The 57,671-nt window shown below is 32.2% G+C and carries 51 protein-coding genes and 1 tRNA gene (1 of these 52 running past the window's edge); 21 read left to right on the forward strand and 31 right to left on the reverse strand.

Annotation, left to right across the window (positions count from 1 at the left end; translation table 11 throughout):
* The first annotated feature begins 144 nt into the window (after window positions 1-144).
* Entirely contained in the window at window positions 145-1,902 is a 1,758-nt protein-coding gene (locus V7P59_RS10970) for an aromatic amino acid hydroxylase (RefSeq protein WP_333810204.1), read from the forward strand.
* 69 nt (window positions 1,903-1,971) lie between these two features.
* Window positions 1,972-2,280, forward strand: coding sequence for a rhodanese-like domain-containing protein (locus V7P59_RS10975; RefSeq protein WP_333810205.1), 309 nt, complete (start codon window positions 1,972-1,974; stop codon window positions 2,278-2,280).
* A gap of 28 nt (window positions 2,281-2,308) precedes the next feature.
* Here the strand turns inward: V7P59_RS10975 and V7P59_RS10980 are convergent, their stop codons facing one another.
* The 4 genes from V7P59_RS10980 to V7P59_RS10995 all read right to left on the reverse strand — a co-directional run bounded on the left by V7P59_RS10980 (window position 2,309) and on the right by V7P59_RS10995 (window position 4,632).
* Window positions 2,309-3,454 carry a GNAT family N-acetyltransferase gene (locus V7P59_RS10980; RefSeq protein ID WP_333810206.1) on the reverse strand — a complete coding sequence of 382 codons (1,146 nt, stop codon included), beginning with the start codon at window positions 3,452-3,454 and terminating at the stop codon, window positions 2,309-2,311.
* 66 nt (window positions 3,455-3,520) lie between these two features.
* Complete coding sequence (locus tag V7P59_RS10985; RefSeq protein WP_333810207.1) at window positions 3,521-4,003, reverse strand: DUF1761 domain-containing protein; 483 nt, start codon at window positions 4,001-4,003, stop codon at window positions 3,521-3,523.
* Between the two features lie 56 nt (window positions 4,004-4,059).
* Window positions 4,060-4,509 (reverse strand): KTSC domain-containing protein, encoded by a 450-nt coding sequence (locus V7P59_RS10990; RefSeq protein ID WP_250579692.1) that lies wholly within the window; start codon window positions 4,507-4,509, stop codon window positions 4,060-4,062.
* A gap of 50 nt (window positions 4,510-4,559) precedes the next feature.
* Window positions 4,560-4,632: transfer RNA gene (locus V7P59_RS10995), tRNA-Met, on the reverse strand.
* Between the two features lie 115 nt (window positions 4,633-4,747).
* Here V7P59_RS10995 and era point away from each other — a divergent pair.
* Window positions 4,748-5,632 carry a GTPase Era gene (gene era / locus V7P59_RS11000; protein ID WP_333810208.1) on the forward strand — a complete coding sequence of 295 codons (885 nt, stop codon included), beginning with the start codon at window positions 4,748-4,750 and terminating at the stop codon, window positions 5,630-5,632.
* Window positions 5,633-5,858: 226 nt separating this feature from the next.
* On the opposite strand, the gene V7P59_RS11005 is transcribed toward era, so the two are convergent.
* A complete protein-coding gene (locus tag V7P59_RS11005) occupies window positions 5,859-6,350 on the reverse strand; it encodes a hypothetical protein (RefSeq protein WP_333810209.1) in 492 nt (163 codons plus the stop codon).
* A gap of 241 nt (window positions 6,351-6,591) precedes the next feature.
* On the opposite strand from V7P59_RS11005, the gene der reads away from it, so the two are divergent.
* Window positions 6,592-7,902 (forward strand): ribosome biogenesis GTPase Der, encoded by a 1,311-nt coding sequence (gene der / locus V7P59_RS11010; RefSeq protein WP_194093169.1) that lies wholly within the window; start codon window positions 6,592-6,594, stop codon window positions 7,900-7,902.
* Window positions 7,903-8,060: 158 nt separating this feature from the next.
* On the opposite strand, the gene V7P59_RS11015 is transcribed toward der, so the two are convergent.
* The 5 genes from V7P59_RS11015 to V7P59_RS11035 all read right to left on the reverse strand — a co-directional run bounded on the left by V7P59_RS11015 (window position 8,061) and on the right by V7P59_RS11035 (window position 11,267).
* Window positions 8,061-8,819 (reverse strand): TPM domain-containing protein, encoded by a 759-nt coding sequence (locus tag V7P59_RS11015; protein WP_333810210.1) that lies wholly within the window; start codon window positions 8,817-8,819, stop codon window positions 8,061-8,063.
* A 1-nt stretch (window position 8,820) separates the two neighbouring features.
* Entirely contained in the window at window positions 8,821-9,258 is a 438-nt protein-coding gene (locus V7P59_RS11020) for a TPM domain-containing protein (protein ID WP_333810211.1), read from the reverse strand.
* Window positions 9,258-9,860 carry a LemA family protein gene (locus tag V7P59_RS11025; RefSeq protein ID WP_333810291.1) on the reverse strand — a complete coding sequence of 201 codons (603 nt, stop codon included), beginning with the start codon at window positions 9,858-9,860 and terminating at the stop codon, window positions 9,258-9,260. Before V7P59_RS11025 ends, V7P59_RS11020 begins: the two co-directional genes overlap by 1 nt.
* Window positions 9,861-9,885: 25 nt before the next feature.
* Complete coding sequence (locus tag V7P59_RS11030; protein WP_333810212.1) at window positions 9,886-10,218, reverse strand: MerR family transcriptional regulator; 333 nt, start codon at window positions 10,216-10,218, stop codon at window positions 9,886-9,888.
* 71 nt (window positions 10,219-10,289) lie between these two features.
* Window positions 10,290-11,267 (reverse strand): M23 family metallopeptidase, encoded by a 978-nt coding sequence (locus V7P59_RS11035; protein ID WP_333810213.1) that lies wholly within the window; start codon window positions 11,265-11,267, stop codon window positions 10,290-10,292.
* Between the two features lie 176 nt (window positions 11,268-11,443).
* Between V7P59_RS11035 and alaS the strand changes: the two genes are divergently transcribed.
* Complete coding sequence (alaS, locus tag V7P59_RS11040) at window positions 11,444-14,080, forward strand: alanine--tRNA ligase (protein ID WP_333810214.1); 2,637 nt, start codon at window positions 11,444-11,446, stop codon at window positions 14,078-14,080.
* A gap of 139 nt (window positions 14,081-14,219) precedes the next feature.
* Window positions 14,220-14,597, forward strand: a complete 378-nt coding sequence (locus V7P59_RS11045; RefSeq protein WP_333810215.1) for a GxxExxY protein — start codon at window positions 14,220-14,222, stop codon at window positions 14,595-14,597.
* A gap of 29 nt (window positions 14,598-14,626) precedes the next feature.
* Here V7P59_RS11045 and V7P59_RS11050 read toward each other — a convergent pair whose 3' ends face one another.
* On the reverse strand, window positions 14,627-14,998 hold the full coding sequence (locus tag V7P59_RS11050; protein ID WP_333810216.1) for a RidA family protein: 372 nt from the start codon (window positions 14,996-14,998) through the stop codon (window positions 14,627-14,629).
* An 81-nt stretch (window positions 14,999-15,079) separates the two neighbouring features.
* On the opposite strand from V7P59_RS11050, the gene V7P59_RS11055 reads away from it, so the two are divergent.
* The gene (locus tag V7P59_RS11055) at window positions 15,080-16,030 is read left to right on the forward strand and encodes a GSCFA domain-containing protein (protein WP_333810217.1); all 951 of its coding nucleotides are present in this window, start codon (window positions 15,080-15,082) and stop codon (window positions 16,028-16,030) included.
* A gap of 193 nt (window positions 16,031-16,223) precedes the next feature.
* Here the strand turns inward: V7P59_RS11055 and V7P59_RS11060 are convergent, their stop codons facing one another.
* Entirely contained in the window at window positions 16,224-18,146 is a 1,923-nt protein-coding gene (locus V7P59_RS11060; RefSeq protein WP_333810218.1) for an ABC-F family ATP-binding cassette domain-containing protein, read from the reverse strand.
* Window positions 18,147-18,290: 144 nt separating this feature from the next.
* Between V7P59_RS11060 and V7P59_RS11065 the strand changes: the two genes are divergently transcribed.
* Window positions 18,291-18,707, forward strand: coding sequence for a DUF983 domain-containing protein (locus tag V7P59_RS11065; protein ID WP_333810219.1), 417 nt, complete (start codon window positions 18,291-18,293; stop codon window positions 18,705-18,707).
* Window positions 18,708-18,725: 18 nt separating this feature from the next.
* Here V7P59_RS11065 and V7P59_RS11070 read toward each other — a convergent pair whose 3' ends face one another.
* From V7P59_RS11070 to topA, 7 genes are all read right to left on the reverse strand, one after another.
* Window positions 18,726-19,778, reverse strand: coding sequence for an NAD(P)/FAD-dependent oxidoreductase (locus V7P59_RS11070; RefSeq protein WP_333810220.1), 1,053 nt, complete (start codon window positions 19,776-19,778; stop codon window positions 18,726-18,728).
* A gap of 65 nt (window positions 19,779-19,843) precedes the next feature.
* The gene (gene porN, locus V7P59_RS11075) at window positions 19,844-20,824 is read right to left on the reverse strand and encodes a type IX secretion system ring protein PorN/GldN (RefSeq protein ID WP_333810221.1); all 981 of its coding nucleotides are present in this window, start codon (window positions 20,822-20,824) and stop codon (window positions 19,844-19,846) included.
* Between the two features lie 49 nt (window positions 20,825-20,873).
* A complete protein-coding gene (gene porM / locus V7P59_RS11080) occupies window positions 20,874-22,427 on the reverse strand; it encodes a type IX secretion system motor protein PorM/GldM (protein ID WP_333810222.1) in 1,554 nt (517 codons plus the stop codon).
* Window positions 22,428-22,476: 49 nt separating this feature from the next.
* Complete coding sequence (gene porL, locus V7P59_RS11085) at window positions 22,477-23,109, reverse strand: type IX secretion system motor protein PorL/GldL (protein WP_333810223.1); 633 nt, start codon at window positions 23,107-23,109, stop codon at window positions 22,477-22,479.
* A gap of 53 nt (window positions 23,110-23,162) precedes the next feature.
* Complete coding sequence (gene porK, locus V7P59_RS11090) at window positions 23,163-24,527, reverse strand: type IX secretion system lipoprotein PorK/GldK (protein WP_333810224.1); 1,365 nt, start codon at window positions 24,525-24,527, stop codon at window positions 23,163-23,165.
* A gap of 155 nt (window positions 24,528-24,682) precedes the next feature.
* On the reverse strand, window positions 24,683-25,831 hold the full coding sequence (locus V7P59_RS11095; protein WP_333810225.1) for a formimidoylglutamase: 1,149 nt from the start codon (window positions 25,829-25,831) through the stop codon (window positions 24,683-24,685).
* A 3-nt stretch (window positions 25,832-25,834) separates the two neighbouring features.
* The gene (topA, locus tag V7P59_RS11100) at window positions 25,835-28,351 is read right to left on the reverse strand and encodes a type I DNA topoisomerase (protein WP_333810226.1); all 2,517 of its coding nucleotides are present in this window, start codon (window positions 28,349-28,351) and stop codon (window positions 25,835-25,837) included.
* A 265-nt stretch (window positions 28,352-28,616) separates the two neighbouring features.
* Between topA and miaB the strand changes: the two genes are divergently transcribed.
* The 9 genes from miaB (at window position 28,617) to V7P59_RS11145 (ending at window position 39,991) form a co-directional block, all read left to right on the forward strand.
* Entirely contained in the window at window positions 28,617-30,065 is a 1,449-nt protein-coding gene (gene miaB / locus V7P59_RS11105) for a tRNA (N6-isopentenyl adenosine(37)-C2)-methylthiotransferase MiaB (protein ID WP_333810227.1), read from the forward strand.
* 79 nt (window positions 30,066-30,144) lie between these two features.
* A complete protein-coding gene (locus tag V7P59_RS11110; protein ID WP_333810228.1) occupies window positions 30,145-31,404 on the forward strand; it encodes a sigma-54 interaction domain-containing protein in 1,260 nt (419 codons plus the stop codon).
* Window positions 31,404-31,907, forward strand: coding sequence for an LptE family protein (locus V7P59_RS11115; RefSeq protein ID WP_333810229.1), 504 nt, complete (start codon window positions 31,404-31,406; stop codon window positions 31,905-31,907). Before V7P59_RS11110 ends, V7P59_RS11115 begins: the two co-directional genes overlap by 1 nt.
* Before the next feature lie 48 nt (window positions 31,908-31,955).
* Window positions 31,956-32,762 carry a tetratricopeptide repeat protein gene (locus V7P59_RS11120; RefSeq protein ID WP_333810230.1) on the forward strand — a complete coding sequence of 269 codons (807 nt, stop codon included), beginning with the start codon at window positions 31,956-31,958 and terminating at the stop codon, window positions 32,760-32,762.
* A 2-nt stretch (window positions 32,763-32,764) separates the two neighbouring features.
* Window positions 32,765-33,127, forward strand: a complete 363-nt coding sequence (gene secG, locus V7P59_RS11125; RefSeq protein WP_442902423.1) for a preprotein translocase subunit SecG — start codon at window positions 32,765-32,767, stop codon at window positions 33,125-33,127.
* A 138-nt stretch (window positions 33,128-33,265) separates the two neighbouring features.
* Window positions 33,266-33,541 carry a co-chaperone GroES gene (locus tag V7P59_RS11130; RefSeq protein ID WP_333810231.1) on the forward strand — a complete coding sequence of 92 codons (276 nt, stop codon included), beginning with the start codon at window positions 33,266-33,268 and terminating at the stop codon, window positions 33,539-33,541.
* Between the two features lie 45 nt (window positions 33,542-33,586).
* Window positions 33,587-35,212 carry a chaperonin GroEL gene (gene groL, locus V7P59_RS11135; protein WP_333810232.1) on the forward strand — a complete coding sequence of 542 codons (1,626 nt, stop codon included), beginning with the start codon at window positions 33,587-33,589 and terminating at the stop codon, window positions 35,210-35,212.
* A gap of 74 nt (window positions 35,213-35,286) precedes the next feature.
* Entirely contained in the window at window positions 35,287-37,641 is a 2,355-nt protein-coding gene (locus V7P59_RS11140; protein WP_333810233.1) for a hypothetical protein, read from the forward strand.
* A gap of 13 nt (window positions 37,642-37,654) precedes the next feature.
* Window positions 37,655-39,991 (forward strand): hypothetical protein, encoded by a 2,337-nt coding sequence (locus tag V7P59_RS11145; RefSeq protein WP_333810234.1) that lies wholly within the window; start codon window positions 37,655-37,657, stop codon window positions 39,989-39,991.
* Between the two features lie 39 nt (window positions 39,992-40,030).
* On the opposite strand, the gene V7P59_RS11150 is transcribed toward V7P59_RS11145, so the two are convergent.
* The 12 genes from V7P59_RS11150 to xrtF form a co-directional block, all read right to left on the reverse strand.
* On the reverse strand, window positions 40,031-40,792 hold the full coding sequence (locus V7P59_RS11150) for a DUF2490 domain-containing protein (RefSeq protein ID WP_333810235.1): 762 nt from the start codon (window positions 40,790-40,792) through the stop codon (window positions 40,031-40,033).
* 3 nt (window positions 40,793-40,795) lie between these two features.
* Window positions 40,796-42,406: a SulP family inorganic anion transporter gene (locus V7P59_RS11155; protein WP_333810236.1), complete on the reverse strand. Its 1,611-nt coding sequence runs from the start codon at window positions 42,404-42,406 to the stop codon at window positions 40,796-40,798.
* A gap of 15 nt (window positions 42,407-42,421) precedes the next feature.
* Window positions 42,422-44,290, reverse strand: coding sequence for a proton-conducting transporter transmembrane domain-containing protein (locus tag V7P59_RS11160; protein WP_333810237.1), 1,869 nt, complete (start codon window positions 44,288-44,290; stop codon window positions 42,422-42,424).
* A 3-nt stretch (window positions 44,291-44,293) separates the two neighbouring features.
* Window positions 44,294-46,789: a YbcC family protein gene (locus tag V7P59_RS11165; protein ID WP_333810238.1), complete on the reverse strand. Its 2,496-nt coding sequence runs from the start codon at window positions 46,787-46,789 to the stop codon at window positions 44,294-44,296.
* 74 nt (window positions 46,790-46,863) lie between these two features.
* On the reverse strand, window positions 46,864-47,199 hold the full coding sequence (locus V7P59_RS11170) for a hypothetical protein (RefSeq protein ID WP_333810239.1): 336 nt from the start codon (window positions 47,197-47,199) through the stop codon (window positions 46,864-46,866).
* Between the two features lie 157 nt (window positions 47,200-47,356).
* Window positions 47,357-47,704 carry a heavy-metal-associated domain-containing protein gene (locus tag V7P59_RS11175; protein ID WP_333810240.1) on the reverse strand — a complete coding sequence of 116 codons (348 nt, stop codon included), beginning with the start codon at window positions 47,702-47,704 and terminating at the stop codon, window positions 47,357-47,359.
* 11 nt (window positions 47,705-47,715) lie between these two features.
* Window positions 47,716-50,016, reverse strand: coding sequence for a TonB-dependent receptor (locus tag V7P59_RS11180; protein WP_333810241.1), 2,301 nt, complete (start codon window positions 50,014-50,016; stop codon window positions 47,716-47,718).
* Between the two features lie 56 nt (window positions 50,017-50,072).
* Window positions 50,073-50,480 carry an HYC_CC_PP family protein gene (locus tag V7P59_RS11185; protein WP_333810242.1) on the reverse strand — a complete coding sequence of 136 codons (408 nt, stop codon included), beginning with the start codon at window positions 50,478-50,480 and terminating at the stop codon, window positions 50,073-50,075.
* Between the two features lie 46 nt (window positions 50,481-50,526).
* Window positions 50,527-51,882 (reverse strand): MBL fold metallo-hydrolase, encoded by a 1,356-nt coding sequence (locus tag V7P59_RS11190; protein WP_333810243.1) that lies wholly within the window; start codon window positions 51,880-51,882, stop codon window positions 50,527-50,529.
* A 10-nt stretch (window positions 51,883-51,892) separates the two neighbouring features.
* Window positions 51,893-52,717: an ATP cone domain-containing protein gene (locus V7P59_RS11195; protein ID WP_333810244.1), complete on the reverse strand. Its 825-nt coding sequence runs from the start codon at window positions 52,715-52,717 to the stop codon at window positions 51,893-51,895.
* A 33-nt stretch (window positions 52,718-52,750) separates the two neighbouring features.
* Complete coding sequence (locus V7P59_RS11200) at window positions 52,751-53,194, reverse strand: exosortase F system-associated membrane protein (protein ID WP_442902424.1); 444 nt, start codon at window positions 53,192-53,194, stop codon at window positions 52,751-52,753.
* Window positions 53,175-53,744: an exosortase family protein XrtF gene (gene xrtF / locus V7P59_RS11205; protein ID WP_333810246.1), complete on the reverse strand. Its 570-nt coding sequence runs from the start codon at window positions 53,742-53,744 to the stop codon at window positions 53,175-53,177. Before xrtF ends, V7P59_RS11200 begins: the two co-directional genes overlap by 20 nt.
* 54 nt (window positions 53,745-53,798) lie before the next feature.
* On the opposite strand from xrtF, the gene V7P59_RS11210 reads away from it, so the two are divergent.
* From V7P59_RS11210 to V7P59_RS11225, 4 genes are all read left to right on the forward strand, one after another.
* The gene (locus V7P59_RS11210; protein ID WP_333810247.1) at window positions 53,799-54,254 is read left to right on the forward strand and encodes a GAF domain-containing protein; all 456 of its coding nucleotides are present in this window, start codon (window positions 53,799-53,801) and stop codon (window positions 54,252-54,254) included.
* 67 nt (window positions 54,255-54,321) lie between these two features.
* Window positions 54,322-55,548: a cation:proton antiporter gene (locus tag V7P59_RS11215; protein WP_333810248.1), complete on the forward strand. Its 1,227-nt coding sequence runs from the start codon at window positions 54,322-54,324 to the stop codon at window positions 55,546-55,548.
* Window positions 55,549-55,666: 118 nt separating this feature from the next.
* A complete protein-coding gene (rpsO, locus tag V7P59_RS11220) occupies window positions 55,667-55,936 on the forward strand; it encodes a 30S ribosomal protein S15 (protein ID WP_333810249.1) in 270 nt (89 codons plus the stop codon).
* 135 nt (window positions 55,937-56,071) lie between these two features.
* On the forward strand, window positions 56,072-57,671 hold the 5' portion of the coding sequence (locus V7P59_RS11225; RefSeq protein ID WP_333810250.1) for a polyribonucleotide nucleotidyltransferase. Its footprint extends 569 nt past the window's final position; 1,600 of the gene's 2,169 nt are visible here — the first part of the coding sequence; its start codon is at window positions 56,072-56,074; its stop codon lies off the right edge, out of view.

Genomic DNA, 57,671 nt, shown 5'->3' on the forward strand with positions numbered 1-57,671 from the left:
TTACTGTGGATTATTTAGAAAATGGAGCTAAAAAACAATTTAAAGCGCATTTTGCAATGAAACGATAATTTTATCAAACTATTAAAATATTTTCCTGCTTTCTGAAAAAGTCGTAATTTTACGTCAAACATCACATGTAAAATTATGGAAACGCATTTTGAAAGTAATCCGCTGATTGACAGATTGCCAAAACATTTAAAACAATTCATCAAACCACAAGTATATGATGATTACACGCCTATCAACCAAGCCGTTTGGCGCTATGTTATGCGTAAAAATGTAGATTATCTTTCAAAAGTTGCACATAATTCTTACTTAGAAGGTTTGCAAAAAACTGGTTTGGAAATTGATAATATTCCCAACATGTATGGCATGAATCGAATTTTAAAAGAAATCGGTTGGGCTGCCGTTGCCGTTGATGGTTTCATTCCACCCAATGCCTTTATGGAATTTCAAGCCTACAATGTATTAGTTATTGCTTGTGATATTCGTCAGTTAGAACACATTGAATATACGCCAGCTCCAGATATCATCCATGAAGGTGCTGGTCACGCTCCCATTATTGCAAATCCAGAATATGCTGAATATTTAAGACGTTTTGGTGAAATTGGTTGTAAAGCCATTTCATCGGCACGAGATTATGAATTATATGAAGCAATTCGTTTACTTTCAATTTTAAAAGAAGCCGAGGACACACCAGAAGAAGAAATTAAAAAAGCAGAAGAGCAAGTAGATTTCTTACAAAACAATATGGGTGAATTATCCGAAATGTCTCGCATAAGAAACTTACATTGGTGGACAGTAGAATACGGATTAATTGGAACCGTAGATAATCCAAAAATTTATGGTGCAGGCTTACTCTCGTCTATTGGAGAAAGTGCATGGTGTATGACAGACAATGTTAAAAAAATCCCATACGATATTTCGGCAGCCGACCAAAGTTTTGATATTACAAAACCACAACCTCAACTTTTTGTAACTCCTGATTTTGCTCATTTAAGCTCAGTTCTTGAAGAATTTGCTAATAAGATGGCTTTAAGAACTGGTGGATTATCGGGTATAAAAAAATTAATTAATTCTAAAGCTTTAGGAACAATAGAATTAAGTACTGGACTTCAAATCACGGGTATATTTACCAATGTTATTGAAGACGAAGGGAAACCCGTTTATGTTCAAACAACCGGAAAAACAGCACTATCTCACAGAGAAAAAGAATTGGTGGGTCACGGTACAGAATACCATGCGGAAGGTTTTGGATCTCCAATTGGAAAACTAAAAGGGATCAACTTGGCTATTGAAGAAATGAGTCCACGAGATTTGCGTGCATATGATATTTACGAAGGCGAGCAAGTGACTTTAGAGTTTGAAGGAAACATTAAAGTTACAGGTGAAATAGTTACAGGAACACGCAATTTGCAAGGTGAAATCTTATTAATTAAATTCAAAAATTGTACAGTAACGCATAATGACACTGTTCTTTTCCAACCAGAATGGGGAATTTATGACATGGCGGTTGGGAAAAAAGTAATTTCTGCTTTTTCGGGTCCAGCCGATGTAAATAGTTTTGATATGATTAATCACGTTCCATCATCACAAACGATTAAACAGAAAAAATCAGCAGAAAGAGAAGAATTAGAAAAACTATATTCAAGTGTTCGTAATATTAGAGAAGGAAAACCTGCTGCAACTACTTTAAAAGAAGCATTTGCTTCCGTTTCTGCTGGACATCCAAATGATTGGTTATTATCTGTAGAAATTATAGAATTGGCTAAAAAAGAAGGAAATTCAGAATTAGTAGATAAGGTATTAAATCACTTAGAAAAAGTAAAAAGTAATCGTCCTGAAATTGCGCATTTAGTAGACAATGGTTTGGAATTAATATTTGAAAATGCTAACGCCTAATCAAAGTAACTTTTGTTACTGAAAAGGTTTAGAATTGCATTTACCTTTGTCAAAAAAAAAGAAACAATTATGGGAATTTTAGATTTTTTAGGATTAGGGAATAAAACCAATGAGATTCAAGAATATGTTCAAAAAGGCGCTATTATTTTAGACGTAAGAACGCCAGAAGAATATAGAGACGGACACATCAAAGGTTCAAAAAATATTGCTTTACAAGTTTTAAACGGAAACATCGAAACTATCAAAAAATGGAACAAACCCATTATCGCTTGTTGCCGTTCTGGAATGCGAAGTGGTCAAGCAACATCCATTTTAAAACAAAACGGAATTGATTGCATCAACGGTGGTGGTTGGCAAAGTTTAGAAAGTAAATTATAATAAAATGTCCCGATTAATTCGGGACATTTTATTTAAACGGATGGCGTTGTTGCCAATGTAATTCAGGCTCTAATTGCTTAAATATTTTACCAATATATCGGTTAATCAATTTATTGTTATGATATATAAATCCTGACATTTGAACTGGTGTTGCACCGATAGAACTTTTAATTTCGAGAGCTGTTCTACCAAAAATAATACGCTTGAATCCGTTTTCAATTCCATATTCAGTCATATTATATAACATATTCAAGTATAACATATTCTCTTTTTGAATGTGTTCGTTATAACCTAAAAAATAGGTTTCTAGAGTTTCATCATTCAATAACAAGGTATGAAATCCAACTAATTCTTCATTTAAAAAATAACCAAAAATTTGAAATCGATTTCCACATTGTCCTTTTAGAGTTGAAAAATGATTCTTGGATAAGAAAAACGTATTGAAAGGTGCATTTTTAGCTACATAGTAATATAAATCATAAATCTTTTCTTCATGTTGAAGCACTTCTTCATACGAAAGATTCTTCACTTGAATGCCATCAAACTTTTTACGAGCTCTTTTGAATTGGTCACGATATTTTTTTGAAAGTACAGCTACATAATCCTCCAAAGATTTCCAATTTTTATCTAAATAGAAAATCATGTTTGGTTGTGTATTGAATTCATACATGTTCGAAAAACGATATTTTTTCAATTCTACCGAACAATGATCATAAAAATCTTTAAACGAAACCAAATGAATTGAAATTTCTTTTTTCTTGAAGTATAATGTGATTTCATCAGCACTTTGCAAAAGAATTTCACTAATATGATTGAAGTCGATTTCCTTAGAAAAAACATACCCATTTTGACCTGTAATCATGTTATTTCCAAGAAACAAAGTATGAGAAGCAAAATTTTTAAAAATAAAATTACGAATTGCCGTTTTCAAACATTTATCGCGTTCACCAAAGGATTCTAATTTATTCAAATCTAGATATTGTGCCAAAGAAACACCAATAAGTTCTGAATTTTCAAAAATTCCAATATAAAAACACTCCATATTCACAGGAGCCGATTTCTCTAAAACCTTTAAATAAGGAGTTTGAAGAAATACATTACTCTGAGCCACAATGTCCCAAAGATCAGGTAATTCCTTAACCGAATTGTATATTTTAAATGAAATATTGTCCAACTGTAAAAGTAAAATCGCCCCACAAATGTAGAGCGATTCTTATATAATTAAATGTTAAATTTTATTTTATTTCCAACCACAAATAATAGCGCCCATTATAGTCATTACAACAATCCAATAACCTGATGTAATTGCAGCATATCTAAATGATTTTTGTTCAAATAAACAATTTGTTGCAACAATAGGTAATGCAATGAATAATCCCGACATGAAACCATGTAAAGCGCCATGTTTGAATGTTCTGAAAGCATCTTGATAATCTGCCATAAAAGCCGCATATGAAGGCAATGCTTTTGTTGCATCTCCTCCAACCATACCTAATGCACCAAATTGATGAATTGTTAATGGCATCATGATAAAAGCTAACATAAAAGCAAAAACAAACGTTAATCCGAAGATTTTTGCCATGTTTCCTTGCTTGGCTTTTTCTTCAGTCATCCCGATTTCATTCATCCAAATCGTTCCGAAAACCTTAGGATTGTACCAAACAAATCCAACAACAAAACTTGAGAGTGCTGCCACTAGAACAGCTAAAAAATTAATTTCCATAATTGATATAGTTTTTTGGTTAGTATATCAAATATAGGAAAAATTTTAACAATTGTTTATTCTGCAACTATTTTACTTGCACTGCGGTATAAAAACTCGTTATAAATGTGTCTTCTTGCAAAACGACTTGGAGACTCAGCATTTACCATTTTAATATAAGTTACTTTTGGAACACTGAAATACTCATAATTACTTCCATCTAAAAATGAAATGTACAATACTCCATTATCCATATAAAAATCTTGAATATTTACTGTTGAAGTAATTCTTTGGTAGACCTCTTTATTTTTCTCTTGTGTTTCAGGAGCAATACTAACCAAAAAATGGTATGCCTCAATAATATTTTTACTTCTTTCCTCAGCAGCTAAACGTTCCACTGGATCAGCAATTGTATCAGGATGATCTTCCTTCATACTATTTCTGTAAATGGTTTTCAATTCTTTCAGCGTAGCTGTTTTAGTAACATTGAGTAATTTTCTGTACTCGGCAATCTTTTTTGGATTCATAACGGATAAAAATAAAAAAAAGCCACTCACTTGGAATGGCTTCAACTTAGTAGCGGGAACAGGACTCGAACCTGTGACCTTCGGGTTATGAGCCCGACGAGCTGCCTACTGCTCTATCCCGCGATTTGTGAGTGCAAATATACAACGATTATCTTTAAATGCAAGCAAAATCGAAAAAAATATTTTATTTCTTCTATTCGGTTGATATGCCTACCTTTGTAACTGAAAATTTATTGAAATGGAACACAAAGCAGGTTATGTAAATATAATTGGAAATCCTAATGTAGGAAAATCTACTCTTATGAATGCATTTGTAGGAGAACGTCTTTCTATTATCACATCGAAAGCACAAACTACAAGACATCGTATTTTAGGAATTGTAAATGGCGATGATTTTCAAGTATTATTTTCTGATACACCCGGGATTATAAAACCTGCTTATGAATTACAAAGTTCGATGATGGATTTTGTAAAATCGGCTTTTGAAGATGCAGATGTATTAATTTACATGGTGGAAATTGGTGAAAAAGAATTGAAAGACGAAGCCTTCTTTAATAAAATTATCCATTCTAAAATTCCAGTTTTGTTGTTATTAAATAAAATTGATAAATCGAATCAGGAACAATTAGAAGAACAAATGCAATTATGGAAAGAAAAAGTGCCTAATGCTGAAATTTATCCAATTTCTGCATTAGAAAACTTTAATGTTCAAGCCGTTTTTGACCGCATTATCGAATTGCTTCCTCAATCGCCCCCATTCTATCCAAAAGATGCTTTAACCGATAAACCTGAACGTTTCTTTGTAAACGAAACCATTCGTGAGAAAATCTTATTGAATTACGATAAAGAGATTCCGTATGCCGTAGAAATTGAAACGGAAGAATTCAAAGAAGATGACAACATTATTAGAATTCGTGCCGTAATTATGGTAGAACGCGACACACAAAAAGGAATTATCATTGGACATAAAGGTGCTGCTTTGAAAAAAGTAGGAATTCAAGCGCGTGAAGATTTAGAAAAATTCTTTGGTAAACAAATTCACTTAGAAACCTATGTAAAAGTGAATAAAGATTGGAGAAGTAACGAACGTCAGTTGAGACGTTTTGGGTATAATCAGAAATAGAGTTACGAATTAGTAATTAAAAAGAAATAATCACTCCGTCATTTCGAGTGATTTTTAAAAGTGAAAATGCTAATTTTTGCTTTTAAAAATTGTATCGAGAACTATAGAAACGATTTTACCTTCTATAGTTCTCGATACTTTTTTAATTTTGAAATCTTAGGCTTTCCAAATAAAAAAAACTCGAAGTGACGACTGTGGAATTTTGTCTTCAGTTAAAATCTAAATCTTATTCCAAAACCTTATACATCAACTCTTCTAATTCATGCATTTGTGGGACTCCTTTTTCTCGGTTAATTCTTGCGATTACATATAATAATATCCAAAAAATAACCATTAGAGAAATCACTATTACATCTAACACTATGGATTGATTTAGCGACCAATGTGTGTAAGCCATCATACTGAATACTAAAAACAACCCAGCAACTACAAAGTGAAGAAACATAAACATGGTCCACAACAATTGCTCAGGTCCAAATAAACCTTTGACAATTGTTTTATCCTCTTCTGCTTCAAGTTCCAAATGCAAAAAAGGCGAATAGTATTTTCTTTTTTCTTTGCTGAAATAGAAATACAAATGTTCATCTATGATCTTGATTTGGTAATCTGACTTCAACTCAGACTTTAGCTTTTTTGCTCTTTCTAAGATTTGGTCAACACTTTTTTTTGATTCCACTTCAAATCTAGGACGAAGTGCGATGCTTTTTTGAGGTTCCATACTCTTATGATTTGTGCTAATATATAAATTTTTAACAAATGTTGAACAAATTTTTCAGTCTAGCCCAGATAGCAATGAAAACCCCGCAAATTTTACACCTATTTTTTCTTTTTATTGCGGTAGCAACCCTAGAAGCTACCGCAATAAATTTAGAAAAAAAGACGTAAAATTGTGGAGTTGTAATGGATAGCTGGAAAAAGCTCCAAAAAAAATCGTACTTTTGCCGATTCAAAATAAGATTATGAACAATATTGTTGCTATTGTAGGAAGACCAAATGTTGGAAAATCCACATTTTTTAACCGTTTAATTCAGCGAAGAGAAGCTATTGTTGACTCGGTAAGCGGTGTTACGCGTGATAGAAATTATGGAAAAAGTGAGTGGAACGGAAAAGAATTTTCGGTAATTGATACCGGAGGTTATGTAAAAGGTTCTGATGATATTTTTGAAGGAGAAATTCGTCGTCAAGTAGAGTTAGCTATTGACGAGGCGGATGCTATTGTCTTTGTGGTTGATGTTGAGGAAGGCATTACGCCAATGGATGACGAAGTGGCAAAATTACTTCGTAAAGTTAAAAAACCCGTTATTTTAGTTGTAAATAAAGTAGATAATGCCATGCGTGAAAAAGACGCTGTGGAATTCTACAACTTAGGATTAGGCGATTATTTCACGATTTCGGGAATGAGCGGAAGCGGTACTGGAGAATTATTAGATAAAATTGTAGAAGTTTTACCTGAATTACCAGACGCAGTTGAAGAGGAAAATCCGTTACCAAGATTTTGTGTAGTAGGAAGACCAAATGCAGGAAAATCATCATTCATCAACGCTTTAATTGGTGAAGACCGATTTGTGGTGACTGATATCGCTGGAACTACTCGTGATGCGATTGACACAAAATACAACCGTTTTGGATTCGAATTCAACTTAGTAGATACTGCAGGAATTAGACGTAAAGCGAAAGTAAAAGAAGATTTAGAATTTTACTCGGTAATGCGTTCGGTAAGAGCAATTGAGCACAGCGATGTTTGTTTATTAGTTATCGATGCCACTCGCGGATTTGAAGGACAAGACCAAAGTATTTTTTGGTTGGCGGAAAAAAACCGTAAAGGAATCGTAATCTTAGTGAACAAATGGGATTTGGTTGAAAAAGACACCATGTCTACTCGCGATTACGAAAGAAAAATTAGAGAAGAAATTGCTCCTTTTACTGATGTGCCGATTTTATTCGTTTCGGCTTTAACGAAACAACGTTTATTGAAAGCATTAGAAACAGCGGTTGAAGTTTTTGAAAACAGAAAACAACGCATTTCTACTTCCAAATTCAATGAGTTGATGTTGCCTATTATTGAAGCAACTCCACCGCCAGCATTGAAAGGAAAATACATCAAGATTAAATATTGTATGCAGTTGCCAACACCAACGCCTCAGTTTGTGTTTTTTGCGAATTTACCACAATATGTGAAAGATCCGTATAAACGTTTTATTGAAAATAAATTGAGAGAAAACTATAATTTTAGTGGGGTTCCAATTGATATTTATTTTAGACAGAAATAGAAAAAAAACTCGTTAGTACTGCTAACGAGTTTTTTTATTTTATATCAAGTACAAGGTTAAAAATAAAGAAGAGTTCGATTTCGCTTCGCTCAAAATAAGCCTACTTCGTAGGAGATTCCTCTTTCATCGGAATGACAATCATTATGTTTAATTTAGAACTACCAACTTCCGCCAGCGCCACCACCGGAGAAACCGCCACCACCGAAGCCACCACCAAATCCTCCTGAACCTCCGCCAAAGCTTCCACCACCAAAACCTCCGCTACCTCTTCCAAGGCTACTAAGTATAATGATATCACCTAAATCTAAACCTCTTCCTCCTCTATAATTTCCACCTCCTTTATTTCCTCTAGAAGCTAAAACGATAAGAATAATGATAAAAATTACAATTAAAATAAAAGGTAAAGGATTACTTGATTCTTTTCTAGAACCTTTGTATTTTCCTTTTAAAACTTCAAAAATAGCATCAGCACCTTTGTCTAAACCTTTGTAATAACTTCCTGCTTTGAACTCGGGAATAATAATATTTCGGATAAGTTCTCCGTTGATTCCTGCGGTTAATCTGTCTTCAACTCCATAACCTGGAGCAATCCAAATTTCTCTATCGTTTTTGGAAAGTAAAATCAAGATTCCGTTGTCTTCTTTTTCTTGACCAATTCCCCATTCGTGAGCCCATCTTGGAGTCAAAATCCCAATAGATTCTCCTTTTAAATCATCAATCGTAATAACAACAATTTGCGTTGTTGTAGAATCCGAATAGCGAACCAATTTGTTCTCTAATTCTTTTTCTTCTGTTGGATTTAACAAATCAGCATAATCGTAAACACTTGTTTGAAAAGATGGAACTTTAGGAATTGTGAATTGGGCATTAGCGTAAATTCCAGAAAGGAAAAACACTAGAATAAGTAGCTTTTTCATGTTAACCTCTCGAAATTTCGTTAGACAATTCATTTGTATCATTCGATTGATAGGGAAAATATTGCTTCAATCGTTCACCTGCTCTTAGAATTCCTTCAACCAAACCTTTTTTATAATTTCCTTCTTTAAAATTGGCAATCACAATATCTTTAGTGCAATCCCAAAAATCAGATTCTACTACTTTATCAATGCCTTCATCTCCAATAATAGCAAACTTTTTATCAGAAACACCAACATAAAAAAGCACTCCATTTCGGTCTTTAGTCTCGTTCATGTGCAATTGAAAAAAAACCTCCTGAGCTCGGTCAAGAGGTGATTTTTCTGTATGTTCTTCTAAATGCACTCTGATTTCTCCTGAAGTGTTTTTTTCCGCTTCAATAATGGCTTGAACAATTTCTTGTTCGTCTGCTTTTGATAAGAAATCTTCTGTTTTAGACATTATTTTTTCTCGTTATTAAAGTCAAATTCTACGTCAACTGGTTTCTCAGCACCTGCCACTGCATCGAAATATGGTTTTTCCTTGTAGTTTCCTAAAAACATTGAATTTGGGAAAACCAAAATGTAGTTGTTGTATTTTTGAACTGCTTCATTAAAGCGGGTTCTTGCTGTTAAAATTTGATTTTCTGTACTAGCCAACTCATCTTGTAATTTCAAGAAGTTTTGATTCGCTTTTAAATCTGGATATTGTTCCACCGTTACCAATAATCTTGACAAAGAACTATTTAAGTTTCCTTGTGCTTGATTGAATTGTGCTAATTGCTCAGGTGTAATGTTTGCAGGGTCAATTTTCACAGAAGTCGCTTCAGAACGCGCTTTAATTACCGCTTCTAAAGTAGATTTCTCAAAATCAGCCGAACCTTGAACCGTTTTAACTAAATTTCCAATTAGGTCATTTCTTCTTTGGTACGAAGTTTCTACATTCCCCCATTCTTTATTAACTTCTTGATTCACACGAACGGCTCCGTTTTTTATACTAAAGAACCAAAATATAAGGATTAAGATTAATCCACCACCAATCATCCAAGGCAAAAATTTTCTCATCATTTTTTTAAGTTTTATTGTTTGTTTATAATTGATTTTTAATTGTATTCAATTGTGCTTTAATAGTTTCTAGTTTTGAAATGATTTCAAATTTATCTAGTGTTTTCTTTTGATTTTCTTTCAAATGCGTTTTGGCTCCTTCCAAAGTAAATCCGCGTTCTTTTACCAAATGATAAATCAATTGCAAATTCTTTACATCTTCGGGTGTAAACATGCGATTTCCTTTAGCGTTTTTCTTTGGTTTTAGAATATCAAATTCTTTATCCCAAAAACGAATTAAAGAAGCATTCACATTGAAAGCCTTGGCAATTTCGCCAATACTGTAATATCTTTTATTTGGTGTTAATTCTAAATGCATTTTTCAAGTTCAAATTCAAGTTCAAATTCAATTACAAGTTCAAAGCTTCTGAAATACTCAATCTTAAATCGTTAATCCAAAGATTGATTTTCTTGGTTTGCTAATTTTGAAATTTCTATATATTCTTTTGCTGAAATACTTCCATAATAGAAATTCAGCGGATTTACACGCTCACCATTTTTAAATACTTCATAATGTAAATGGGGTGCCTGACTTCTTCCTGTGCTTCCTACATAACCAATTATATCGCCACGCTTTACTCTTTGACCAGGTTTACATTTATATTTGCTCAAATGCGCATACAATGTTTTATATCCATAACCGTGATTGATTTCAATATGATTGCCGTAACCTGACAACGAAGCATCTGCTTTATAAACTACTCCATCACCAGTAGCGTAAATTGGTGTTCCAGTTCTTGCGGTAAAATCCATTCCGTAATGAAACTTTCGAATCTTAGTAAACGGATCACTTCGATATCCATAACCAGAAGCCATTTGTTTTAAATCTTCATTTTTAACTGGCTGAATTGCCGGAATTGCCGCTAATAACTTTTCTTTTTGTTTTGCCAATGCTACAATTTCATCTAACGATTTGGATTGAATAACCAATTCTTTCGTTAAAACATCAACACGCCTTGTGGTGTTTTCAACTAATTCCGAATTGTTGTAGCCTTGTAAATCTTTATATCTGTTAACACCACCAAAACCTGCTTTTCGTTCTTCTTCTGAAATAGGAGATGTGTTGAAATAAATTCTGTAAATATTATTATCTCGATTTTCAATTGCTGTTAGCACTTCATTCATTAAATCGAGTTTTTTGTTCAAAACCTTATAATTTAATGTCATCACTTCAATTTCACGAGCTAAAATTTTATCCTTAGGCGTTTCAAAATAACTAGTGTTAATTAGCAACAAAAAAATCAAAAAACCAAACAAAGCCGAAGACAATAAAAATAGCATAACATAGGCAAATTTTTTCCTTTTTTTGGTTCTGATTCGCTTGTAGGCTAAATTTTCTGAATCGTAATAATATTTTACCTTCGACATATATGAAAATATACTATTTTTGTGCCAAATTTATTGAGTGACATAGGTTATACGAACAAATTTAAGAAATGTTTCATTCTAAAGCTATTTATTTTTTAGTTGGACAATTTTTTTAAAGATTTCCTTTCGTTTACTTATTGCAATAAACAAATAAAAACAGATCTAAATTATTGATAATGAAATCGCAAGACATTCGTAAAGCATATTTGAATTTTTTTGAATCAAAAGGACATTTAATTGTTCCTTCTGCGCCAATCGTTTTAAAAGATGACCCAACTTTGATGTTCAACAACTCGGGAATGGCCCAATTCAAAGAATATTTCTTAGGCAATGGAACGCCAAAAAGTCCAAGAATTGCCGATACGCAAAAATGTCTTCGTGTTTCAGGAAAACACAATGATTTAGAAGATGTAGGTTTTGATACTTATCATCATACGATGTTTGAAATGCTTGGAAACTGGTCTTTTGGCGATTATTTCAAGAAAGAAGCATTAGCTTGGGCTTGGGAATTTCTTACAGAAGTTTTAAAGCTAGACAAAGACCGTTTGTATGTTTCTGTTTTTGAAGGAAATCCTGCAGAGAATGTTCCGTTTGACCAAGAAGCTTTTGATATTTGGAAACAATACGTTTCTGAAGACCGAATCATTTTAGGAAATAAAAAAGATAACTTCTGGGAAATGGGCGATCAAGGTCCGTGTGGTCCATGTTCAGAAATTCATATCGATTTACGTTCAAATGAAGAAAGAGCTAAAGTTTCAGGAAGAGATTTAGTAAATGCTGATCATCCGCAAGTAGTGGAAATTTGGAACAACGTATTTATGGAATTCAACCGTAAAGCCGATGGTTCGTTAGAAAAATTGCCAGCGCAACATGTTGATACCGGAATGGGATTTGAGCGTTTGTGTATGGCAATGCAAAATGTAACTTCAAATTACGATACGGATGTTTTTACACCGCTTATCGCAAAAGTAGAGGAAATTACAGGATTAAAATATACTTCAAACGAAGTTAAAAATATATCAGAAGAACAAAACAAAACCAATATTGCGATTCGTGTAATTGTAGACCACGTTCGTGCAGTTGCTTTCGCTATTGCAGACGGACAATTACCTTCAAACACAGGAGCAGGTTATGTTATTCGTAGAATTTTACGTCGTGCGATTCGTTACGGATTTACATTTTTAGGAACGAAAGAGCCTTTCATTAATAAATTAGTGGAAGTTTTAGCTAATCAAATGGGTGAATTTTTCCCAGAGATTAAATCGCAACAACAATTGGTTACCAATGTAATTCGCGAAGAAGAAGCGTCTTTCTTACGAACTTTAGAGCAAGGATTACAATTACTAGATAAAGTAGTAGCTGAAACGTCAGGAAAAGAGGTTTCAGGAGAAAAAGTATTCGAATTGTACGATACTTTTGGTTTCCCGAAAGATTTAACGGCTTTAATTTTAAAAGAAAAAGGCTATTCATTTAACGAAACTGAATTCGAAACCGAATTACAAAAACAAAAAGCGCGTTCTCGTGCAGCTTCGGAAGTTACGACTGACGATTGGAAAGTTTTAATTGATGGAAATGTAGAAACGTTCGTTGGTTATGACCAAACGGAAAACAACGTTAAAATCACTAGAATTCGTAAAGTAGATTCTAAAAAAGATGGTGTTTTATACCAAATTGTTTTAGATGCTACTCCGTTCTATCCAGAAGGTGGTGGACAAGTTGGTGACAAAGGAACGTTAGTTTCTGCTAACGAAACGATTGAAATTATTGATACGAAAAAAGAAAACAACTTAATATTACATTTTGCCAAACAACTTCCAGAAAATGTGGAAGCTGGATTTGTTGCCAAAGTAAATACTGATTTGAGAACTTCGACTTCTAAAAATCACTCGGCTACGCATTTGATGCATTTGGCTTTAAGAACGATTTTAGGAACGCATGTAGAGCAAAAAGGTTCATTGGTAAACCCAAATTACTTACGTTTCGACTTTTCGCATTTTTCTAAAGTTTCGGATGAAGAATTGCGTCAAGTAGAAGCTTTTGTAAATGCTAGAATTGAAGAACAATTACAATTGGTAGAACACCGAAATATTCCAATCCAACAAGCGATGGCGGAAGGTGCTATGGCATTATTTGGTGAAAAATATGGCGATACAGTTCGTATGATTGAATTTGGCGATAGCAAAGAATTATGTGGTGGAATTCACGTGAAAAACACGGCTGATATTTGGCATTTCAAAATTGTTTCAGAAGGCGCTGTAGCGGCTGGAATTCGTCGTATTGAGGCGATTACTGGTGATGCTGTGAAGGATTTCTACAAAAACCAAGAAAATACGTTAGCAGAAATCAAAGAAGTATTGAAAAATCCGCAAGATGTTTTAAAATCAGTGGCTTCATTACAAGATGACAATGCGAAATTGAAAAAACAATTAGAGCAATTAGTAAAAGAAAAAATTGAAGGATTAAAAAATACATTGGTTGCTGATTTCCAAGAAATCAATGGAATTCAATTTTTAGCCAAACAAGTAGATTTATCCATGAGTTCGACTAAAGATTTAGCACAAGCTATCGGAACTTCTAAACCAAATGCGTTTGTGTTTTTAGCTTCGATAGAAGATAATGCTCCAAATATTCACTGCTACATTTCAAAAGAATTAGTTGCTGAAAAGGGATTAAACGCTGGAAATGTCATCAGAGAATTAGGAAAACTAATCGACGGTAATGGTGGTGGACAACCTTTCTTCGCTTCAGGAAAAGGGAAGAATGGTGGTGGAATTAAAGAGGCATTGGAGAAAGTGGTTGAGTATTTGAAATAGCACGCAAAGACGCAGAGTCGCAAAGTAAGAGTTAAGTAACTATAAAAATTTTGCGACTCTGCGAATTTTTGAAAAAAAAATACTATTCATTTTAAAACTTTGCGACTCTGCGACTTTGCGAGAAATTAATCAAGTAGTTATGTCTGAAAACGAAATATCTAAAATCATAGTCGATATCAGTTATAAAATCCATACTGAACTTGGTCCAGGTTTGTTAGAATCTGTTTATGAAACTATTTTGGATTATGAATTAACTTCTAGAGGACTAAAAGTTGAAAGACAAAAATCATTACCCGTGATTTGGAATGAAACTAAGATGGATATTGGTTTTCGAGCAGATTTAATAGTTGAAAATAAAGTTATAATTGAAGTAAAATCAGTTGAGCAAATTGCTTTAGTTCATCCAAAACAAGTGCTAACCTATTTAAAAATTACAGGATTAAAATTAGGTTTATTAATTAATTTCAACGAACCATTAATCAAAACAGGAATTACCAGAATAGTAAATAACTTATAATCTTTGCGACTCTGCGTCTTTGCGAGAAATTATTCTACCACTGCAATCGCTTCAATCTCAATCAACCACTCCTTTCTTCCTAAACTTTCTACACCCACTAAAGTGCTTGCTGGATAATTTTCAGTTCCAAGAAATTCTTTTCTGACTTTTCTAAAAACAGGTAAATCGATTTCTGAATTAAAATTTACGATGTATGTATTCATTTTTACTACATCTTTAAAAGTAGCATTGCAATTTTTAAGTTGTTTTTCTAAATTTTGAAAAGTAGTAATGGTTTGGGCTTCTAAATCAGCACCCTCACCAATTTGTCCTGAAATGTAAAGTGTTTTGAAATTTCCAGTTTTTACTACAACCGTTTGAGTAAAACCTTCGTTAGGTTCCATGTATTCTTTTTCATTCATTTGAGTTACATTAAATCTTGAGTAAAAATACTCGTTTTTTGCAAAAAGTAGTTTAAATTTGAAGTCTAAACCTAACTGATTTTGCAATTCACAACCAAAATACCTATCCAGAAAAGCAGTTTCCCAATCGATTACGATTCGAAGATTATGCTCTTGGGTTCATGTTTTGCGGAGAATATGGGTGAAAAGTTTGCGTATTTTAAGTTTCAAACCACTACAAATCCCTTTGGAATTATTTTTAATGCGGTTTCTTTAGAAAAATTAATCCGTCGTACTGTTGAAAATAGAACGTTTACTGAAAATGATATTTTCTATCACAACGATTTGTGGCATTGCTATGAAGTACATTCCGAATTGTCAATCCCAGATAAAGAAGAATTTCTGAGTAATTTGAATTCGATTTTGGAATCGACAAATAAGCAGATTAGCTCATTAACACATTGCATTATTACTTTGGGAACTTCATGGGTTTATCGAAATAATGAAACCAATGAAATTGTAGCCAATTGTCATAAAGTGCCACAAAAAAACTTTACAAAAGAATTACTTTCATTAAGTCAAACAGAAGAAAGTTTAAAAAGTATTGTTTCTTTAGTTCATTCGGTGAATCCAAATTGCAATTTTATTTTTACGGTTTCACCTGTTCGACATATTAAAGATGGATTTGTAGAAAACACGTTGAGTAAAGCGCATTTGGTTGCTGCAATTCACAAAACAATCACCCATCACCCATCACCCATCACATATTTCCCTGCCTACGAAATTATGATGGACGAATTGCGTGATTATCGCTTCTATGCAGAAGACATGCTTCATCCAAATCAAACGGCTATTGATTACATTTGGATTCAATTTTTTGAGAATTATATTTCTGAATCGGTTTTTGGATTGATGAATGAAATTTGTTCTATTCAAAAAGGATTACAACATCGTCCTTTTAACCCAAATACCGAAAGCCATTTGAAGTTTTTAGAGCATTTGAATTTAAAGATTGAGCAAATTAAAGAAAAACTACCGCAAATTTCTTTTTGATTTAACCACTAATCCCGAACCTTTGGAACGCAAGGAAAGCACAAAGCACACAAAAATTAAAACTATTTTCTAAAAATTATATTCAATTCTTTTTCTACAGATTATGAAGATTAAAAGAATTACTCATAAAATCTTTAAATCTGTGGCTATAAAAAATAAGAATGTTGCGGACAGTTGGAAAAAAGCTCAAAAATTAACTATTCAATTCCTCAATTTCTAATTGAACCATTTCCCAATCTTCTAATAATTGTTCAAGTTCTTTTTTCTTCTTTTCGTATGCTGCAAAAAACGAAGCATCTTCAACATGTTTATCATAATTAGAAGTTAAAGCTTTATCATCGGCTTGGATTGCTTTTTCAAGTTGCTGAATTTGACTTTCAATTTTACTTAATTTATTTTGAAGTGATTTCGCTTTCTTTTGATCTTCATAGGAAATACTTTTTGCCGCTTTTATATTTTGGGTTTGTGGATTTACGACCACATCTTTCTTTTCAATTTCGCGCATATTCATGGCGTTTTTCTGTTCCAAGAAGAAGTTGATATCGCCCAAATATTCTCTGATTTTTTGATCTTTGAATTCGTACACAATATTTGACATTCCTTGCAAGAAATCACGATCGTGAGATACCAACAACAAAGTACCTTCAAATTGCTGTAAAGCGGCTTTTAAAACGTTTTTAGACTTGATATCTAAGTGATTTGTTGGCTCATCCATTACTAAGACATTAATGGGCTGTAAAAGCAATTTACAAAGCGCCAAACGATTTCGTTCACCTCCAGATAAAACTTTTACTTTTTTCTCTACTTCATCGCCACGGAATAAAAATGCTCCCAACATATCACGAACTTTTGAACGATTCGTATCGGTTGCGGCTTCTAACATCGTATCTAGCAATGTTTTTTCTCCATCTAAATATTCGGCTTGGTTTTGAGCGAAGTAACCTAATTGTACATTGTGACCGAGTTTGATGGTTCCTTCGTATTCAAATTCATTCACAATTGCTTTCATGAAAGTCGATTTCCCTTGACCATTTTGCCCAACGAAGGCAACTTTACTTCCACGCTCTACTAAAAGCGAAATGTCTTTTAAGATAATTTTATCGCCATATGCTTTAGTCACGTGTTCCGCTTCTACCACTACTCTACCAGGCGTTTGCGAAACTGGAAACGATATATTCATAACTGAATTATCGTCTTCATCAACTTCGATTCGCTCTACTTTATCTAACTTTTTTATCAACGATTGCGCCATCGATGCTTTAGAAGCTTTGGCACGGAATTTCTCAATTAACTTCTCTGTTTCTTCAATCTTTTTAGCTTGATTTTTTTGAGTTGCCAATTGTTTTTCACGAATTTCCTGACGCAATACTAAATATTCGGAATAAGGTTTATTAAAATCGTAAGCTTTTCCTAATGAAATTTCGATTGTTCGATTCGTAACATTATCTAAAAACATTTTATCGTGTGAAACGATTACCACAACTCCGGGAAAATTTCGTAAAAATCCTTCTAACCAAATGATACTTTCAATATCTAAGTGATTCGTTGGCTCATCTAAAAGCAAAATATCATTAGATTGCAATAAGAGTTTTGCCAGTTCTATACGCATTCTCCAACCTCCAGAAAATGTATCGGTTTGATTGTCAAAATCTTCTCTTTTGAATCCTAAACCTAATAAGATTTTTTCGGTATCACCAACGTAATTATAACCTCCAAGAACTTCGTAATGATGCGTAACATCGCTCAATTCTTCTATCAGATCAGAATATTCCTGACTTTCATAATCGGTTCGTGTTACTAACTGGTGATTGATTTCATCGATTCTGAATTCAGCACGTTTAATTTCTTCAAAAGCCATGTATGCTTCCTCTAAAACCGTTCTTCCTTTTACAAAATCAATATCCTGACGAAGAAATCCGATTTTCACTTCTTTTTCTGTTGCAATAGTTCCACTGTCAGGTTTAAAATCACCAGCCAACATTTTTAACATGGTTGATTTTCCTGCGCCATTTTTTCCAACAAGCCCGACTCTGTCTCCAGCACCTAGTCTAAAAGTTACTTCTTCAAAAAGATATGTTCCACCAAATGAAACCGATAAATTATGTATGTTTAGCATTTAAAAAGTTTATAAGTTTAACGAGTATAAGTTTAAAAGTTACATAATAATTAAACTCATTTTTCATTAAACAAATTGATTACTGTTACATTTGTTACACATAGAATAGTTAGTTATTGTACCTTTGTGTAAAATATTTTGCAAATGTTAAAAAAAGGATCGAAATTAAATAGTATTTTAACAGGAAGTTGTCCAACTTGCCATGAAGAAAGTATGTATTTGGACAAAAATCCGTATAATGTTATGAATGTTTACAAAATGCATGAAAAATGCAGTCATTGTGGAACTAAATATCAAATGGAACCTTCATTTTTTTATGGAGCTATGTATGTGAGTTATGCACTTGGAATCGCATTTGGTGTTGCCGCTTTTATTATTACATACTTCTTTGTGGGCGAAAAAAGTTTAATTACTAATTTTATTGTTATCATTGCTACCTTAATCGTGTTTATGCCAATAATCATGCGTTTATCGCGAAATATTTGGGTAAATATGTTCATGAGCTATGACAAGGATTGGAAAGACCATATTGATGACAAAAACAAACCTACCTTACGATAAATAAAAAACCGAAACAAACTAGTTTCGGTTTTTTTTATAACATCGTATGATATCAATTTCTTTATCTAAAGGAATATCATTTTCGATATGTTGAAACAATTGGTTAGCTAAAAAAGGTCCAAGCATAACACCACGAGTTCCTAAACCATTTAAAACATGCAATTGTTTGTGATTTGGATGTGTTCCCACTAATGGTCTGCGGTCTTTGACTGTTGGTCGAACACCACCAAAATGCTGTAAAATTTCAAAATCACAAGAAATGATTTCTCTTAACTTTTCGATTAATTCATGCTTACCTTCTTCTGTTGGGATATTTGTTTTGTCTTTCCAATCATAAGTTGCACCTACTTTATATAAATCATTTCCAATAGGTAGAATAAATACACTTGATTTAATAACAACATCTAAATTTAATTTTGGAGCTTTGATAATGAGCAATTCTCCTTTTGTTCCATCTAAAGGTAAATCATTAAAAAATGGATTGGCATGTAAACCAAAACCTTCTGCAAAAATAATGTGCTTAGCTTGAATTCCCTTATATGAAATATGAGTCTCAAAAAACTGTATTGCATTATAATCAAAAGTTTCCTGAGATAAAGCGTCGATACTTAAAAGGTATTCAGAATAAGACAAAATTAAAGTATTAATATCCAAATAACCGGTTTCATTTACCAAACCATAATGAAAAGATGATTCAATATTTTGATATTTTTTATGGACTAAATTAGGATTTAAAAAAGGAGCTAAATTAGGTTTATCAGCGGCTTGAAACCAATTATTTTGTTCTTCAATGGATGCCAATTTGCGTAAAATTGGGATTTTATAATCAAAAATAACTTGTAGTTTCTTTTCAATTTGATGATACAATGGAAAGGCAAAATCTAACTGCTCTTTAGCTTTCCAAACTTCGCTGAAACGTTTCAGCACTACTGGATTATATAATCCACCAGCAATTCTTGATGAAGGCTGTGAATTATTATCAAAAACTAAAATTGTTTTATTGTTTTGCAAGGCAATTTCAGAAAAAGAAATTCCCGCTAAACCATTACCAACGATTAAATAATCTATCATGATGTAAAATTAAAAAACTCTTACCAAATGGTAAGAGTTTTTTAAATGAAATTGGAGAAATACTATTAATAATTCCACATATCTTGTTCAAAGTCACGAATCTTTTCTTTTACACGATCCGATTCTAATAACTGCATTTGTGCATTTTCTTTCATGTAATCAGCGATTTTACGATCACCGTAAACATTCTCTTCTAAATAAATCATACCGCTGAAACGACGAGCATTTAACATATGATCAAAAGAAAAAGGCATTGCAGAGTTTCTATTGTTAAAAGCTTTAGCTTCATGAAGAATATCTCTTGCAGAAGGGAAATACACCCAGAATAATTCGATATAATCTTTTTCAACATTACCCATTGTATAAACATCTGGAACAACAGGGCAAATTCCAAGTAAACGATACTTTAACTCACCTTGTCTTTTGTCGAAATACCAATATCCTACAATCTTGTAAGCATTAACATCGTAAGCTTGAATTTCTGTTTTTCTGATAAACTCATCAGAGATTTTTTTAGTAGGTTCAATTACTTCTTCAATCTCTCTTCTATCTTTACCCTTCCCAACAATTTTTTTAACTACACGTTTTCTGTAAGCATCGATATCTTCATTCATTTGCTCACGTCCAGCATCAGTAGTATCAACCATAAATAAAGAAGCTTCAATATCTTTTAAAGTCTTCTTAGCGGTAAAATAACTAGAATCATAAACTTCTGTAATTTTACCTTCTTTGATACCGTTAATTAAAACGTTGTAAAGAGGTCTTCTATCTGGAGAAGACATAACATCACCTTCAACAGGGAAATATAAAGGAAAGTTAACTCTTTCATCAAGATCAATAAATTCCCAAATACGTTTACCCATTAAGATATCTCTATCATGAACATATCCGTATGGTAATGGTTTATCATTATCAGCATTTAATTCAGCCTCCGTTTTTTTACCTATTTGGTCAGGGGTTTTTGCATTTAATAAATTAGATTGCGCATAAGTAGCAAACGTACTTAAACTTAAAACTAAAATTGCAATATTATTTCTCCAATTCATTTTATTTGTATTTTATTTGGTTTATTAAATAAACTCAAATTTGTTTAATTTATTGTATTTCGTAAGTACAAGCAGAAACTTTTTTAGGTACTTGATCGATACCAACAAAAGTAGCTTTAATCTCATTGATAACAACTACATCTCCTTTAGAAGCTTTTGCAATTGCAGCTTTAGCACGAGAATCCATTCTGTTACCAGAAACAACAACTGTTGGTTGACCTGGAACTTTAACATTGAACTGAGTTACGTTAACATTTACTGGGAAGTCAAAATCTTCCATAACAGCTGTAACAGTACAAACTTCTAAGTTGTTCTTAGGTCCTTTGTTAGATTCAGAACCACCAACTTTACCAGTTGGAGCAGGTAAACCTTTAATTCTGAAAGCTTGTTTACTTGCGAATGATTTTCCATCAGGCATAGTAGCAGTTACATTGATAGTAACTTCACTTCCAGAACCAGCTTTCAAAATATATTGACCTGGTTTAGGACCAGCTGTCATACCTGGTGCACTAGCTTTAACTTTGTCAGAAGAGATACCAGGAACAGAAACAGAAATTGGGTTAGGAACACCACGATAAACTACGTTCATTTTATCTGCAGATACAATTGCTTGGTTCGGTTTAGGAACTACAACATATTGACCTTCAAACTCAATTGGCACAGGTTTACCATCTTCAGTAAATACGAACTGACCTTTAATATCTTTTTCACCTACAGCGCCACCTACAGTTTTGAAAACAGCTTGACCATTTTCAATTTTAGAAGAAGCACCATTAACTGTGAAAGATGTAGGAACAGTAGAATCATCATATTTTCCTAATACAACTCTACCTGTAACTTCTTCACCTTGGAATACCACATTTTTGTCGAAAACTACAATAGCTTTGTATTTTTTCATAGATATCGCAGACTCCATAGTGTTACCAATCAATAAATTATACAAGTCTTGCTCTGCTTTTTTAACATCATTTTGCATTGCAGATAATTTAGATACTGTTGCAATAGCAGGGAATCCTTTGTAGTGGTAATCTAAATATTTTTTCTTAACACCTTCACCATCAACAACGTCATTAGTATTGAATGTTTTCTCGAATTTTTCAAGAAAAACTTTATACTTAACGTCATTACCAAACAATGATTTTACACTGTTACGGAAAGCATCAATTTTACCAACGATTTCTTTACCTTTTGCTGAATAACCATCACCTTGAAACCATACTTCGTCAATTGTACTTTTGTCCATTGCTTCGTATGGAAGTTTACCTTTATTTACACCACTCTCCTCAATAGGAAAATCTTTAGTGATATCAGCTTTTACTGATTCGATATACTTAAAAAAGTCATCTGCTAAAGGTCTTACTTTTGATGCAATATCATAAGGTGCCTTAAATTGTGCTGGTGCATCTTCAGCTTTAGATTTTAATTGCTCAAAAAGAGCTGTATTTGCTTCTTTAGCATCCGCATTAACAACTTGGAATTTTTCATTCATTAATCCAAAAGCTGATAATACTTCTTTTGACATATTTAATGCCAACATCGCGATGAAAACCAAGTACATCAGGTTAATCATCTTCTGTCTAGGGGTTAATTTTCCTCCTGCCATTTCTCTTTAAATTAGTTTTTAATTAATAATTTTTTAATGATAAAACTAATTATCCTCTGTTACTCATAGCAGAAAGCATACCACCATAAACTGCATTTAAAGATGCAATATTAGAAGTCATTGATTGCATTTGCTCTTTTAATTTAGCAGCATTTTCAGCGATTTCTTGGTTAGCTTGTGCATTTCTATCAGCACTTTCTAATTGGATTTTGTATAAGTTATTTAAAGCTTCCATTTGAGCAGCTGCTGTAGACATTTCTTCAGCGTATTTCTTTTGTCCTGCCATAGCATCTACAGTAGGAGAAATTGATTTTGCTGCACCTTCAAAATTTTTGATGCTGTTACCTAAGCTTGCCATTAACTCTCCGTCAATTTTAGCTTCTTTTAACATAGCGTCTAATTTTTGAGATAATAATCCTTGAGCTTCTGCTGGATTCTCTTTTTTATCTTTTGGTTTAGCTTCTCCCCCAGCTAATTCAGGATAAACTAATGACCAGTCTAATTCTTTTTCAACAGGTTCAAAAGCTGATAAAGCGAAAATTGCAGCTTCTGTTAATAATCCTACAATAAGCATTGGTCCCGCTCCTGGCCAGTGCATTAATTTGAATAATGCTCCAACGATTACTACTGCTGCTCCCATTCCGTAAAGGAATCCCATTACTTTTTTGCTTAAAATTGCCATAATAAATAAAATTTAGTTAGTTAAGTTAATTATATAATAAAATTGGTTAAATACTATTTAGGTCTAGTTCCTGTTGCAGCCGTACCCATGTAATCTTGAACAGTTCTGAATCCAATGTAGCTTCTAGCAGAATCAGCATACTCATAATCACGAGTTGAAACTTGTAAGAAGTAAGCAACATCTTTCCAAGAACCACCACGCACTACTTTACGTTTGTTGTTCTTGTCTGCAACGTGAGGATTCATAGTTGAAACGAATTCATAAGCTTCTGCAAAATAAGAAGACTCTGTCCATTCTGAAACATTTCCTGCCATGTTGTATAAGTTGAAATCATTTGGCTCATAAGATTTAGCCTCAACTGTATATAAAGCACCATCTGCAGCATAGTCTCCACGATTTGGTTTGAAGTTAGCCATAAAACAACCTCTGTCATTTTTAGCATAAGGACCTCCCCAAGGATAAGTTCCTCCTTCAAGACCACCTCTTGCAGCATATTCCCATTCAGCCTCTGTTGGTAAACGGAATGAATTTACTTGATCTCTACCTTTTTTCTTTTTGATGTATGCATTTTTATACATAGTTCTCCAAGCGCAAAATGCTTTAGCTTGGTTCCATGAAACTCCAACTACAGGATACTCTCCATAAGCTTGGTGCCAAAAATAATCATTATGCATTGGCTCATTGTAAGAATAAGCGAAATCTTTAATCCAAACTGTTGTATCAGGATAGATTTCAATTGGTGGTGCATCTTCATAGAAGTTTTTACGTCCTTTTTTCTTAACAGCCTTGTTTAAGTCAACTTGATTATACTTGAATTTTAATTTAGAAGCATCAATAGTTTTTAAACCATTGTAAGATTCAGACTCAGGTAGGTACATTGAGTCCATAACTTCTACATAAAATTCATCTGGATATTTTTTTGGATCCTTGATAAGTTTTGCTTTTTTGTTTAATTTTCTTCCAGCATAAATATCATCATCAGTACCCACACTATAGTAGTTCTCATACATATATTTATCATAAGGAGTCATTTTTGCAGGATCTACATCTGCAAAAGCAAAATTTCCAATACCGTCACCAGCTTTTTTACCTTGCTCATCAGCTAATATAGCCAAACGAGTTCTGATTGTTGAATCTTTTACCCATTCAACAAACTGACGGTATTCGCTATTAGTAATTTCCGTTTCATCCATGTAGAACGAACGAACAGTAACAGTCTTAGTAGGTGCGTCTTGAATGTTAGCTAAATCATCATCGGCTTTACCCATAATAAAAGCTCCTCCAGGGATTAACGTCATTCCGTAAGGTTTCTCGGGATGCCATTTTCTCCCTTTAACTCCTACTAATTCTCCTTTATCGCCTTTACCACAACTGATAAACAATGACAAAATTGCTGAAAATGCAACAAACTTCTTCATATAAACTTGGGTTAAATGTAATTTCTATTTAAGGGCGTAAACCTATTCAATAATTTTGAAAAAAACAACATTTTTTTAAAAAACGTGTAAAATTTATTTGATTTTAGGATTACACCTGTATTAACATTGCTTTAACACTTTGAAAAATAGCTCTTTTAAACAATATTTCTCCTTTGGGCTTTCCACCACCTTTCGGGGATTTCCTGCTCGCAAGCTGCTAAATAATCTTCATGTGTGCAAGGTAATAACGTATTTCTTTTTAATTTATTATTAACATTTGTCAAAAATGGTATTTCTATCCACCATCTATCGGTTTTATTGCTTTTGTAAAAGATTAATTCTTCATCTTCTATCAATACAATGTACTTAATATAATGTTCTTTAGTTCCAAAAGGATATTCATTTGAACGAAAACAAAATCCTTCAATAAAATACCATAACATTTGAGCCGTTAAAACTACTTCATTACCATTTGGATTAAAATTAAAAATTCCAAATGAGGTTACTTTATCACTAATTCCAGCATATCGAGACAAAGCACAGATTTCTTTACCAGTAAATCCGTTTGGATTAAACGTATTAAAATTTCCAGAATAAGAAGACTGCACAGCATGCATATCAACACTTACCAAATCAGCATCTCTGAATACTGGCTCTGCAATTGTTATGTTATTTGAAACCTCTCCTAATCGATACGCTTCAAAATATAATTTTTCTATTAAATCAATCTCTTCTTGTGAATTAAAATAAGTTTGATAACCTAGATTACTGTAATTAAAAAGATTGTTAGGCTCTTCAATTATAATTTTTGATAAAAATGAATCTGCATCTGGTTTATTCTCTTTTGAAAAATCAAATTGATTATCCACTGAAACAATATTAACCATTTGATCTAAGCCATCATATGCTCTATAAACAGCATATGTTAAATCCTGTGTTCCACCTATAACTACAGGAAGAATTTTCTTTTTTATCAATTCTGATACTAAGTTTTTTACAACAAAATAAGTATCTTCTACTGTTGCTCCCGCTTCAATAGTTCCTAAATCAACAATTGAAGCATTCCAATTCCCAGGAAATAAACTATAAAATTGTCTTCTGAAGTTATCGAAAGAATACGCATCATTATTCTTTTCACTTCCTCTAAATTCATTAACCGCAAAAATAGCAATGGCAACATTATCTAAAACTGGGAAATCGGTTTGAGTATGAAATACAACTTTTTTTCCTAATGTTTGATTGGAAAGTTTAGTAATATATTCCTCAACCGAAATTGAAATAGGTTGTAAAAAATCGAAAACCATTTGTTATTTCTTTTTAGCATTTGTTTTCTTAGCAGGAGATTTTTTAGCTGAAGTTTTCTTAGCAGAAGTTTTTTTAGCTGGCGCTTTCTTTTCTATCATTTCTTGAACTTGTGCTAATGTTAATTTACTTGCATCAACATCTTTACTTAATTCAATTTTGATTTTCCCTTTTGTAATTACTGAACGACCCCAACGTGCTTTCTCGACTTTGATTCCCTCTTCTTTCCAATCGTGAATTACTTTATCAATGTCTTTTTGTTGTTTTTCTTCTATTAATTCCTCAATATCTGATTGAGACAACTTATCAAAATTGTACTTCTTATTTACATTGATAAACATTCCATTCCATTTAATAAATGGCCCAAAACGCCCTACTCCTTTTTGAACAGGCAATCCATCATATGTTCCAATTGGAGCATCGGCTTGCATTTTTTCATCAATTAACCCTTGAGCGGTTTCCATAGTTACATCCATAGGATCCATGCCTTTTGGCAATGAAATAAATTGAGACCCAAATCGAACATATGGACCAAAACGACCATTATTAACTTCAATTTCCTCTCCTTTATATGTACCTAATTGTTTTGGCAGTAAAAACAAGTTTAATACTTCTTCTAAAGTGACATTTCCGATATTTTGATCAGGACGTAAACTTGCAAATTGTTTGTTTTCATCATCAGCATCTCCAATTTGAGCCATTGCTCCATATTTCCCTAAACGTACCGAAACCTGTTTTCCTGAAACTGGATGAACACCTAAAATTCTCTCACCACTTTCTCTATCAGCATTTTTTTCTACATCTACTACATTTGGATGGAAATGTTTGTAGAAATCATTCATCATTTTAGCCCAATCGACTTTTCCTTCAGCAATTTCGTCGAAATCTTGTTCTACTTTAGCCGTGAAATTGTAATCTAAAATCGTGTTGAAGTTTTTTACTAGGAAATCATTCACGATAATTCCGATATCGGTTGGAACTAATTTCCCTTTATCTGAACCCACATTTTCAGTTAAAACTTGAGATTTTACCTCTCCTCCTTTTAACATCAATTGGTTATATTTTCTTTCTTGACCTTCGAAACTTCCTTTTTCTACATAAGTTCTAGCGATAATTGTAGAAATCGTTGGCGCATACGTTGATGGACGACCAATTCCTAATTCTTCCAATTTCTTCACCAAAGAAGCTTCTGTGTAACGACTTGGCGGACGCGAAAAACGTTCAGTAGCCGTGATATAATTATTCGTAAGTTTTTCGTTTATTTTCAAAGCAGGCAACATTCCTTCTTGTTCCTCTTCGTCATCATCATGTCCTTCTAAATATACTTTTAAGAAACCTTCAAACTTGATTACTTCTCCAGTTGCAGTAAAAGTTTCTGAATGATTGCTTGCTTCGATTTTTACATTTGTTCGCTCTAATTCAGCATCGCTCATTTGAGAAGCTAATGTTCTTTTCCAAATCAATTCATATAAACGAGCTTGATCTCGATCTAAATCAACAGTATGTCTTGACATATCCGTTGGACGAATAGCTTCGTGCGCTTCTTGTGCTCCTTTTGATTTGGTGTTGAAATTTCTCGGTTTAGAAAACTCTTTTCCATAATAACTGGTAATTTCAGCTTGAGCTGCTGCCATTGCTTCCTGCGATAAATTCACACTATCCGTTCTCATATAAGTAATAAGTCCGGCTTCGTATAAACGTTGTGCAATTTGCATGGTTATCCCTACTGGCAAATACAGTTTTCTTGCTGCTTCTTGTTGCAACGTAGAAGTTGTAAAAGGTGCTGCTGGTGATTTTTTTGTAGGTTTGGTTTCTAAATCTCCCACTTTATAAGAAGAACCAATATTTTTAGCTAAGAAATCTTCTGCTTCTTTTTTAGTTGCGAAGTTCTTAGGCAATTTTGCTTTGAATGTTTTTCCTGCTTCGTTTGTAAACTCTGCTGTGATGCTGTAAGAAGCTTCTGGTTTGAAATCCTGAATTTCTCTTTCACGTTCCACGATCAAACGAACGGAAACCGATTGCACACGACCAGCAGATAATCCTCCTTTTACTTTTTTCCAAAGTACTGGCGATAATTCGTAACCAACTAATCTGTCTAGAACTCTACGTGCTTGTTGTGCGTTTACTAAGTTATAATCAATTCCTCTCGGGTTTTCGATTGCTTTTTGAATAGCTGATTTTGTAATCTCGTGAAAAACGATACGTTTTGTTTTTTCTGGTTTTAATTTCAACTCTTCTGCTAAGTGCCAAGAAATTGCTTCTCCCTCTCGGTCCTCATCGGAAGCTAACCAAACCATTTCGGCATTTTTAGCTAATCCTTTTAATTTAGTCACCAAAGCTTTTTTGTCTGCAGAAACTTCATATTTCGGTTTAAAACCATTTTCTACATCTACCCCAATTTCTCTCGAAGGTAAGTCGGCAATATGCCCATAACTCGACTCAACTTGATACTCACTTCCTAGAAATTTCTCGATGGTTTTTGCTTTTGCAGGTGACTCAACGATTACTAAATTCTTTGCCATTTCACATTTTTTTGAACCGCAAAAGTATAGGTTTTTTTTAAATTTTAACATCTCAAATATTTTTTTACCCACAATTGTCCAAAATATTCGTCAAATTACTCCTATATATATAGGTGTAAAATCCAAGAAAAAGGGCTACTTAGAAATAGTGAAAAAAATAATTTAAAAAATCCTGTTAAACCTTTTCTGCCATCTTGTCAGATTTTATAATTTAGTATTATCTTTGCGTTCCGAATCTTCGGAATGATTAATGGAAATCTTTGATATGGAAAAGGTAATTGATGAAAACAAACAAGGTCAAAGTTTAGTGCTTGACCAAAAAGAAGGAAATACTAAAAAACTTTTTATAGAGAGTTATGGTTGCCAAATGAATTTTTCTGATAGTGAAATTGTGGCGTCAATTCTTTATGAAAACGGATATAATACCACTCAAAATCTGGAGGATGCTGATTTGGTTTTGGTGAATACTTGTTCTATACGGGACAAAGCGGAACAAACGATTCGTAAACGTTTAGAAAAATACAATGCAGTAAAGAAAATTAATCCTTCAATGAAAGTTGGGGTTTTAGGTTGTATGGCAGAACGTTTGAAAAGTCAGTTTTTAGAAGAAGAGAAAATTGTAGACATGGTGGTTGGACCCGATGCTTACAAAGATTTACCCAATTTATTAGCTGAAGTAGAAGAAGGAAGAGATGCTATCAACGTAATTCTTTCTAAAGAAGAAACGTATGGCGATATTGCTCCTGTTCGTTTGAATAGTAACGGAGTTAATGCTTTTGTATCCATTACAAGAGGTTGTGATAATATGTGTACCTTCTGCGTTGTTCCTTTTACACGTGGTCGTGAACGTAGTCGTGAACCACAAAGTATTTATGATGAAATCCAAGATTTGTACGATAGAGGTTACAAAGAAGTTACCTTATTAGGACAAAACGTAGACAGTTACCTTTGGTATGGTGGTGGTTTGAAAAAAGATTTTGATAAAGCAACCGAAATACAAAAAGCTACTGCAGTTGATTTTGCGCAATTGTTAGATAAATGTGCTACTTTGTTCCCTAAAATGCGTTTTAGATTCTCGACTTCTAATCCGCAAGATATGCATGTGGAAGTAATTGAAACTATGGCGAAACACCATAACATTTGCAAATACATTCACTTACCAGTTCAAAGTGGAAGTACAAGAATTTTGAAAGAAATGAATCGTCAACACACACGTGAAGAATACATGGCGTTGATTGATAAAATATACTCGATTATTCCAGATATTTCATTATCTCAAGATATGATTGCAGGTTTCCCAACAGAAACAGAAGAAGATCATCAAGACACATTGAGTTTGATGGAATATGTGAAATATGATTTCGGATTTATGTTTGCGTATTCAGAACGTCCCGGAACATTAGCTGCTAGAAAAATGGAAGACGACGTTCCAGAAGAAGTGAAGAAAAGACGTTTAAATGAAATCATTGATTTACAACAAAGAATTGGTTTAGAAAGAACGCAACGTTTTATTGGTCAAGAAGTAGAAGTATTGATTGAAAAAGAATCCAAACGTTCGGATGCTCATTGGAGCGGAAGAAATTCACAAAACACTGTAGTAGTTTTCCCAAAAGAAAATTACAAAGTAGGTGAATTCGTAATGGTAAAAATCACAGATTGTACCGCTGCAACTTTAATTGGAGAAGCAGTTGGATATTCTGAAATAATGAATTAATTTTTTTGTTTCAAGTTTCAAGTTTAAAAGTTTCAAGTTAACTTTCTAAACCTGAAACCTGAAACCTGAAACAAACTATATGGAATCAGTACAAGCTATAAAACAACGATTTGAAATTATTGGGAACGACCCAAAGCTCAATCGTGCCGTGGAGAAAGCCATTCAGGTTGCTCCAACGGATATTTCGGTATTGGTAACAGGTGAAAGTGGTGTTGGAAAAGAAAGTATTCCAAAGATAATTCATGCCCTTTCGCACAGAAAACATGGAAAATATATTGCCGTAAACTGTGGAGCAATTCCAGAAGGAACGATTGATAGTGAACTTTTTGGACATGAAAAAGGTTCGTTTACAGGCGCAACTAACACACGTGAAGGTTATTTTGAGGTAGCTGATGGCGGAACTATATTTTTGGATGAAGTCGGCGAATTACCTTTAACCACTCAAGTGCGTTTATTACGTGTTTTAGAAAATGGTGAATTTATTAAAGTGGGCTCATCACAAGTACAAAAAACGAATGTTCGTATTGTAGCGGCTACGAATGTAAATATGTTTGATGCGATTGAAAAAGGGAAATTCCGTGAAGATTTATATTATCGTCTGAGTACGGTTGAAATTGCATTGCCACCACTTCGCGAGCGAAAAGATGATATTCATTTGTTATTTAGAAAATTTGCTTCTGACTTTGCTCACAAATATAAAATGCCGCCAATTAAATTGGATGACAACGCAGTGGAATTGCTTTTAAAATATCGTTGGAGCGGAAATATTCGTCAATTGCGAAATGTGGCGGAACAAATTTCTGTTTTAGAAACGAAACGTGAGATTTCATCGCAAACACTTCTTTCCTATTTACCAATGGAAAATCCAAATTTGCCATCAGTAATAGGAAGCAAAAAATCGGATAGTGATTTTAGCAACGAAAGAGAGATTTTATACAAAGTCCTTTTCGATATGAAGAGTGATTTGAATGATTTAAAAAAACTAACTTTAGAACTGATGCAAAATGGAAGTTCAAAAGTTCAGGAAAACAATAAAGGATTAATTCAGAAAATTTATGGCAAACCCGAAGAAAATACTATTTTTGAAGAAGAATCTAGAGTTGAAATGCTTCCAAATCAAAATAATATAATTCAAGAAGGGTTTGAAGATGATGACGATGAAAATTACTTATTTGCGGAAACTGTTGATGAAGAAGAAACATTAAGCTTAGAAGCTAAAGAAATTGAATTAATAAAAAAATCATTAGAACGTAACAGAGGAAAACGAAAAGCAGCCGCAGATGAACTAGGAATTTCTGAACGAACGCTCTATAGAAAAATAAAACAATATAACTTATAATGAGATATTTCATCATATTAGTCACGCTTACTTTTTCATTCATTTTAGACAGTTGTGGTGTTTACAATTTCACAGGAGCTAGTCCCATAAATGCAAAAACGTTTCAAGTGAACTACTTTCAAAATAACGCACCATTAGTAGAACCAGGAATTGAAAGAACATTTACATTAGAACTACAAGACATTATTCAAAGTCAAACCAATTTAAACTTAGTAACTCAAGGTGGCGAATTAGTTTATGAGGGAGAAATTGTAGACTATCGCATTACACCAATGACGGCCACAGCAGATCAAAGAGCTGCACAAAACCGTTTAACAATAACTGTAATGGTACGATTTACTAACAGAAATAAAGAAGATGATAATTTTGAAAAACGCTTTTCATTCTTCTATGATTTCGATGCTAACCAACAATTAGTTGGTTCTCAATTAACAACTGCATTAGATGTAATTTTTGAAAGAATTACTCAAGATATTTTTAACGAATCATTAGCTAAATGGTAATTTTAAATAGTTTTAAATTTTGAACTTTAAGTTGTAATTAAAATTAAAATGAACCTATCTGATTTAACATATCTTTTAAATAAGCCAGAAACTATAAACGAGAAGCAAACTATTGCTTTAGAGAATGTAGTTTTGCAGTTTCCCTATTTTCAGGCGGCACGCGCTTTACATTTAAAAGGTTTGTACAATCAAGAAAGTTTTAGATACAATTACGAATTAAAAAAAACGGCTGCATATACTACCGATAGAACTATTTTATTTGAATTCATTACGTCTGATAATTTTATTGCCATTCAGCAAGAGAAAATTGACGAAATACAAAAATCGTTATTAAATATTGAAGTTCACCATGTAGAAGAAGTAATTGTGTTACCAGAAATTGAAAACACAATTATTGAAGAAGGAACAATAAAGCAAGCGTCTATTGAAGAAACTTCTGCAGAAAAATTAGAAATTGGCAAACCCTTACCATTTACTTCAAATGAAAAACACTCGTTTCAAGAATGGTTACAATTAACAAAAATTTCGCCTATTGTTCGTGAAAATGAAGAATCAACATCTCTAATTGATGCTGAAAAGCAAAAAAAATTAGATATAATTGATAAATTTATTGAAGCAAATCCAAAAATTGCTCCAGTAAAAGAAAACACCAAAACACCAGCAAACATTAGTAAAAGCATTGAAGAACCAACGCACCTAATGACAGAAACTTTAGCAAAAGTATATTTAGAACAAAAAAAATACACAAAAGCCATACAAGCTTATGAAATATTAATTTTGAAATATCCAGAAAAAAGTAGTTTCTTTGCAGACCGAATAAATGAAATCAAAAATTTACAACAAAATAATAATTAATTATGGGATTCACAGGTTTTTTAATTGCGATAACAATTGTTTGTTTTTTATTAATCTTAGCTATTATGGTTCAAAACCCTAAAGGTGGAGGTTTATCTTCTTCATTTGGTGGTTCTCAACAATTAGGTGGAGTTCAAAAAACAACAGACTTTTTAGATAAAAGTACTTGGACTTTAGGAGGTGTTTTAATTGCTTTAATTTTACTTTCTAGTTTAAGTTTCAATGGAGTTGCATCTGGTTCTAAAGTTTTAGGTGAAGATGAATCAAGTATTCCAACTACAACTGTACCTTCAACACCAGAAGCTACAAAACAAGCTGCACCTGCTGCTACACCAGCACCAACAGCTACTGATTCTACAAAATAAGAATTGACTAAATACACAAAATGCCAGCACTGACATGCTGGCATTTTTTTTACCGAAAAATTGTCAGAAAATTGCTTTGGCACAATTTCTGAAATAATGCAAGCAACAAATTAATAACAACATTAAAATATACAAACTATGTCATTAAACATTAAACCAATTTCAGATCGAGTAGTTATTGAGCCCTTAGCGGCTGAAACTACTACCGCTTCAGGAATTATTATTCCAGACACTGCAAAAGAAAAACCTCAAAAAGGAACTGTAGTAGCCGTAGGAAATGGAAAAAAAGATCATACCATGACAGTTAAAGTTGGCGATGTAGTTCTTTATGGGAAATACTCTGGAACAGAGTTTAAATACGAAGGTAAAGATTACCTAATCATGCGTGAAGACGAAATTTACGCTATTCTTTAATCGTAATTAAATCATTTAAAAGTTAAACATTTAAACAAAAGTAAAATGGCAAAAGATATAAAATTCGATATTGAAGCTCGCGATGGTTTAAAACGCGGAGTTGATGCATTAGCAAATGCAGTAAAAGTAACATTAGGTCCAAAAGGTAGAAATGTAATTATTTCAAAATCATTTGGTGGACCTACTGTAACTAAAGATGGTGTTTCTGTTGCAAAAGAAATCGAATTACAAGATCCATTAGAAAACATGGGGGCTCAGATGGTAAAAGAAGTGGCTTCTAAAACCAATGATTTAGCTGGTGATGGTACAACAACAGCCACTGTTTTAGCACAAGCTATCGTAAAAGAAGGTTTAAAAAACGTAGCTGCTGGAGCTAACCCAATGGATTTAAAACGTGGAATTGATAAAGCAGTAGAAACTATTGTTGCTGAATTAGGTAAACAAGCGGTTGCTGTTGATGATTCTTCGGATAAAATCAAACAAGTAGCCTCTATTTCTGCTAATAACGATGAAACTATTGGTGATTTAATCGCTACAGCTTTCTCAAAAGTGGGCAAAGAAGGTGTTATCACGGTTGAAGAAGCAAAAGGAACTGATACTTATGTAGATGTGGTAGAAGGAATGCAGTTTGATAGAGGATATTTATCGCCTTACTTCGTAACTGATGCAGACAAAATGATTGCTGAATTAAGCAATCCATACGTTTTATTATACGATAAAAAAATATCAAACTTGCAAGAGTTGTTACCCGTTTTAGAACCAGTAGCACAATCGGGAAGACCTTTATTAATTATTGCTGAAGATGTTGATGGTCAAGCATTAGCCACTTTAGTAGTAAACAAATTACGTGGTGGATTAAAAATTGCAGCTGTTAAAGCTCCAGGTTTTGGAGACAGAAGAAAAGCAATGTTAGAAGACATCGCAATCTTAACGGGCGGAACTGTAATCGCAGAAGAAAGTGGTTATGCATTAGAAAACGCTACTTTAGATATGTTAGGAACTGCAGAAACCATTACAATTGACAAAGACAATACAACAATTGTAAACGGTTCTGGAGATGCTGAAAACATCAAAGCGAGAGTAAACCAAATCAAATCGCAAATCGAAACAACCACTTCTGATTACGACAGAGAAAAACTACAAGAACGTTTGGCAAAATTAGCTGGTGGTGTTGCGGTTTTATATGTTGGTGCTGCTTCTGAAGTAGAAATGAAAGAGAAAAAAGACCGTGTTGACGATGCTTTACACGCTACTCGCGCAGCTGTTGAAGAAGGAATTGTTGCTGGTGGTGGCGTTGCATTAGTAAGAGCAAAAGCCGCTTTGAACAACTTAAAAGCAGAAAATGCTGATGAAGCAACTGGAATTCAAATTGTAAACAAAGCTGTTGAAGCACCATTAAGAACTATTGTTGAAAATGCTGGTGGCGAAGGTTCTGTTGTAATTGCTAAAGTTACAGAAGGAACAAACGATTTCGGTTTCAATGCTAAAACAGGAGAATACGTTCAAATGTTATCAGCTGGAATTATCGACCCTAAAAAAGTAACTCGAGTAGCTTTAGAAAACGCTGCTTCTGTAGCTGGAATGATCTTAACTACCGAATGTGCTTTAATCGACGTCAAAGAAGACAGTCCTGCAATGCCTATGGGTGGCGGAATGCCGGGGATGATGTAATATTATTCTTAAAAATATGCAAAACCGCTTGATTATTTCAAGCGGTTTTTTTTTATTTACAGAAAACTTTAATTATGAGATTATATTCTTTGTTGCTTACCCTATTATGTTTAAACTTATTTTCTCAAAATAGTAATAAAGAGAAAATTGACCAATCGATTTTAAAATACTACGAAATGGATAGAGAAAATGTTCATTTACATTTTAATAAAACTGTTTATCTTTCAAATGAAACTATTTGGTTCAAAGGTTATATTATCGAAAAAAAGGAATCAAAACTAAACTTTCAAACTACAAATGTTTTTGTCCGCTTATTAGATAGTAATAAAACCGAAATTTTGAATCAGTTGTTTTTTGCTGCAAATGGCACCATCATTGGACAAATAAAAATTAATCAAAATATTCCATCAGGAGATTATTTTGTTCAAACCTATACTAATTATATGAATAATTTTAATGAAGACGAATCCACAGTCCAAAAAATTAGAATTATTAATACACAAGATAAAATTGTAAACAACACCATCAATAACAGCAATTTAGATATCACATTATCTTTTGAAGGTGGAAAATTATTATCACAAAGCGACAACAACATAGGTGTTTCAATAAAAAACTGCTTGGGTAAAGGGCAAAAAATAAACAATATTGAAGTAAGAAATAGCAAAAATATTGTCGTTAATAACTTTTCAACAAATCAAGAAGGCTTTGGTAAATTTGAATTAAAAAATACAGAAAATGATATCTATAAACTTTTTATTTCTAATAATGATGAAACTGTAATTAAGGAACTTCCAAGACCACTTATAGAAGGAATAAATTTACATGTAAATAATTTTGCTATTGATGGAAAAGTGGCGATTAAAATTAGCACAAACGAAATTTCTTACAACAAATTTAAAGGTAAAAATTACACTATTTTGATTCAAAAAAATGACTACGCTCATTATGTCGATTTTAATCTAGATAGTGCAAATAAAGATTTGCTTATTGAAAAAAACAGTTTATTTGATGGTATCAATATAATAAGATTATTAGATAGTGAGCTGAATTCAATTTCTGAAAGAATTGTTTATAATCAACCTGAAAACAACACTAAAATAAATTTAATTTCTTCAACTAAATTAAAAGACAGCATAAAAATCAAAGCATCCATACCAGGCAGAATTGGAAATTTTAGTGTAACTATACTTCCAAAGAATACAAAATCTAACTTTGACAATAATAATATTTACAATCATCTTGCATTTAAAAATTATTTTGACAGTAATGATTTGGACTATTCATACTACTTCAAAAATTTTAACAAACGTAAAGCGTTTGAATTGGATCTTATGTTGCTTCATGCCACTGAATCAAAATATAAGTGGGCAAATATTTTAAATAATGCACCTAAAGCAATTTATACTTTCGACATGGGATTAAATGTTTCGGGAAAAATAAACCAAAATGTTCCAAATAAACAAAACACAAAATTAAGATTGTTTTCAATAAATGGTTTAGAGGAATACTCATCAATAAAAGATGATAATAGTTTTGAATTTCAAAATATAATGGCAATTGATTCTTCTACATTATATTTTTCTCTCATTAAAAAAGATGAAAAACTGGAAAGTTTAGGTATCTATTCAAAAATTGAAAATAACAATAGAAAATTTTTAAAAAGCATAAACTTTTTTTCACCAATATGTCAAGAATTAATTTTTACAAAAAATATTAATGACAATAATTCTGAATTTCCAAAAATGGAAGGTGTAGTTGAATTAAAAAATGTAGCCATCACAGAGGTTAAGAAAATTAAACTAGAAAGACAAGGTGAATATGGAAATTCAATGGCTAAAGGTTACAAAATTAGCGATACAGATGCCGGAACTTTTAGAGATGTATTATCTTTCATTGGTTCTCACGGGTACGATGTTTTTCAACAAGGTGGGGAAGTTATAATAAGGGCCAGAGTTTCAAACTCATTTTTAGGAAGTAGAACACCAGTAGTTTTTTTAGACAATATACAACTTTTTGAATTTACATATTTATTAAATCTTTCATTAAACGATGTTGATGAAATTTATATTAATAAAAGAGGTTATGGAATGGGCAATGATGGTTCAAATGGTTCAATCCGAATTTACACTAAGAAAATGATTGCCAATAAACCAAATCCTAATCAAATAAAATCAAAACCTATAGTAGTTAAGAATGGTTTTCAACCATATATGGAATTTGAAAATCCAAAATATGCAACTTTCCAAGGCGAATCCTTTGAGAATTATGGAACAGTAAACTGGATTTCAAATATTTACACAAATGAAAATGGAGATTTTGAATTTTCAACACCATTTTTTGGACAAAAAGAATTAACTTTAAACATTCAAGGAATTGATAATAAAGGTCAATTATATAACGAAACTATCAATATTGAAGTCAAATAACTAAAAAAACGATATGCGTAAATTATTATTGCTATTAAATTTAATTTCTATTTTTGGTTTTTCTCAATCTATAAATAAAGAGAAAATAGCACAATCTTTAGACAATTATTATCAGTTTGAAAGAGAAAATATTCATTTACACCTTAATAAAACTTCTTTTTTATCAGGTGAAACCATTTGGTTTAAAGGATATATTTTTGACAAAAAAACCAATTCTCCAAATACTGGAACTACTAACGTTTATGTTTCTATGTATAATGCTGAAAAAAAAGAGATTTTTACCCAACTTTTCTTTGCTTCAAATGGTTCGCTTGATGGGCAATTGACGTTATCAAAAAACATAGAATCAGGTATTTATTATTTGCATATTTATACCAACTTCATGAATAATTTTAACGAGGACGAATCAACTTACCAAGAAATTGAAATTCTGAATCCTAATCAAATTAACAGTCAAAAAACATATAATAAAACTGATTTTTCCATAAGTATAAATTATGAAGGTGGCAACCTAATTTCCGATTGTGATAATAATGTTGTAGTCAGAATTAAAGATTGTCAAGGAAAAGGTATTAAACTAAATAACATTAAAGTTTTTGACGAAAAACAAAACAATATTACTTCTTTTTCTACAAACGATTTTGGTTATGGGAAATTTATTTTACCAAAAGTGAAAAATGAAAATTATTCAATAGTTAGTAATAACAACTCAATAAATTTTGTTGAAAAATTACCAAAACCAAATTTAGATGGATTCAATTTAATTCTTGACAATATAACTGGTGATGCATATACATTAGAAATTAGAACTAATCCAAATATTTTAAAAAAATACGAGAACGAAGAATTATTTCTACTAATTCAAAAAGATAGAGCTACCCGTTTTATTACATTTAAAATCCAAAAAAATACAATTGCAAAGTTTACTTTGGATAAGAAAAACTTCTTTGAAGGCATCAATACATTACGCTTAATTGATAAAAATTTAAATCAAATTTCGGAAAGAATTATTTATAAAAAAGAAAATTCTACAGATGCCATTTCAGGAATTAACTATGTAAAATCAAATGATAGCATAAAAATAACTGGAAAAATTATCAATCCAAATTCACTATTAAGTGTTAGTGTTTTACCAAAATCTAAAACCCAAAATAATTTTCAAAATTCTATTATAAAAACTTTATGTTTTGACAATTACTTAACTAATAAAATAGATTTTGAATTATTAAATCCTAAAACTTCTGTTCCTGATTTTGATTTATTTTTAATAGCAAATAGTTCAAAATATAATTGGCAATCAATACTAAATCAACCTCCTACTAATAAATATGAATTTGAAACTGGTATCGACTTACTTATCAAACCAAACAATACTAATTCATCAAAAGCAACCAATCAACTTAAAATTTTTACTACTAACGGCATTAGCGAAACTGCCAGTATTAATCAAGAATCAGAATATGTTTTCAAAAACATTTTAGCTCTTGATTCTTTAGCAATTCATTATAAATTTCCTGAAAAACCAGATTTAGCTAATAAAATAAGTATTACACATATATTGAAAAAAAACAAATCAAAGTTTATTAAACTAGATTCTGTTTTATTCTCAAAATGTGAGATTAGTTTTTCAGACACTAATAATAATTTTACCTACACTAATTCGGAAATAAAAACCACTGAATTAAACGATGTTGAGGTTGTAAAAAATGTTAAAGAAAAACTTCAATATGCAAACTTTCCTTCAACAAGAGGTGCAAAACCTTACAAAGTAACTGAGATAGTTTCTGACACATATAAAGATGTACTTTCCTTTATTGCTTCGCATGAATATGATGTTCAAGTAGAAAACGGCAGAACTGTAATACTAACTAGAAACAAAAGATCATTTTTAGGCAATAGATATCCACTGGTTTTTTTGGATAATACTAGAGTTGACAATATTAATGATTTGGTCAATCTAAGATTGATAAATGTTGAGGAAATCTACATTAATAATAAAGGAGCTGGAATGGGAAATGAAGGAATGAATGGAGTAATTAGCATTTTTACAAAAAAATCTGGTACAGTTATAGCTCAACCAGAAGCAAAAAAAAGTAACTATTTTTATATTAAAGAGGGTTTTAAAAATGTTTTATCTTATTCTGACACAATAGAATTAGCAAAACAGTCGTCAGCTGTTTTTAAAGAATTTGGAACTATAGACTTCTCAAGAACACTTGAAGCAAAACCTGATGGTACATTTGAATATAGAATTCCAATATTTAATCAAAAAGACATTCTTCTTAATATTCAAGGTATAGATGATAAAGGACAATTATATAATCAAATTATAGAACTTGAAATCAAATAAAAAAAACCCCGATTTGAAATTTCAAATCGGGGTTTTGTTTTATTTACTCCAGTCGAAATTAGTTATATAAGACAACCGAACTGTTGGATTACTTTCTTGAAAGGTATTCGTATAATTCCAAATATTTTGATGAATGTAACTCAATTGAATTTGATGGTTTTTATCAAAATTATACCCTACTCCACCAATCAATCGGTTCTGATTTAGAAACGTTTTTCCTGCATTCGAACCTAAATTCATGAAAACCTCATCGCCAAACAATGCAAACAACTTTGTTACATCTTCCTTTTTAACCAAAGGATAATTAAACAACAACATATAACGCATACGATTTCGATAATCATAATGATCAATTTCTAAATCACCATTCGATTGTGTTTTTGCTATTCCAACATAACGAAACTCATCACGTAATCGATGTGTAATTTTTAATTGTCCACTTTTATGAACAAACGTTCCTTGAATCCAAAAATGATTTTCGGGAATACTTATTTTATTCATCGCTGGATTTCCGTAGGAATACGTGTTATAATGGCTAAATCCAACGCTACCCATAAACTTTTTAGTAAATTGATAATCCACTGAAGGACGAATAAAATATTGTTGTTTTTCCGATAATCCGTTAGCATATCGCATTGTGGCTTCAAACGAAAACGAAAATTTTTCCGTAATCATATTCTTTCCAAAATAATGCAACCAAATATTATTGTTACTTTCTTTTACTTGTGCGAATGCGGTATTCACAGCAAGTAAGTTCACTATCCCAACAAAGAATAGCAAGCGCATTTTTATATGCTTCATTACTTATTGTACAATTAAATTCTTTCTAGAAGCTTTTGGATGCGAAGATAAGGCTTTATGATTTTCTAAACCAATAATAGTGACTTTTCCTCCATCTTCATGTGCTTCATAATCATGTTTAAAATGTTCTAGATTTTCCATAACAGAGTGGTCAACTAATTTTGTTTTCTTTAAATCAATTGTAATATTAAACCCGTATGGAATAGCTTCTAATTTACTTTTTACTCCTAAATAATTTGTAAAAACAGCAGCCTTACTAATTTCAACTAAATAATTATTTCCTTCAAAAGAAACTAATGTTGGTGCTTTAAATAAAGAAGAAATGGGTGTTCCATTAATTAAATGAATGATAATTTTCAATACCATACCCGCTGCAATTCCAACAAGCAAATCTTCAAATAATGTAAAGAAAATCGTTACTAAAAAGATAGCCAATTGCTCTTTACCAATTTGAAAGGTATGAATAAACTCTTTCGGATGCGCTAATTTAATACCAACGGTAATTAACATCGCTGCCAAAGCTGCGTTAGGAATCAACTCTAATATAGGAGTTGCTAGTAATACAAATATTAAAATAAAGAATCCGTGGAAGAAATTTGCCCATCTTGTTTTTGCCCCATTATTAACATTTGAGGAAGAACGTGCTACCTCAGAAATCATTGGTAAACCACCTAAAAACGCAGCAAGTGTATTCCCTACTCCAACAGCAATTAAATCTTTGTTCATGTTAGATTTTCTTTTATAAGGATCTAATAAATCAATTGCTTTTACTGTTAATAATGATTCTAATGTTCCTACTAAAGCAAACATAATTACATATTTAATAAATAATCCTGTTTGAGAGATACCATCAAAACTTGCATTGAAATTCAAATTATCAACAAAATTTCCAATTTTCACTAAAGCATATGCTGGTTCCGTTTCTTTAAAATGCATGAATAACTCACATGGAATAGCAAATAACAATACCACAAGTGGTGCTGGAATCATTTTAATCGTTTTGTTTTTAATGTAAGGCCATCCCATCATAATTGACAAACTCACAATACCAATAATGGAAGCTTTTGGATCTAAATTAGCAATGAAATTTGGAATGTTAGCTAATAATTCTAATGGTCCTTTCCCTTTTGCTAATGCAGGATTGTCATTCAGCAAAACCGGAATTTGTTTTGCAATAATGATAATACCAATTGCTGCTAACATTCCATGAATAGCAGAAAGCGGGAAAAAATCGGCTAATTTCCCTAATTTCAAAACTCCGAAAAGAATTTGGATTACTCCTGCAACAACCATTGCTCCAAGGGCTAATTTCCAACCTAATTCGTTATCTCCTTTACCAAATTCAGCAACGGCACCTGCAACAATAACAATTAAACCAGCAGCTGGTCCTTTAATTGTTAAACGAGATCCCATCATTAACGACACTACGATTCCACCAATAATAGCTGTAATTAATCCCATAATTGGTGGAAAATCTGATGCTTTTGCGATTCCTAAACTCAATGGCAATGCCAATAAAAACACGATAAAACCAGAAATGGCATCTGTTTTAAAATTTTCTTTTAAACCTGCTAGACCATCAGCAGGAATGTATTTTTTTATATTTGCGTTCATATTTTTTTCTATTAATTAAGATGATTTATAAGGTAACTCATGATATGTTTTAACGTGTGGACCTAAAAACAAACGAGCATAGATTCTGATTCCGGCTATACCAGAAACTACAAAACTTGATGCTACAAAAAAGGCCAAGAAAAGTTGATTACTGTCGATATGACTAAAAATCAAATCTTCTCCTATGAAAGTCGTGGTAATTGGAAATCCAGTAATCCCTAAAGTTGCTAACAAGAAAAAGAAAGCAAACTTAGGATGTTCATAAACATGTCCTAAATATTGATTGATTAAAACTTTACTTTCTAATTTTCGAAGCTGTAATAAGGCTAGATATCCAACAATTCCAGCAATAATAATTCCGGCTAAATAATAAGTTATCTCATCGATGCTTACTTTATCGTTAAAAACAATAGCTAAAGCAATCCAAAAGTGATTTAATACAATTAAAATCCATGCTAAAAATGGGCTTCTTCGCTCTGAAAAAGATTTGAAAACGAATACCAATCCAATAAAAGCAAACAATTCTGGTAGCATATTCGTCAACTGATAAGGCAAATGCAACTTGAATCTATACGTGATAAATCCCATTAAATAAATTGGAATGAATAGGAAATAAATTCTCTTAATGTTTAAGAAATCAAGTGACTTTCCTATAATTTTCAATGGTCTCCACAACACTATATTTAAGAATCCTTCCAAGTTGAATTCTTTTAAAGCTAAAATATAAAGTGTGTATTCAATTTTCTTTGGATACGAATCTTCGATTGCTTTTTCTCTTGGTTTGAAATTGTAAAATTGGTCGCGAATTAAGTAACTTACTACGGAAGGAGAAACCAATAATTGATACGTTCTCAAAAATGCATTTCCAGCAAAATGAATTAACGCTAAAGTTTCAAAACCTAAAGCAATTTCAATGAATATAATCCCAATTTGAGAGATAGAACTATACGCCACTTGGCTCTTTACAGACGATTGAACTCTTGCCATTACAGAAGCGGCTAAACTCGTGGTTAATCCCATTAATCCAATAGCTATTCGCATAGAGGTTTGATGCTCCCAAAATGGAAATGTTCTCAACATTAAGAAAACGCCTAAATGTACTGATAATGACCCGTAGAAAATAGCACTCGAAGGTGTTGGGCCTTCCATCGCTCTAGGCAACCAAGACGAAAATGGAATCTGAGCCGATTTTGCAGCAGCAGCACAAGCCAAGCAAAGTGCAATGAATATCCCGATTATGGAATGACTTTGTAAGTGTTCATTAACCAATTCGTAATTATTCAACTTCATGAAAGTAATATTTTCATGAAATAGATGGTGACTTGCCCACATGGCTAATAATAATCCAACATCGCCAATTCTGTAAATTGAAAATACTTTGAATGCATTTTTAACGGGCAAATAACGTTCTCTGTAAAAAGCAATTAAAAGGAAAGAAGAAATTCCAATGATTTCCCAACCAATGAATAAAGTTTCAAAGTTTCCTGATAAAATAGCTAAATTGTATCCGAAGAAGAAAAACAAAACCGTATTAAAAAAACGTTTGTATCCTTTTTCCCTGTGTAAATAATAGCGACTATATGTAGTTATCATCGAAGTTAATAAAGCTCCAATGAATAAATAAACAGCAGAAATTTGGTCAAAATAGAAATCGATAAAAAACTCGTAATGAGCCGTTTTTAAAACCGATAATTCTACTAAATTTAAATCTTTTGCTCCATCAATTATCCAAAAAATGATAAAAACAATTAATCCTATTAATTGTAAAAAAACCGTTCCAAATGCTGTCCATGAGATAGCTTTTTCTTTAGATTCAGGCAAAAACAAACTAATGATAAAGCCCAAAAACGGTAATAGTAAAAAATATTGCAATAACTCGTTCATGACTTAAATGGTATTAGTAATGATTCCTACTGGAAGATTCTCTTTTGTAGTTTCGGCTAATTTTAATTCGTCTGCAATAAAATTAACCTGTTGAATAGGATTATAAGTAACAAACTTTTCCTCTTCAAAAACAAAAAGTTCTTTAGTTTCTGGATGTACTGCTACTAATTTTACCCAATCGTTCTTAAACCATTCGTAAGTAGCTGGATTTTTTGAAATCGCATACAACACTTTCTCTGGGAAATGTTCAGCAATAACTAATAAACGAACTGGGTCATGAACTTCAATCATTTGACTAGGTAAACCCGGACGTAAATCGCCATCAATTCCGTTAGCAACTCCAATTAATCCCATTACATTATGAGGCAATTTAGAACCTGCTCCTAATTTTTGATTATCAACTCTTGAGAAATAATATTCCAAATTGATTCCACCACCTACAGGTGCAACTGCTCCTAAAATGATGGCTAAATAATCTCCTGCAGGATCTACTTCATAGTCATATGAATTTAAAAATGAACGTCGATCAAGAAATAATTGTTTTGACAAACTTCTTCTTCCTACAATACACATTGCATTTGTAGCATGATTCAATTCTGGACGTGGCTCAAATAAAGATAATGAACGTCGTTTTACTTTTTCATGCACTTTTTCTAATGTATCTGTAGAATCAATCGTATCAAAACGTCTTGAACGTTCTTTTGCATTATTGTCTAAGGCTTTTGTAAACGTAATTATATTTTGTTGGTGTAAAGCTTTATTTATATCCGACAAAATATCTTCATCATAAAAAGCAATTTCATCTCGTGTAGTATCGTGCAACGCAGGTAAAAACTGAGTAGAAGTGGGAATATCAATTCCGCGTTCTTTCAAAATAGCTCTTACATTAGGATGATTAGCAGCAAACGAAGCCACTTTTGCGTTCACCGAACTTGGTCTTCCGCAACAAGCACCACAATCATAGCCAGCATAATGAGTATTGTTGATACTAGTTGCTCCGTGTCCAACAACATAAACTATTGGAGAAAAATTAGAAACTAATCCGATACTTTTCAACAAACCTTCTACTCTATTAACCATTTCCTCTACAGAAAAACCAATTTGTAAATCATTTTCTCTTTGATTAGCATCTGTATTCTCGATAACTAATTTCGATTTTTTATGCAAATGCTTAAAAGAAGCTGTTGTTGCAGGCGACATCGAAGGTTTAAAAATATTCAAGAATAATTTTAAAGCTGATGAAAAACCTAAGGTTTGACTAATTATCCAACCAAAAAACAAAGAATGTGTTTGCTTGTGATAATGTAAATCTTTAGCTTGTTTTTTCTTTCTATGTTCTTCTTTGATTAAGAATTTTGGTGTAACAGGCGCTGGACATAATTTAGTATAAAATTTTCCATTTACCGGTTGATAGAAAAACTCAAAATTAAAGAAAGCTGCTGTTCCATAAGTGGAAGCATTTTTATCAATGTGTTCAATATGCCTTCTGAATGAACACTCTCTGTCGTCCATACAAAACATACCTTGAAAACTTGGAATTTCTTCTAACTTTTCTTCTTTTACATTTTGAACATTTGATAAAACAGCGTCATAGAAATTCCATTCAAATGCTTGTTGCCAAAGTGATAAAGCATCGAAAAGTTCATCGTATTCTACCTTTTCAAATAATTGAAATGCCTCGTCTTCAATTTTAAAACCAAGTGGTGCCCAAATATCATTGAACTTCGTATCTAAAGTATCAATCTCTAAAAGCAATTCAAATTTTATTAGTTCTTCTAACGTAATTTGCTTTGAGTCTAACAAAGAACTTGGATTGTTTTCGATAGTCGCAATCATTCCGCTCCAACCTGGATGTCCAAATTGTTGATCGAATAAATACTGTTCAAACAATTCTTCTTTTCCTACAATTAATTCTAATAATTGCGTAATAGAAGCATCTTCTTGCAATAATTTTTTAGCTCTATTGGAAGTAAAAATTCCTTTAAATGTGTTTTTCTCTAACTCTTTTATAGACGCTAAAAAACCTTGATTATGAACTGGGAAATTCCAAATAGCAATTCCTTGATCTAAATAGCTACACAACACTCTAAACAACAAACTATGAGTTGATTTTTCTAGATTTATTGCATAATATTTTTTCCAATTAGAACGTAAACTCCCAATTCTTGGAGCAACCGATTCATCATAATTGGTTTTTAGTAATTTTTCTTTCCAAATTTGGAGATTTTCAGCTCCTTTTGCTTTGGTAATGATGGCATCTAAAACCGCTTCATTGATTTCTTTATTAGCAAATCGTTGTCTAAAATCGGTTATTGACAAATAGGTTTTATAACCAAAAATAGTAGATGCTTCATGTAATGCATCATGAAACTTTTTACTTTGAAAAGCATGCAAAGTATTGTGGTGCACAAAGTCTTTTAACGGATTTTGTGCGGGTAAATAATGGGTTAAGTTGTGAAGAACCTTATGTTCGTCAAAACCAACTGAATGTGTTTTCATTGATTAATGAAATAGATTAATACACAGTGAACATTCACAATCAAGATAATGATGTGAAAAACAATAATTGTGTATTAAGAAAGATGAAACTTCCAATTACAATATAAATCGTAAAGTGGAATAATTTCCTTTGAAGAAAATAATGAAGAAAAATACGAGTTAGAATTCTCTTTTAACTCTGTATTTTTAAAATTAATTGTTTTTGAATGATTTAAAAACCAATCTAATTCAACCTCAAATTCAGGTTCCGATTCAATAATAATAAATTCACTTTCTTCAATCTCAACAGTTTGAAAATGCGAATAATTAGAATCGTTATTCTTTTTTTGAAACTCAATTTGAGATTTAAATTCTTCCGTAATCGTCGTATTTGAAGAAACACCAATAGCCCACATGAAAAATGTGAGCATAAAAAACGGAAACAATTTTTTAAATGTATTCAAACTTGATTTCACTTTCTACCTAAAAGAGATTACAAATGTAGGTTATATTTTGTTTCAAAAAATTAATTTACACTTAATTTTAATAAAAAATCCGATTAGATTTCTAATCGGATTTTTTAATGTTTTACTCTTTCATTCTCTCATATAAACAACAGCCATGTAACTTTTCATAAACTGAATCTTGAGCTTTTACACTTGCAGTATCATGACCTACAGCTGCAATAGCTTTAGCCACATCTTCCGCAGAACATTTTGTTTCATCTATTACTAAATGAATAATATTGTGGTCTGCATGCCATTCAGCACTTTTAACCCCTTTAACTGAATATGCAGCTTTCTCAATACGCTTTTCACACATACCACAGTTTCCAGCAACTGCAAATTCAACCTTTTTGTTTTTGTTTTTTTTCTCTTGAGCTACCATCGTTAGAGAAAAAATACATGCTAATACTAATAAAACTATTCTTTTCATTTTTCTATTATTTAGTGATTATGAGTTTCCTGCTCTACTGGAGCTAACTCTTCCATTTTATGATTTTCTTTTCTGTCTTTAATTTTAAAACGTAATCCAGCATAATACATAGCCCCAAAAGTAGGTGCGTATATCATACTACTATCAAAATAAGTACCAAAAGGGTTTTCATTTTGTACAATTCCGTTCATTTGTTTGTAATTTGTCATATTTTCTCCTCCAATATACACTTCAAAAGTACTTGAAAACGTTCTGGTTATTTGAGCATTTAAAGTACCAAAAGCTGGAGCATATTCATCTAAACGATATTGCACTGGATTAGATTGTGTGAATGGCAAACGTTGTTCGCCTAACCAATTATAAGTAACATCAAACTTCCATTGCTGTCCTTTGTCTTTAATATGAGTTTCATAAGCTAAATTTCCAAAAACTCTGTGTTTTGCTTGAAGTGCTCTTTGCAACTGACCTGTTTCAAATTGGGTTTGCACATCGTAATATTTATAAGCTGTTTTAAATGTCAAATGCGTCATGAAATCGATTGAAAATTCCGCTTGAAATGAATTGGCAAAACTGTTACCTCTAAGATTATAAAACAAAACACTTTGAGGAGAATAATCTAAATCAACCACAGCTTGATTTTGAAAATCAGTACGATAATAATCTAAAATTACTTCGGCATCTTTTCCAGCTAATTTGAATTTTTGGATAAAACTCAACCCATAATTCCATGCAATTTCAGGATTTAATCCGTATAGTTTTCCATCTGTATTCAAAATCGAAAAATTTCTGTTGGATGCAAAAAGTTGTTGATTTTCAGCAAAAATATTAGCTGCACGTTTCCCTCTTCCGGCTGAAGCTCTAATTACTGCCTCTTTCCAAGGATTATAACGTATATGCAATCTTGGTGTTACAAAAGTTCCTAAACGATTGTGATTATCAACACGTGCTCCAGCTACTAAACTAAAATTATCGGTATTGTCATAGGTATATTCAAAAAAAGCACCCACTGAATTATCAATTCTTGAAAAATCGCGACTGAAATTTACAGCTACAAATTCATTGTAATCATCGTAAGTGAAGTTTAAACCTGTTGTAAATTTATTCTTTGTGTTATTAATAATCGAATTGAACAATAAATTAGAATAAAAACTCTTTTGTTGAATATCATATTGATTTAATCCAAAATACGATTCCTGTTTATGTGATTGAAATGAATTTTGAAATCCAAAACTTTGATAAGGCATATCAGGAAAAACGTATCCTGTTTTGTTTGAAATTTCAATTTTCTCGGTATTTACTTCGCTTCCCCAAGCATTAGTGGTTAATCTATCAGTATCTGGATTAAAAGAAACTTCTCCAGCTTGTTTTTCATCGTTCATATAGCGAACATTTAAAAAACTCACCAAGCCTTTTTCAGCATCATTATACTGCCAACGGTTTAAGATATTTACTTGTTTTCCAATTGGACCATCTAAAAAACCATCATCATTCATGTCATTTTTATTTTGTCTGGTGTTACCATGTAAAAATAAAGTTGAACTCAATTTATCAGAAAACTTATTATTGAAATGTGTATTGATTTCATATCGACTATCTTGTGAGCCATAGGCATTTAGGAAAAATGGAATATCATTTACTGGCTTTAATACTTCGTAATTAATTTGACCCGAAATACTTTCATAACCATTAATTACACTTCCGGCTCCTTTAGTTATTTGAATACTTTCTACCCAAGTTCCAGGCACAAATGAGAGCCCATAAGCTTGTGAAGCGCCTCGTACAGAAGGAATATTCTCTTCTGCAATTAAAATATAAGGACTTGTTAATCCTAACATTTTAATTTGACGATTTCCTGTTACGGCATCTGAAAAATTCACATCAATTGATGGATTTGTACTAAAACTTTCAGACAAATTACAACAAGCTGCTTTTAGCAACTCTTTTTGTCCCATGACTTGAATGTTTTGCACTTTATACAAAGAATGTTCAGTTCCTCTTTTCGTTTTAGAAACTACCACTTCTTTTAATGTATTTACTTCTTTTAGAATTACAGAAATAACATTTGAAGTAATTTCAATTTTCTTGGTTTCAAAACCAATATAACTTACTACCAAAAAAGTAGTTTCGGGAGACTTTTTTAAGGTAAAATTCCCGTTTTCATCTGTTGTAGTTCCAATTGCGGTATTGAACCAAAACACATTAGCTCCTAATAAAGGTTGATTATTTTCGTCTGTTACTATTCCTTTTATAGTTTCTTGCGAATAAATAAATGGAGCAAATAAGAATAGCAAAAACGCTATATTTTTAAACATAATAAGATTATTTATTGTTATTAATTCTTTGATTTACAGAATAAAAAACAATAAACTTATGCGTAAAAAACCAATTGACAATAAAGTTTGTAGAGTGGCGGCGCATGAGAATCGCAATAAAAAGCCACTTCATTTGACGAACGAATTACTGATGAAAATGCAACAAAATTTGGTTTCCAATCTGCATTAAAAACAGCAGGCTCTAAATCTAATTGAAAAGTTTTAACCAATATATCATCGGTCTTTTTTTCAACTTTTATTAATTTGTTAGAACAACAAGAGTCGTGTGAATCTTCATTAGTGCAACACGATTTTATATCTTTAACACAAGGTTCCTCTTCTTGGTACTGAAAAGAAACCGATGCAATTTCATCTTTACAATAATGCACTGCAAAACTCAACCCTAAATTGGCAAGCAATATTAGAGAGGCAAGAATAATACTTATGTGTTTTCTAAAATTCATCGCAACAAAAGTAGGAAATTGAAATTGAAATTACGTTAATTTTGTTCTAAATTTCAATGACTTGCCCTAAAAATGGGACATGAGAATCAAAATTATATTTTTCTTGAATCTTTAATCGTAATTCATCTGCTGCTTCATTTTCACCATGAACTAAGAATACTTTTTTAGGTTTAGCCTCTAGTTCAGATAACCAATTTAACAAATCATTTTGGTCGCCGTGTGCAGATAAACTCTCAATTAACATAATATTTGCTTGGACAGGATAATAATTACCGTAGATTTTAATTTCTTGTGCTCCTTCTAATAACTTTCTACCTCGAGTTCCTTCAGCTTGATAACCCACTAATACAACTGTAGTTTCTAGTTTATCAATTAATCTTTCCAAATACGACAACACTCTTCCACCCGTTATCATTCCGCTTGCTGCAATAACAACTTTTGGCTGTTTATCGTAAACCGCATTCATACTGTCTTTGTAATCAGAAATTAGAGTGAAAACTTTGCACATTTCGTTGCAGTCTTCAAAGGAAAGTTTGTGCCATGTGCGATTATCTTGAAAAACATCTAAAACGCTTATTCCCATTGGCGTATCAATTATATATGGCATATTTGGAAGGCGTTCTTCTTTTTTCAATTGCCAAATCAAATACATCATGGTTTGCACTCGTTCAACTGCAAAACTCGGAATTACAACGGTTCCACCTTTATTGAAGGTATTGTTTATGATGGTTTCCAATTCAAATAACGCATCAGTTTGGGGATGAAGGCGATTGCCATACGTGCTTTCCAAAAATACATAATCTGCTTTTTTAGGTTTTTGAGGTGGAAACATTAGCACATCATCATCTTGACCAATATCGCCTGAGAAGACCAAAACTTTTCCATCGATGGTTAACTCAATCGAACAAGCGCCTAAAATGTGACTTGCATAAAAGAATTTGAACGAAACATCATCATCGAGCTTTACATTCAAATCTTTATCTACTACTCGAAACTTCGGAATTACAGCATCTACTTCGGTTTCAGTATACAAAGGTTCGGCTGGATCGTGTTTTGAAAAATGTTCTTCATTGGCTTTTTTAGCTTCTTCTTCCTGAATTTTCGCACTGTCATACAAAATCAATCGTGAAATTTCTTTCGTTGGTCGGGTGCAGAAAATTTTTCCATTGAAACCTTCATTTACTAATTTGGGCAACCAACCACAATGATCTAAATGTCCGTGAGTAAGCAAAACAAAATCAATTGTTTCAGGCATAATTGCAAGTGGTTCACGATTTAATTCTCGTAAAGATTTAATACCTTGAAACATTCCGCAATCAATTAAAATTCGTAAATTATTGTGTTCAATTAATGTTTTTGAACCTGTTACAGTTCCTGCTCCGCCTAAAAAATGAATTTTCATGATTTTGCTTTTAATTGGTTAATTGATTGGCTTCTTTCAATACGTTCTTAGTTCTATTGTGGCTTAACTCGATAGTTTTTAAATAATCTGGATGTAACAACAAATCTTTAACTGTTATACAGTCTAAAATCAATAATTGGTCTTTTTCTGCTTTTGTTAATGTAGTCAAACAAGTTATGGGATAGACGCGATATCTATCAACTAATTCTTTGATTCCATTTTTTTGAGGATAATCCCAACTCAACATTTTCAACCCCGAACATTCTCCAAACTGAATGGCATCTGTTGTAAATCTATTATTGGTAGCAATAATGCAATCAGAAATAATTCTTTTAGCGGAAAACAAATCGTATTTTCTATCTTTTACATCATTAAATCGTGACAAAATATACATTGGTACTTTAACATCACTTTTTGCATCTTGACCCGAATGAAATTTGCATTCAACCATAGTAATAACATCATTTTTGAGAAGCAAAATATCAATTTCATGAGAAATACATTTTCCATTTAAAGTTACACTTACTTTTGTTTGAAAACCTTGTTCTTGCATTACTTTTGCAATGAACTTTTCAAAGAAAAATCCTGCTGGGCCAAGACCTAACAAAGCAGTTCTTAGATTATAACGCGCCGCATGAACATTGGAAATATTTTTTAGTAATTGATAAGCACGCTTGTAAATTTTTTTAGAGGCAATTCCTTCATACATTTCGCTTTCAATTTCTTTAACAATAGCTTCTGCCATTGCTTCATCTGCTCCAGCTTTTCTTAGAGAATTGATTAATTTTTGCTCATCATAATGAACTAATTCACCTGAATATTTAGTAACTTTCATTTCGCCATAAATAATACCTAAAGATACAAAAAATTAGCGAGAAAGTTGCTGATAATAAAATGCTGGAACAAAAAGCAATAAAAATAAAGGTTGAATCAAAAATCTTCTGATATAAAACAATATCAAATAATCGGGCTGGTTTGAAAAGTTTAATAAAGTAAAAAAAACAACCACTAATAGCACAAAAAAGACCCCATGTAATATCAAAGCAAAACGTACTAATTGAAGTTGTTTAAACAACGTATAAATAATTATCAAAGAAAGTATTGTATTCAGAGAATATCGCATTAACAACCCAAAAAACAACGGAATATTATCAAAACTAGGTAGCGGTTTATTTTGGTAATCCAATTTAAAAAAGGTTAAAAAAGGATCGTAAAACAATTTATTTTCAAAAGCACGAACTAACACCAAGCCCAAAAGAGCAATTATAAAAAATAGGATACGAAACTTTTGTTTAAATAGTCTTTTTAACATAGCCTGAAAATTTAGTAACCCATAATACCCATAAGCTAAAAACCACTCCGTAAATAAACAATGGAAAAAAAGTTCCATGTAGTAGCTCTTCTTCTTCTGGGAAGTAATATAATGAAAAAGACAAAATCGCTATTCTTACAATATTTAAAACATGTATTAGTAGGATTCCAAATACTATATACAAAGTTGTTTTTTTGAATTGCGTAGAAAATGCAAATACAAATGAAGCAAATAAAATCATGATACTTATAGCATTGCAACCCTCTATAATTCGAGCTATATATTTTGAATGAAAAAGCATTTTAATAGCAGGTTCTGTTTCATGTTGTGTAATTTCCACATTCGAATCAAATAGCAACATAAATTGTTTCGTTTGAAAAGCAACCGATTGAGTTATGCCATCAACTTCATTCTTTTGCAAATCATATTGATTCAAATACAATTTGTAAATGAAAGTAAAAACGACATAAAACAAGATAAACTTTATTAAAAAAGTAAAAAAATGTTGGAACTGATAAAAAATATTTTTCAAACGACTTATTTTTAACAAAAATATAGATTTTTTAATAGTTCAGAATAAATACTTTTGTAAAAAAATACAACTATGACATTTGAAGAATTAAAACCAATTGTTTCAAGCATTATTGAAAAAGAAAATGCCACTCGAGATGAAAAATTAAAAGAAGTCTGTCAATTATTAAGTGACAATGTAAGTTATTATAATTGGGTAGGATTTTATTTTGCTAATCATGAAGCCAGAACATTACATTTGGGTCCGTATGTAGGCGCTGAAACTGACCATACTGTAATTCCGTTTGGAAAAGGAATTTGTGGACAAGTAGCAGAATCTAATGCAAATTTTGTAGTGCCAGACGTTAAAGCGCAAGACAATTATATAGCATGTAGCTTTACGGTAAAGTCAGAAATTGTAGTTCCGTTATTTGTCCATGGAGTTAACACTGGACAAATCGATATTGATTCTCATGTTTTAGATCCATTTACTGAAGCGGATGAACGTTTTTTAGAGTTTGTAAACGAACAAGTTGCAAAATTATTTTAAGTTGTAAATAAAGTTTGACTCTTTTTAATACATTTGCTATCAATATTAACAACACAGCTACAATTTTATGGAATTCAATGTACCTAGTTTAGAACTTCCTTTTTTTGCTAATTTATTGCTATTATTAGTTTTAGCACGATTTTTTGGCGAAATAATGGAACGTTTTAAGCAACCTGCAATGATAGGCGAAATTTTAGCAGGAGTACTTTTAGGTCCAACCATTTTAAATTTCATTCATCGTACTGAAGAGTTAAAGGTAATTTCTGAGCTTGGTGTTTTCTTATTAGTTATTATTGCAGGATTAGAAATTAATTTAGATGAAATTGTAAAATCGATGAAAGGTCGAAATATTGTAATTTCATTTTTAGCCTTTTTTGTTCCAATTACTTCAGGTTTTTTCGTAGGAAGATACTTCGAATTGGATGTAATGTCCACTATTTTCATTGGATTATGTGTTGCTATTACCGCTTTACCTGTAAGCATTCGAATTTTGATGGATTTAGGTAAATTGAACTCATCTGTAGGACAAAAGATTATTTCAGTAGCCATTTTTGATGATGTTATTGCATTAACTATTTTAGGAATTTTATTAGACATTAAAGATGTTGAACAAACTTTTGCTAACATTACTAATGCTACTTTATTAACACTTTTAAAACTAAGTTGTTTCTTAATTTTGGTTATTGCTACTTATCGCGTTATCCGAAATGTTTCTAGAGAAGAAAACTTCATTGAAAATAAACTAAACAAGATTTTATCGGTTTTAAAAGGAAAAGAATCGCTTTTTGCCGTCTTCTTTGTATTTATTTTAATTTTTGCTACCATTACAGAAAGTATCGGATTGCATTTTATTATTGGAGCTTTTTTTGCTTCCATGTTGATTTCTAAAGAATTAGTTGGTCAAAAACATTTAGATACATTTCACAACACCACCAATAGTATGGCAATGGGCTTCTTAGCTCCTATTTTCTTTGCCGGAATTGGATTAGAATTTCAGTTTTCATCTATTCAAAATTACCCATTATTGTTTTCTATAATTGCAGTTTCATTCCTTTCAAAAATTATTGGAGGATATGTGGGTGGACGATTTGCACGTTTAAATCACAAAATTTCATTAGCTTTAGGTTTTGGATTAAATGCTAGAGGCATTATGGAATTAGTAATTGCTAACATTGCTTACAAAGCTGGAATTATTAATACAGAAATCTTTTCGATGTTGGTTATTATGGGGTTAATTACCACATTAGCAACACCTTTCTTATTAAAAAAAGCATTTGTGTCAATTGATGAATAATTCAACTTCCCATTTAAAAATAAGTTGGATTACTTGTGTATTAAAAAAATAAGAGTACCTTTGCAACCGAATTGTTAGTAGCAATTCATACATAATAATCATTTAATACAATATTAGCATGTACTTAACTAAAGAAGTTAAATCAGAAATCTTCGCTAAACACGGAGGAAAAGCAGAAAACACAGGATCTGCTGAAGGGCAAATCGCTTTGTTTACATTTAGAATTAACCACTTAACTGGACACTTAAAAGCAAATCGTCATGATTTCAACACTGAGCGTTCATTAGTGAAATTGGTAGGTAAAAGAAGAAGTCTTCTTGACTACTTAAAAAAGAAAGATATCAACAGATATCGTGAGATTATCAAAGAATTGAATATTAGAAAATAATCAACTAAAGGGGCTTCGTGCCCCTTTTTGTTTTGTTTATATTGACAGAAAAAGTTTGGTTTTTCATTGGGTTACAAACAACTACACACAACAACAACACAACTGACCCTTTGTTTAATTAAGAATTAAAATTTTATGATTCCAAAAGTATTCCAAGAAACAATCGATTTAGGAGATGGAAGAAGCATTTCAATCGAAACTGGAAAATTAGCCAAACAAGCAGATGGTTCTGTCGTGGTTCGTATGGGCGATGCCATGCTATTAGCTACTGCTGTATCAGCCCGTACTGCCAATCCTGGGGTAGATTTTTTACCTTTAACAGTAGATTACCGCGAAAAATTCGCAGCAGCTGGCCGTTTCCCTGGAGGTTTCTTCAAAAGAGAAGCGCGTCCAAGTGATAGCGAAGTATTAACTATGAGATTAGTTGACCGTGTATTGCGTCCACTTTTCCCAGACGATTACCACGCTGAAACGCAAGTAATGATTCAATTAATGAGTCATGACGACAATGTAATGCCAGATGCTTTAGCTGGATTAGCAGCTTCTGCAGCATTAGCTGTTTCTGACATTCCTTTTTACAACTTAATTTCTGAAGTTCGTGTTGCACGTATCGATGGAAAATTAGTTATCAACCCAAGTAGAGAAGAATTAGAACAATCTGATATCGATATGATGATTGGAGCTTCTAGAGATTCTGTATGTATGGTAGAAGGCGAAATGAAAGAAATTTCAGAAGCTGAAATGGTTGAAGCAATTAAATTTGCTCATGAAGCGATTAAAGTTCAAATTGATGCTCAAGAAAGATTAAGAGCAGCAGTTGGTTCACCAGCTTACAGAGAATATGAACCAGAGAAAGAAGACGAAAGCGTTTATGCAAAAGTAAAAGCCGCTTCTTATGACAAATATTATGCTATTGCTCAAGAAGCATCAGCAAAAAGCGAAAGAGGAGAAAAATTTGCAGCTGTTAAAGAAGAAGTTAAAGCTTTATTCTCAGAAGAAGAATATACCGAAAATCCAGATTTAGCAGAATTAGTAAGCAAATACAATTATAAAGTTCAAAAAACAGCGGTTCGTAACGTAATTTTAGAAAAAGGAATTCGTTTAGACGGTAGAAAAACAACTGATATTCGTCCAATTTGGTGTGAAGTTGATTATTTACCATCTGTACACGGTTCTTCTATTTTTACACGTGGGGAAACTCAAGCATTAGCTACTGTAACTTTAGGAACTTCAAGAGAAGCAAATGTAATTGACTCGCCATCTGAACAAGGCGAAGAGAAATTTTACTTACATTACAACTTCCCTCCATTCTCAACAGGTGAAGCAAAACCTTTAAGAGGAACTTCAAGAAGAGAAGTAGGTCACGGTAACTTAGCTCAAAGAGCTTTAAAAAATATGATTCCTGCAGATTGTCCTTATACTATTCGTGTAGTTTCTGAAGTATTAGAATCTAACGGTTCTTCTTCTATGGCTACAGTTTGTGCTGGAACTATGGCATTAATGGATTCTGGAGTTCAGATGGTAAAACCAGTTTCTGGTATTGCAATGGGATTAATCACAGATGGAGAGAAATTTGCCGTATTATCTGACATCTTAGGTGATGAAGATCACTTAGGGGATATGGACTTCAAAGTAACGGGAACTGCTGACGGTATTACAGCTTGTCAGATGGACATCAAAATTGATGGTTTACGTTACGACATTATGGAGCAAGCTTTAGGTCAAGCAAGAGAAG

Origin of the sequence: Flavobacterium sp. (assembly GCF_036782315.1) — a bacterium.
Lineage (GTDB): Bacteria > Bacteroidota > Bacteroidia > Flavobacteriales > Flavobacteriaceae > Flavobacterium.

Coding starts and splice junctions, on each gene's coding strand:
- V7P59_RS10970 (WP_333810204.1), top strand. CDS start 145: ATGGAAACGCATTTTGAAAGTAATCCGCTGATTGACAGATTGCCAAAA.
- V7P59_RS10975 (WP_333810205.1), top strand. CDS start 1,972: ATGGGAATTTTAGATTTTTTAGGATTAGGGAATAAAACCAATGAGATT.
- V7P59_RS10985 (WP_333810207.1), bottom strand. CDS start 4,003: ATGGAAATTAATTTTTTAGCTGTTCTAGTGGCAGCACTCTCAAGTTTT.
- V7P59_RS10990 (WP_250579692.1), bottom strand. CDS start 4,509: ATGAATCCAAAAAAGATTGCCGAGTACAGAAAATTACTCAATGTTACT.
- era (WP_333810208.1), top strand. CDS start 4,748: ATGGAACACAAAGCAGGTTATGTAAATATAATTGGAAATCCTAATGTA.
- V7P59_RS11005 (WP_333810209.1), bottom strand. CDS start 6,350: ATGGAACCTCAAAAAAGCATCGCACTTCGTCCTAGATTTGAAGTGGAA.
- der (WP_194093169.1), top strand. CDS start 6,592: ATGAACAATATTGTTGCTATTGTAGGAAGACCAAATGTTGGAAAATCC.
- V7P59_RS11015 (WP_333810210.1), bottom strand. CDS start 8,819: ATGAAAAAGCTACTTATTCTAGTGTTTTTCCTTTCTGGAATTTACGCT.
- V7P59_RS11020 (WP_333810211.1), bottom strand. CDS start 9,258: ATGTCTAAAACAGAAGATTTCTTATCAAAAGCAGACGAACAAGAAATT.
- V7P59_RS11025 (WP_333810291.1), bottom strand. CDS start 9,860: ATGAGAAAATTTTTGCCTTGGATGATTGGTGGTGGATTAATCTTAATC.
- V7P59_RS11030 (WP_333810212.1), bottom strand. CDS start 10,218: ATGCATTTAGAATTAACACCAAATAAAAGATATTACAGTATTGGCGAA.
- V7P59_RS11035 (WP_333810213.1), bottom strand. CDS start 11,267: ATGTCGAAGGTAAAATATTATTACGATTCAGAAAATTTAGCCTACAAG.
- alaS (WP_333810214.1), top strand. CDS start 11,444: ATGAAATCGCAAGACATTCGTAAAGCATATTTGAATTTTTTTGAATCA.
- V7P59_RS11045 (WP_333810215.1), top strand. CDS start 14,220: ATGTCTGAAAACGAAATATCTAAAATCATAGTCGATATCAGTTATAAA.
- V7P59_RS11050 (WP_333810216.1), bottom strand. CDS start 14,998: ATGAATGAAAAAGAATACATGGAACCTAACGAAGGTTTTACTCAAACG.
- V7P59_RS11060 (WP_333810218.1), bottom strand. CDS start 18,146: ATGCTAAACATACATAATTTATCGGTTTCATTTGGTGGAACATATCTT.
- V7P59_RS11065 (WP_333810219.1), top strand. CDS start 18,291: ATGTTAAAAAAAGGATCGAAATTAAATAGTATTTTAACAGGAAGTTGT.
- V7P59_RS11070 (WP_333810220.1), bottom strand. CDS start 19,778: ATGATAGATTATTTAATCGTTGGTAATGGTTTAGCGGGAATTTCTTTT.
- porN (WP_333810221.1), bottom strand. CDS start 20,824: ATGAATTGGAGAAATAATATTGCAATTTTAGTTTTAAGTTTAAGTACG.
- porM (WP_333810222.1), bottom strand. CDS start 22,427: ATGGCAGGAGGAAAATTAACCCCTAGACAGAAGATGATTAACCTGATG.
- porL (WP_333810223.1), bottom strand. CDS start 23,109: ATGGCAATTTTAAGCAAAAAAGTAATGGGATTCCTTTACGGAATGGGA.
- porK (WP_333810224.1), bottom strand. CDS start 24,527: ATGAAGAAGTTTGTTGCATTTTCAGCAATTTTGTCATTGTTTATCAGT.
- V7P59_RS11095 (WP_333810225.1), bottom strand. CDS start 25,831: ATGGTTTTCGATTTTTTACAACCTATTTCAATTTCGGTTGAGGAATAT.
- topA (WP_333810226.1), bottom strand. CDS start 28,351: ATGGCAAAGAATTTAGTAATCGTTGAGTCACCTGCAAAAGCAAAAACC.
- miaB (WP_333810227.1), top strand. CDS start 28,617: ATGGAAAAGGTAATTGATGAAAACAAACAAGGTCAAAGTTTAGTGCTT.
- V7P59_RS11110 (WP_333810228.1), top strand. CDS start 30,145: ATGGAATCAGTACAAGCTATAAAACAACGATTTGAAATTATTGGGAAC.
- V7P59_RS11115 (WP_333810229.1), top strand. CDS start 31,404: ATGAGATATTTCATCATATTAGTCACGCTTACTTTTTCATTCATTTTA.
- V7P59_RS11120 (WP_333810230.1), top strand. CDS start 31,956: ATGAACCTATCTGATTTAACATATCTTTTAAATAAGCCAGAAACTATA.
- secG (WP_442902423.1), top strand. CDS start 32,765: ATGGGATTCACAGGTTTTTTAATTGCGATAACAATTGTTTGTTTTTTA.
- V7P59_RS11130 (WP_333810231.1), top strand. CDS start 33,266: ATGTCATTAAACATTAAACCAATTTCAGATCGAGTAGTTATTGAGCCC.
- groL (WP_333810232.1), top strand. CDS start 33,587: ATGGCAAAAGATATAAAATTCGATATTGAAGCTCGCGATGGTTTAAAA.
- V7P59_RS11140 (WP_333810233.1), top strand. CDS start 35,287: ATGAGATTATATTCTTTGTTGCTTACCCTATTATGTTTAAACTTATTT.
- V7P59_RS11145 (WP_333810234.1), top strand. CDS start 37,655: ATGCGTAAATTATTATTGCTATTAAATTTAATTTCTATTTTTGGTTTT.
- V7P59_RS11150 (WP_333810235.1), bottom strand. CDS start 40,792: ATGAAGCATATAAAAATGCGCTTGCTATTCTTTGTTGGGATAGTGAAC.
- V7P59_RS11155 (WP_333810236.1), bottom strand. CDS start 42,406: ATGAACGCAAATATAAAAAAATACATTCCTGCTGATGGTCTAGCAGGT.
- V7P59_RS11160 (WP_333810237.1), bottom strand. CDS start 44,290: ATGAACGAGTTATTGCAATATTTTTTACTATTACCGTTTTTGGGCTTT.
- V7P59_RS11165 (WP_333810238.1), bottom strand. CDS start 46,789: ATGAAAACACATTCAGTTGGTTTTGACGAACATAAGGTTCTTCACAAC.
- V7P59_RS11170 (WP_333810239.1), bottom strand. CDS start 47,199: ATGCTCACATTTTTCATGTGGGCTATTGGTGTTTCTTCAAATACGACG.
- V7P59_RS11175 (WP_333810240.1), bottom strand. CDS start 47,704: ATGAAAAGAATAGTTTTATTAGTATTAGCATGTATTTTTTCTCTAACG.
- V7P59_RS11180 (WP_333810241.1), bottom strand. CDS start 50,016: ATGTTTAAAAATATAGCGTTTTTGCTATTCTTATTTGCTCCATTTATT.
- V7P59_RS11185 (WP_333810242.1), bottom strand. CDS start 50,480: ATGAATTTTAGAAAACACATAAGTATTATTCTTGCCTCTCTAATATTG.
- V7P59_RS11190 (WP_333810243.1), bottom strand. CDS start 51,882: ATGAAAATTCATTTTTTAGGCGGAGCAGGAACTGTAACAGGTTCAAAA.
- V7P59_RS11195 (WP_333810244.1), bottom strand. CDS start 52,717: ATGAAAGTTACTAAATATTCAGGTGAATTAGTTCATTATGATGAGCAA.
- V7P59_RS11200 (WP_442902424.1), bottom strand. CDS start 53,194: ATGTTAAAAAGACTATTTAAACAAAAGTTTCGTATCCTATTTTTTATA.
- V7P59_RS11210 (WP_333810247.1), top strand. CDS start 53,799: ATGACATTTGAAGAATTAAAACCAATTGTTTCAAGCATTATTGAAAAA.
- V7P59_RS11215 (WP_333810248.1), top strand. CDS start 54,322: ATGGAATTCAATGTACCTAGTTTAGAACTTCCTTTTTTTGCTAATTTA.
- rpsO (WP_333810249.1), top strand. CDS start 55,667: ATGTACTTAACTAAAGAAGTTAAATCAGAAATCTTCGCTAAACACGGA.